This is a genomic window from Grimontia celer, assembly GCF_900055185.1.
GTDB lineage: Bacteria > Pseudomonadota > Gammaproteobacteria > Enterobacterales > Vibrionaceae > Enterovibrio > Enterovibrio celer.
In genome coordinates this window covers 288,358-346,028 of sequence record NZ_FIZX01000002.1, presented here as the reverse complement: position 1 = coordinate 346,028, position 57,671 = coordinate 288,358, and the positions used below count along the sequence as shown (strand labels likewise).

Annotated in this window: 36 protein-coding genes (2 of these 36 only partly in view); 19 read left to right on the top strand and 17 right to left on the bottom strand. The window is 49.4% G+C overall.

All coding sequences use genetic code 11. The features are described 5' to 3' along the window. The 3 genes from GCE9029_RS26330 to GCE9029_RS11745 form a co-directional block, all read left to right on the top strand. Nucleotides 1-15,390, top strand: partial view of a VCBS domain-containing protein gene (locus GCE9029_RS26330; protein ID WP_062663454.1) — the 3' portion only. Its footprint begins 2,412 nt before the window's first position; the window shows 15,390 of its 17,802 coding nt (coding positions 2,413-17,802); its start codon lies beyond the left edge, outside the window; the stop codon is at nucleotides 15,388-15,390. 206 nt (nucleotides 15,391-15,596) lie between these two features. Continuing rightward, nucleotides 15,597-16,214 carry a thioredoxin domain-containing protein gene (locus GCE9029_RS11750; RefSeq protein ID WP_062663453.1) on the top strand — a complete coding sequence of 206 codons (618 nt, stop codon included), beginning with the start codon at nucleotides 15,597-15,599 and terminating at the stop codon, nucleotides 16,212-16,214. Between the two features lie 34 nt (nucleotides 16,215-16,248). Then, nucleotides 16,249-16,551 (top strand): antibiotic biosynthesis monooxygenase family protein, encoded by a 303-nt coding sequence (locus GCE9029_RS11745; RefSeq protein WP_062663452.1) that lies wholly within the window; start codon nucleotides 16,249-16,251, stop codon nucleotides 16,549-16,551. Nucleotides 16,552-16,602: 51 nt separating this feature from the next. Here the strand turns inward: GCE9029_RS11745 and metC are convergent, their stop codons facing one another. Next, on the bottom strand, nucleotides 16,603-17,790 hold the full coding sequence (metC, locus tag GCE9029_RS11740) for a cystathionine beta-lyase (protein ID WP_062663451.1): 1,188 nt from the start codon (nucleotides 17,788-17,790) through the stop codon (nucleotides 16,603-16,605). A 247-nt stretch (nucleotides 17,791-18,037) separates the two neighbouring features. Between metC and GCE9029_RS11735 the strand changes: the two genes are divergently transcribed. Together GCE9029_RS11735 and GCE9029_RS11730 are read left to right on the top strand one after the other, a co-directional pair. Further along, nucleotides 18,038-18,913, top strand: a complete 876-nt coding sequence (locus tag GCE9029_RS11735) for a phosphate/phosphite/phosphonate ABC transporter substrate-binding protein (RefSeq protein ID WP_062663450.1) — start codon at nucleotides 18,038-18,040, stop codon at nucleotides 18,911-18,913. Between the two features lie 21 nt (nucleotides 18,914-18,934). Then, on the top strand, nucleotides 18,935-21,565 hold the full coding sequence (locus GCE9029_RS11730) for a hybrid sensor histidine kinase/response regulator (protein WP_062663449.1): 2,631 nt from the start codon (nucleotides 18,935-18,937) through the stop codon (nucleotides 21,563-21,565). Here the strand turns inward: GCE9029_RS11730 and cscK are convergent, their stop codons facing one another. The 11 genes from cscK to mak all read right to left on the bottom strand — a co-directional run bounded on the left by cscK (nucleotide 21,566) and on the right by mak (nucleotide 34,130). After that, a complete protein-coding gene (gene cscK / locus GCE9029_RS11725; RefSeq protein ID WP_062663448.1) occupies nucleotides 21,566-22,495 on the bottom strand; it encodes a fructokinase in 930 nt (309 codons plus the stop codon). It lies immediately after the preceding gene. 225 nt (nucleotides 22,496-22,720) lie between these two features. Beyond that, on the bottom strand, nucleotides 22,721-23,221 hold the full coding sequence (locus GCE9029_RS11720; RefSeq protein WP_062663447.1) for an NfeD family protein: 501 nt from the start codon (nucleotides 23,219-23,221) through the stop codon (nucleotides 22,721-22,723). Nucleotides 23,222-23,224: 3 nt separating this feature from the next. Then, complete coding sequence (locus GCE9029_RS11715) at nucleotides 23,225-24,169, bottom strand: SPFH domain-containing protein (RefSeq protein ID WP_062663446.1); 945 nt, start codon at nucleotides 24,167-24,169, stop codon at nucleotides 23,225-23,227. Between the two features lie 109 nt (nucleotides 24,170-24,278). Continuing rightward, complete coding sequence (locus tag GCE9029_RS11710) at nucleotides 24,279-25,232, bottom strand: hypothetical protein (protein ID WP_062663445.1); 954 nt, start codon at nucleotides 25,230-25,232, stop codon at nucleotides 24,279-24,281. 78 nt (nucleotides 25,233-25,310) lie between these two features. Beyond that, nucleotides 25,311-27,074: a chemotaxis protein CheA gene (locus GCE9029_RS11705; RefSeq protein ID WP_062663444.1), complete on the bottom strand. Its 1,764-nt coding sequence runs from the start codon at nucleotides 27,072-27,074 to the stop codon at nucleotides 25,311-25,313. Then, complete coding sequence (locus tag GCE9029_RS11700) at nucleotides 27,071-28,627, bottom strand: chemotaxis protein CheB (RefSeq protein WP_062663443.1); 1,557 nt, start codon at nucleotides 28,625-28,627, stop codon at nucleotides 27,071-27,073. Before GCE9029_RS11700 ends, GCE9029_RS11705 begins: the two co-directional genes overlap by 4 nt. Beyond that, nucleotides 28,620-29,531 carry a CheR family methyltransferase gene (locus GCE9029_RS11695; RefSeq protein ID WP_062663442.1) on the bottom strand — a complete coding sequence of 304 codons (912 nt, stop codon included), beginning with the start codon at nucleotides 29,529-29,531 and terminating at the stop codon, nucleotides 28,620-28,622. The genes GCE9029_RS11700 and GCE9029_RS11695 overlap by 8 nt, the downstream gene beginning before the upstream one ends. Nucleotides 29,532-29,546: 15 nt before the next feature. Beyond that, nucleotides 29,547-31,664, bottom strand: a complete 2,118-nt coding sequence (locus GCE9029_RS11690) for a CHASE3 domain-containing protein (protein ID WP_062663441.1) — start codon at nucleotides 31,662-31,664, stop codon at nucleotides 29,547-29,549. Nucleotides 31,665-31,679: 15 nt separating this feature from the next. After that, entirely contained in the window at nucleotides 31,680-32,261 is a 582-nt protein-coding gene (locus GCE9029_RS11685; protein WP_231870088.1) for a chemotaxis protein CheW, read from the bottom strand. Between the two features lie 261 nt (nucleotides 32,262-32,522). After that, nucleotides 32,523-33,077 (bottom strand): response regulator transcription factor, encoded by a 555-nt coding sequence (locus GCE9029_RS11680; RefSeq protein ID WP_062663440.1) that lies wholly within the window; start codon nucleotides 33,075-33,077, stop codon nucleotides 32,523-32,525. Between the two features lie 153 nt (nucleotides 33,078-33,230). Beyond that, the gene (gene mak, locus GCE9029_RS11675) at nucleotides 33,231-34,130 is read right to left on the bottom strand and encodes a fructokinase (RefSeq protein ID WP_062663439.1); all 900 of its coding nucleotides are present in this window, start codon (nucleotides 34,128-34,130) and stop codon (nucleotides 33,231-33,233) included. 554 nt (nucleotides 34,131-34,684) lie between these two features. On the opposite strand from mak, the gene cspE reads away from it, so the two are divergent. The 9 genes from cspE to GCE9029_RS11630 all read left to right on the top strand — a co-directional run bounded on the left by cspE (nucleotide 34,685) and on the right by GCE9029_RS11630 (nucleotide 46,056). Beyond that, nucleotides 34,685-34,891, top strand: a complete 207-nt coding sequence (gene cspE, locus GCE9029_RS11670) for a transcription antiterminator/RNA stability regulator CspE (protein WP_002536803.1) — start codon at nucleotides 34,685-34,687, stop codon at nucleotides 34,889-34,891. A gap of 186 nt (nucleotides 34,892-35,077) precedes the next feature. Then, on the top strand, nucleotides 35,078-35,989 hold the full coding sequence (locus tag GCE9029_RS11665; protein ID WP_062663438.1) for a helix-turn-helix domain-containing protein: 912 nt from the start codon (nucleotides 35,078-35,080) through the stop codon (nucleotides 35,987-35,989). Then, nucleotides 35,979-36,689 carry an AzlC family ABC transporter permease gene (locus GCE9029_RS11660; protein WP_157487831.1) on the top strand — a complete coding sequence of 237 codons (711 nt, stop codon included), beginning with the start codon at nucleotides 35,979-35,981 and terminating at the stop codon, nucleotides 36,687-36,689. Before GCE9029_RS11665 ends, GCE9029_RS11660 begins: the two co-directional genes overlap by 11 nt. Next, complete coding sequence (locus GCE9029_RS11655; RefSeq protein WP_062663436.1) at nucleotides 36,686-36,991, top strand: AzlD domain-containing protein; 306 nt, start codon at nucleotides 36,686-36,688, stop codon at nucleotides 36,989-36,991. The genes GCE9029_RS11660 and GCE9029_RS11655 overlap by 4 nt, the downstream gene beginning before the upstream one ends. A gap of 117 nt (nucleotides 36,992-37,108) precedes the next feature. Next, a complete protein-coding gene (locus GCE9029_RS11650) occupies nucleotides 37,109-38,110 on the top strand; it encodes a response regulator (protein ID WP_062663435.1) in 1,002 nt (333 codons plus the stop codon). Nucleotides 38,111-38,120: 10 nt separating this feature from the next. After that, nucleotides 38,121-42,026, top strand: a complete 3,906-nt coding sequence (locus GCE9029_RS11645) for a hybrid sensor histidine kinase/response regulator (protein WP_062663434.1) — start codon at nucleotides 38,121-38,123, stop codon at nucleotides 42,024-42,026. A gap of 225 nt (nucleotides 42,027-42,251) precedes the next feature. After that, complete coding sequence (locus GCE9029_RS11640; protein ID WP_062663433.1) at nucleotides 42,252-42,593, top strand: hypothetical protein; 342 nt, start codon at nucleotides 42,252-42,254, stop codon at nucleotides 42,591-42,593. A 371-nt stretch (nucleotides 42,594-42,964) separates the two neighbouring features. Next, nucleotides 42,965-44,551: an HlyD family efflux transporter periplasmic adaptor subunit gene (locus tag GCE9029_RS11635; protein WP_062663432.1), complete on the top strand. Its 1,587-nt coding sequence runs from the start codon at nucleotides 42,965-42,967 to the stop codon at nucleotides 44,549-44,551. Further along, nucleotides 44,548-46,056 (top strand): glycosyltransferase, encoded by a 1,509-nt coding sequence (locus tag GCE9029_RS11630; protein ID WP_062663431.1) that lies wholly within the window; start codon nucleotides 44,548-44,550, stop codon nucleotides 46,054-46,056. Before GCE9029_RS11635 ends, GCE9029_RS11630 begins: the two co-directional genes overlap by 4 nt. Here the strand turns inward: GCE9029_RS11630 and GCE9029_RS11625 are convergent. Beyond that, nucleotides 46,047-46,370 carry a DUF4156 domain-containing protein gene (locus tag GCE9029_RS11625; protein WP_062663430.1) on the bottom strand — a complete coding sequence of 108 codons (324 nt, stop codon included), beginning with the start codon at nucleotides 46,368-46,370 and terminating at the stop codon, nucleotides 46,047-46,049. The two genes, GCE9029_RS11630 and GCE9029_RS11625, sit on opposite strands and share 10 nt — an antisense overlap. A 171-nt stretch (nucleotides 46,371-46,541) precedes the next feature. Between GCE9029_RS11625 and imuA the strand changes: the two genes are divergently transcribed. The 3 genes from imuA to GCE9029_RS11610 are packed head-to-tail and all read left to right on the top strand — an operon-like array spanning nucleotide 46,542 to nucleotide 51,789. Then, nucleotides 46,542-47,249, top strand: coding sequence for a translesion DNA synthesis-associated protein ImuA (gene imuA, locus GCE9029_RS11620; protein WP_062663429.1), 708 nt, complete (start codon nucleotides 46,542-46,544; stop codon nucleotides 47,247-47,249). Beyond that, entirely contained in the window at nucleotides 47,246-48,652 is a 1,407-nt protein-coding gene (locus GCE9029_RS11615) for a Y-family DNA polymerase (protein WP_062663428.1), read from the top strand. Before imuA ends, GCE9029_RS11615 begins: the two co-directional genes overlap by 4 nt. Nucleotides 48,653-48,702: 50 nt before the next feature. After that, nucleotides 48,703-51,789 carry an error-prone DNA polymerase gene (locus tag GCE9029_RS11610; RefSeq protein WP_062665607.1) on the top strand — a complete coding sequence of 1,029 codons (3,087 nt, stop codon included), beginning with the start codon at nucleotides 48,703-48,705 and terminating at the stop codon, nucleotides 51,787-51,789. 23 nt (nucleotides 51,790-51,812) lie between these two features. Here GCE9029_RS11610 and GCE9029_RS11605 read toward each other — a convergent pair whose 3' ends face one another. From GCE9029_RS11605 to GCE9029_RS11595, 3 genes are all read right to left on the bottom strand, one after another. Then, nucleotides 51,813-53,171, bottom strand: coding sequence for a hypothetical protein (locus tag GCE9029_RS11605; protein ID WP_062663427.1), 1,359 nt, complete (start codon nucleotides 53,169-53,171; stop codon nucleotides 51,813-51,815). 274 nt (nucleotides 53,172-53,445) lie between these two features. Continuing rightward, on the bottom strand, nucleotides 53,446-53,937 hold the full coding sequence (locus GCE9029_RS11600) for a SixA phosphatase family protein (RefSeq protein ID WP_063856901.1): 492 nt from the start codon (nucleotides 53,935-53,937) through the stop codon (nucleotides 53,446-53,448). Nucleotides 53,938-53,943: 6 nt separating this feature from the next. Further along, nucleotides 53,944-54,885 carry a chemotaxis protein CheV gene (locus tag GCE9029_RS11595; protein WP_062663425.1) on the bottom strand — a complete coding sequence of 314 codons (942 nt, stop codon included), beginning with the start codon at nucleotides 54,883-54,885 and terminating at the stop codon, nucleotides 53,944-53,946. Between the two features lie 453 nt (nucleotides 54,886-55,338). On the opposite strand from GCE9029_RS11595, the gene GCE9029_RS11590 reads away from it, so the two are divergent. Next, on the top strand, nucleotides 55,339-56,262 hold the full coding sequence (locus GCE9029_RS11590; RefSeq protein WP_062663424.1) for a chemotaxis protein: 924 nt from the start codon (nucleotides 55,339-55,341) through the stop codon (nucleotides 56,260-56,262). A 257-nt stretch (nucleotides 56,263-56,519) separates the two neighbouring features. Next, complete coding sequence (locus tag GCE9029_RS11585; RefSeq protein WP_002536784.1) at nucleotides 56,520-56,828, top strand: DUF496 family protein; 309 nt, start codon at nucleotides 56,520-56,522, stop codon at nucleotides 56,826-56,828. Nucleotides 56,829-56,977: 149 nt separating this feature from the next. Here GCE9029_RS11585 and GCE9029_RS11580 read toward each other — a convergent pair whose 3' ends face one another. Next, a protein-coding gene (locus tag GCE9029_RS11580; protein ID WP_062663423.1) for a porin crosses the window boundary here: on the bottom strand, nucleotides 56,978-57,671 show its 3' portion. 344 nt of this gene lie beyond the right edge of the window; only the last 694 of its 1,038 coding nucleotides appear in the window; the start codon falls outside the window, past its right edge; it ends in the stop codon at nucleotides 56,978-56,980.

Genomic DNA, 57,671 nt, shown 5'->3' with positions numbered 1-57,671 from the left:
GACAGCCAAATTACCACCAGTGGCAGTATCAACGTGTCTGATGCTGACTATGGCGAGTATTTCTTCCAGGAAGGTACTTTCAACGGAGAGTACGGCGAAGTCACCATAGACCGGGCAGGTAACTGGACCTACACATCAGATCCTTCCAATACTGCTGAATTTGATGCGCTTAAAGAAGGCGAGCAGCTCACAGATACCATCACTGTCCGTTCTCTGGACGGTACAGAAACCGAAATTATAGTGACGATCGTTGGCACCAACGATCCGGCCGAAATCGCGGGTGATATCGTAGGTACCATTGTCGAATCCGATGGCACCATGAGCACGTCTGGACAACTGACATCAACCGATGTGGACGGCAACGACAATACCTTCATGCCTCAGACTGTTGAAGGTCGTTGGGGTGAAATCACTATTGATGCGAACGGTAACTGGACCTACTCCACCACTGACGAGAAAGGTGCAATCAACCGCTTGGGTGAAGGCGACCAGCTCACTGATACCCTTTCGGTACGCGCAGAAGATGGTACGGTACAAACCATTACCATCACCATTGATGGAACCAACGATGCCGCAGTCTTTAGTGGCAAAACCAGCGCCACTGTCGATGAAGCGGACGGCCAAATTTCTACCAGCGGCCGGGCGAAAGTCTCCGATGCAGATTATGGCGAGTATTTCTTCCAGGAAGGCACTTATACCGGCACCTACGGTGAAATCACCATAGATAAAGCAGGTAATTGGACCTATACCTCTGCATCGGAAAACACCGCAACCTTTGATGCATTAGATGCAGGTGATACCTTGCCTGAGTCCATCACAGTTTACTCTTTGGATGGCACGCCGCTCACTATCGAAATCACGATTCAGGGTACCGATGATCTTCCTGTTGTGAGCGGTCAAACAGGTGGTGTGTTGACAGACACCACCAGCGGTGAAGTACAAACCATATCAGGTTCACTGTCGATTAGTGATGTAGATGCCGACGACACACCAACGTTCGAAGATACACGCATCGAAGGTGAATTCGGCGTATTGGAAATGGTCGATGGGGAGTGGACCTACACGCTGGACAAAGAAGCAGCTTCAGCGCTAAATGCAGGTGAAACTGACACTGACGTCATCACGTTGACCGCCAGTGATGGCACCGAACAGAAGATTGTCATCACAGTCACAGGCACAGACGATGAGCCCGTCCTGACGGGCAATACCGTTGGCTCAATCAGCGACAACGGTTCCCCAACCACATCAGGCTTTATCAGCGTCATCGATCCGGACTCAGACAACTCGCCAACCCTGCCAGATGCCGAAGTTGATGGCCAGTATGGCTCGCTGACGCTGGTCGATGGCGAATGGACCTACACGCTGGATCCTGATTCTGTCGCAGCATTGCCAGACGGTGAGACCACTATTGACGTCGTTACTGTCGAAGCTTCTGACGGTTCGAAGCACGAAATCACCATCACTATTACCGGCACCGATCAGGAGCCTGTGCTAACAGGCAATACCACAGGTACCATCACTGAAGGCAGCGCAGCGCTGACCGCCTCTGGTTCAGTCGAATTGGTCGATGTGGACACAGGCGAAAACCCTACGCTACCAAATGGCACAACGACCGGCCAATACGGATCCTTAACATTGGTCGATGGAGAGTGGACTTACACGCTGGACCCGGATCTTGCCCAATACCTGGATGAAGGTGAAACCACCACAGACACCATTAGCATCACGGCTTCTGATGGCACAGTGCATGACATTGTCATCACCATTACCGGTAGTGAGGATTCTGCAGTCCTTGATGGTGACACGACAGGCGGTGTCACCGATGAAACTGGCTCGCTGACAGCCACTGGTTCGCTAACCGTTAGTGACCCAGACAGTAGTGATAACCCCACGCTGCCAGACACCAACCAGCAGGGGCAATATGGCTCCTTCACCATGGTTGATGGAAACTGGACCTATACGCTGGATCCTGAATTGGCAGCCAGTTTAGACGAAGGTGTCACCGTTACCGATACCATCACAATTACCGACTCCATGGGTGGTACCCATGAACTGTCCATCAATGTAACGGGCACAGATAACGCGGCAGAGCTGACGGGAGATACCTCAGCAAATCTGGTGGAAGGCACAGACATCACCGCAACCGGTTCCATAGAAGTGGTAGATGCAGACAGCGGTGACACGCCAGTGATTGCCAACACTGATGTTGATGGTCAATACGGCTCCTTCTCACTGGTCGATGGAGAATGGACATACACCCTAGATCCGTCTGTTGCCCAGGGATTGAATGCCGGTCAAACGGCAACTGACACCATCACCCTGACCGACAGCGAAAACAACGAACACCAAATCGTTATTACTATCGAAGGCACTGCCGATGCCGCTGTTGTTTCCGGTGACTTCACCGGTTCTGTATCTACAGAAACAGGCCCTGTGGTTGAAGTCACTAACCTGTTCGTATTCGGTGAAGATGTAGATGGCGACACCGAAGATTTCAATGCAGACAGCCAGCCAGGCGACCTGAATTTCAGCTCCACTGGATTCAGCGCCAACATCACTGACAGCGATGGTAGGCTGAACAACGACGGCTCCCAGTCCATTGAACTGAATGGAGAGTCATATCCAGTTTCGGTTAACGCAACGGTTCAATATACCGATGCGTATGGCAATGTCTTCACAATGGCTGTGCTGACGGTGTCAGCTACCGAAGCCGGAGAATACTTCGGCGGCACCGGCGAACCTATGACTATGTTGGTTCAAATCGATGGCCCGGATATCGTTCCAGGCACTGACTTGACGCTGGTCGACGGTTCGTACAACGAAGTCAGCAGCATCAATTATCTGGATGTTACCGATGCAGTCACAGCGACAGGTCAAATCAGCATATCTGATGCCGATACCAACGATACGCCAGAATTCGCCAATACCACCATTGAAGGACAATACGGTACGTTTGAACTGGTCGACGGTAACTGGACTTACACTATCGATCCATCTAAAGCGGAAGCCCTGGGTGCAGACGATGTTGCGACTGAAACCTTCACTCTGACCGCATCGGACAATACCCAACAGACGATCACTATCGAAGTGACGGGTACCGACGATGCCGCTGTCATCACAGGTGATATGACGGGTTCAGTCACCGACCAAGACACCTCGACATCTGGCTCGATAAACATCACTGACCCTGACGGTGGTCAAACAGCCACCATCGACAATGTCACCATTGAAGGCGAATACGGTACCTTCGAATTAGTCGATGGCGAGTGGACTTACACCGTCGACCCTGACAAGGCCAAACCGCTGCCGGAAGGCGAAGAAGCCACAGACTCTTTCACTCTTACAGCTTCAGACGGTTCTACTCATGAAATCATCGTGACCGTCACCGGTACCGATGATGCCGCTGTTGTCACAGGTGACACCACCGGACAAGTGACCGATCAAGACACATCGACGTCAGGTTCAATTACCGTCACCGACCCAGACAACGGTGAAACCGCCACTATCGACAATGTCACCATTGAAGGCGAATACGGTACCTTCGAATTAGTCGATGGCGAGTGGACTTACACCGTCGACCCTGACAAAGCTAAACCGCTGCCGGAAGGCGAAGAAGCTACAGACTCTTTCACTCTTACAGCTTCAGACGGTTCTACTCATGAAATCATCGTGACCGTCACCGGTACCGATGATGCCGCTGTTGTCACAGGTGACACCACCGGACAAGTGACCGATCAAGACACATCGACGTCAGGTTCAATTACCGTCACCGACCCAGACAACGGTGAAACCGCCACTATCGACAATGTCACCATTGAAGGCGAATACGGTACCTTCGAATTAGTCGATGGCGAGTGGACTTACACCGTCGACCCTGACAAAGCTAAACCGCTGCCGGAAGGCGAAGAAGCTACAGACTCTTTCACTCTTACAGCTTCAGACGGTTCTACTCATGAAATCATCGTGACCGTCACCGGTACCGATGATGCCGCTGTTGTCACAGGTGACACCACCGGACAAGTGACCGATCAAGACACATCGACGTCAGGTTCAATTACCGTCACCGACCCAGACAACGGTGAAACCGCCACTATCGACAATGTCACCATTGAAGGCGAATACGGTACCTTCGAATTAGTCGATGGCGAGTGGACTTACACCGTCGACCCTGACAAAGCTAAACCACTGCCGGAAGGCGAAGAAGCTACAGACTCATTCACTCTTACAGCTTCAGATGGTTCTACTCATGAAATCGTCGTGACCGTCACCGGTACCGATGATGCCGCTATTGTCACCGGTGACACTACAGGACAAGTGACTGCTCAAGACACATCGACGTCCGGGTCAATTACAGTTACCGATCCTGACAACGGTGAAACGGCCACTATCGACAATGTCACCATTGAAGGCGAATACGGTACCTTCGAATTAGTCGATGGCGAGTGGACTTACACCGTCGACCCTGACAAGGCTAAACCGCTGCCGGAAGGCGAAGAAGCCACAGACTCTTTCACTCTGACGGCATCAGACGGTTCTAACCATGAAATCATCGTGACCGTCACTGGTACCGATGATGCTGCTGTTGTCACCGGTGACACTACCGGACAAGTGACTGATCAAGACACATCGACGTCAGGTTCAATTACGGTTACCGACCCAGACAACGGTGAAACCGCCACTATCGACAATGTCACCATTGAAGGCGAATACGGCACCTTCGAATTAGTGGACGGCGAGTGGACTTACACCGTCGACCCTGACAAAGCTAAACCGCTCCCTGAAGGCGAAGAGGCTACAGACTCTTTCACTCTTACAGCTTCAGATGGCTCTATTCATGAAATCATCGTGACCGTCACTGGTACCGATGATGCTGCTGTTGTCACCGGTGATACCACTGCGTCTATTACTGACGTCGATACCTCAGCAACAGGCTCTATCACGGTTACCGACCCAGACAATGGCGAAACGGCCACCATCGGCAATACCACCATAGAGGGCAACTACGGGACCTTCGAATTGGTCGACGGTAACTGGACCTACACGGTAGACCCAGACAAAGCGCAAGCTCTGCCAGAAGGCGAGGTAGCCACCGAAACCTTTACCCTCACGGCGTCTGATAACTCAACGCACGAGATTGTGGTCACGGTTGAGGGCACCAACCAGTCTGCGGTTGTCACAGGCGACACCACTGCGTCTATTACTGACGTCGATACCTCAGCAACAGGCTCTATCACGGTTACCGACCCAGACAATGGCGAAACGGCCACCATTGGTAACACTACGATTGAAGGCAACTACGGGACCTTCGAATTGGTAGATGGCAACTGGACTTACACGGTTGATCCAGATAAAGCACAAGCTCTACCTGAAGGCGAAGAGGCGACCGAAACCTTTACGCTCACTGCGTCTGATAACTCAACGCATGAGATTGTGGTCACGGTTGAAGGCACCAACCAGTCTGCGGTTGTCACCGGTGATACCACTGCATCTATCACTGACGTCGATACGTCAGCAACGGGCAGCATTACCGTTACCGACCCAGACAACGGCGAAACAGCCACCATCGGTAACACAACCATAGAGGGCAACTACGGGACCTTCGAGTTGGTCGACGGTAACTGGACTTACACGGTAGACCCAGACAAAGCGCAAGCCCTGCCAGAAGGTGAAGAGGCGACCGAAACCTTCACTCTCACCGCGTCCGATAACTCAACGCACGAGATTGTGGTCACGGTTGAAGGCACCAACCAGTCTGCGGTTGTCACCGGTGATACCACTGCGTCTATCACCGACGTCGATACCTCAGCAACGGGCTCTATCACGGTTACCGATCCGGATTCTGGTGAAACGGCCACCATCGGCAACACCACCGTTGAAGGCAACTACGGGACCTTCGAATTGGTCGACGGTAACTGGACCTACACGGTTGACCCAGAGAAAGCGCAAGCTTTGCCGGAAGGTGAAGAGGCGACTGAAACCTTTACCCTCACGGCGTCAGATAACTCTACCCATGAGATTGTGGTCACGGTTGAAGGCACCAACCAGTCTGCGGTTGTCACAGGTGATACCACTGCGTCTATCACTGACGTCGATACCTCAGCAACTGGCTCAATCACGGTTACCGATCCGGATTCTGGTGAAACGGCCACCATCGGCAACACCACGATTGAAGGTAACTACGGCACCTTTGAACTGGTCGACGGCAACTGGACTTACACGGTAGACCCAGATAAAGCGCAAGCTCTTCCGGAAGGTGAAGAGGCGACCGAAACCTTCACCCTCACTGCGTCTGATAACTCAACGCACGAGATTGTGGTCACGGTTGAAGGCACCAACCAGTCTGCGGTTGTCACCGGTGATACCACTGCGTCTATCACTGACGTCGATACCTCAGCAACTGGCTCAATCACGGTTACCGATCCGGATTCTGGTGAAACGGCCACCATCGGCAACACTACCATAGAGGGTAATTACGGTACCTTCGAATTGTTAGATGGCAACTGGACTTACACGGTTGATCCGGATAAAGCGCAAGCTCTGCCAGAAGGCGAGGAAGCCACCGAAACCTTTACCCTCACGGCGTCTGATAACTCAACGCACGAGATTGTGGTCACGGTTGAGGGCACCAACCAGTCTGCGGTTGTCACAGGTGATACCACTGCATCTATCACTGACGTCGATACGTCAGCAACTGGCTCAATCACGGTTACCGATCCGGATTCTGGTGAAACGGCCACCATCGGCAACACCACGATTGAAGGTAACTACGGCACCTTTGAACTGGTCGACGGCAACTGGACTTACACGGTAGACCCAGATAAAGCGCAAGCTCTTCCGGAAGGTGAAGAGGCGACCGAAACCTTCACCCTCACTGCGTCTGATAACTCAACGCACGAGATTGTGGTCACGGTTGAAGGCACCAACCAGTCTGCGGTTGTCACCGGTGATACCACTGCGTCTATCACTGACGTCGATACCTCAGCAACTGGCTCAATCACGGTTACCGATCCGGATTCTGGTGAAACGGCCACCATCGGCAACACTACCATAGAGGGTAATTACGGTACCTTCGAATTGTTAGATGGCAACTGGACTTACACGGTTGATCCGGATAAAGCGCAAGCTCTGCCAGAAGGCGAGGAAGCCACCGAAACCTTTACCCTCACGGCGTCTGATAACTCAACGCACGAGATTGTGGTCACGGTTGAGGGCACCAACCAGTCTGCGGTTGTCACAGGTGATACCACTGCATCTATCACTGACGTCGATACGTCAGCAACTGGCTCAATCACGGTTACCGATCCGGATTCTGGTGAAACGGCCACCATCGGCAACACCACGATTGAAGGTAACTACGGCACCTTTGAACTGGTCGACGGCAACTGGACTTACACGGTAGACCCAGACAAAGCGCAAACACTGCCAGAGGGTCAAGAAGCCACTGAAACCTTTACCCTTATGGCATCTGACAATTCACAACACGAGATCACTGTTACCGTTGAAGGCACTGATCAAGCTGCAGTGGTGACCGGTGATACCACCGCCAGTCTTTCTGATACTGACACTTCCGTATCTGGCTCTATCACAGTGACGGATCCAGACAGCGGCGAAACAGCAAGCATCAGCAACACTGATATTGATGGTGAATACGGCACCTTCTCACTGGTAGATGGTGAGTGGACCTACACCGTCGATCCTGATAAAGCACAGGCAATCTCTCAGGGTGATACGGAAACTGAAACCTTCACCCTCACCGCATCTGACGGATCGACTCACCAAATCACCGTCGATGTGGTGGGAACCGATCAGGCAGCAGTTGTCACTGGCACGACAACAGGCACAATTTCGACTGCTGATCTCTCCAGCGCGATCGTGGGCAACGCCTTCATCATGGATGAGAATTTCAGCGTTGAGTCGGGTGAGTTCCATACCTTCAACTTCCCACCATCGATCAATTTCAGCAGTGGTGGGGTCAGCGTCGAATTCACTGATAACGACGCGCGTCTGGATGGCGACAATACACACAACGAATACACCAATGACAGCTCACAAACTATCGAGCTAAACGGCGTTACTTATCCTGCAAACCTCGACTACACACTTCAGTACACTGACGCGCAAGGCAACGTGTATACCATGGCAATCGTCGATGTGGACACCAACGCCGATGGCAACAACTACAACGCGATTCCGGACAACGGCAAGGTACTGATCCAGCTAGATGGCCCAGAGATCACACCGGATACCACACTTACACTGGTGCCGGACTCATACAACAACATCGACAGTCTCGATTACGATGACATCGCAGCACCTGTTACTGTCAGCGGCACCATCGAGATCTCCGATATTGATACCAACGACAGTCCATCATTCGCGAATACCACTGTCGAAGGTCAGTACGGTTCACTCACTTTGGTAGATGGAGAATGGACGTACACCGTAGATCGCGACAAAGTGGAATCACTGGGTTCTGACGACAATGTTCAGGACGTGATCACGCTGACCGCCACTGACGGCACGACACAGAACATCACCATCAATATCTCAGGTACCGATGACGGTTCCATCATCGCGGGTGATGTGACGGGCAGCATCACCGAGGATGTCGGTGCGCAATCAGTTTCCGGCACCATTACTATCACAGACCCAGATAGCGGCCAGACACCGACTATTCCAGATGCGACACTGGACGGCACCTACGGCACGCTTGAGCTGGTTGGCGGCGAATGGACTTACACGGTGAATTCCGACGCAGTGCAATCGCTGGCGCAAGACCAAGTTGTTACTGACAACATCACAGTCACTGCAAGCGATGGCAACCAACAGGTCATCAGCATTACCTTGACCGGTACAAACGATGCCGCTGTGGTAACTGGTGATACAACGGGTAATGTGACCGATGCCGATGCCTCGACATCCGGCACCATCACGGTGACAGATCCAGACAGCGGCGAAAGTGCGAGTATCAGCAACACGACTATCACCGGGGAATACGGCACCTTTACCCTGACCGATGGAGAATGGACTTACACCGTCGACCCAGCGAAAGCGCAGCCGCTGACTGACGGCGAAACCGCTCAGGATACCTTCACGCTAACGGCCTCCGACGGTTCTACCCATGATATTGTGATGACGGTGACTGGCACAGATCAGGCTGGTGTTGTCTCAGGCACCACCACAGGCAGTGTCGATGCGGCAGGCTTCCAGCTTAACATTGAAGTCGGCGAGTCTATTTCCAGCGGCAATGTCACCACTGGCGACAGCAATAGCGCATGGACAACCACGACCACGACAATTGACGGCGTGCCTTATGTCATTTCCACTTCGTTTGGTTACGACGGCACCACCATCATTTCAAGGGTTGAAAATGACGGTTCACTCACTGAGACCGACCGCATCACCTACGACAGCACCACTGGTGTGGTGACTTCTTCTGTGACGGGTGATATCACCTCCACAGTTGAAAATGCAGGCTTCTCTGTCGGCGCATTGGGTAACGGCCTCACTCAGTCCAATGTTTCAAGCATTGACGGACAACCTACCCTGTTCTTGACCTCGCAGAACAGTGGTTCCATTTCTGCCTGGCAGATCTCCGACAATGGGCAACTGACCCCAAATGGCGGCCTGACCTTTGGCAATTCGCAAACCGGCATCGTGCGTGAAAATGTCACCTTCGAAACGGATGACGGGCAAACCCTCATTTTCGCAACCCGTCCTCAAGGCGACACCATTGATGTGCTGACCTACGACCCAGAAACCGGGGACATTCGCGAAACAGGAAACTCGTTTGCTTCCGGCGATGTGGTGTCGGGAATTGATATTGTCTCCGTGGGTGACAATACCTATGTCACCTCAGCCAGCGAAGGCAGCGTCAACATCTACTCAGTCGACAGTGCGACGGGTAACCTGACCCTCATCGACACCAAGCCTGTCGCAGAGGGCGATGGTAACTCTGTCACCATTTATGAAACACCAGACGGAAAGACTTACGCCATTGCTTCAAGCAGCGGCGCAGATGTCACCACGGTGTTCGAAATTGGCGAGAATGGCGCACTGACTCAAACTGACACCATCTCGAATGCGGGCGCTTACATGTCGACCGCTGGCTACATTGATGGCGAGCCGGTATTCGTTGCACCTAATCCAGACGGCGGTGTTGATCTGTTCACTATCGGTGATGATGGCAAACTCGTTCATCAGGGCAACGTAGCATCCATTGAAAACGACAAGACTCCACCTGTGATTGTGCAGACTGCGGATGGCAGTTACTACCTAGTTGACGCGGATGGCAACACCACCTCGGTTGAACTCAATATCGGCACCGAATCGCTCATCACAACATCGGGCTCATTAGATGTTGTCGATGTGGACGGTGGAGACACCACTGTGTTTGAGAACGCGACGGTGGAAGGCACCTACGGCACACTCGAACTGGTTGACGGTAACTGGACCTACACCCTGGATGAAGCCAAGTCTGAATCACTGGGAGAAGGCGATACCGCCCTGGATGTGATCACGCTAACCGCCACAGACGGCACCCAGCAGGACATCACTATCACGGTCACGGGCACCGATGATCTGGCTGAACTGACCGGTGATGTGACAGCAACAGTGACGGATACGGATGCGTCGGTGTCCGGCTCTATCACTGTTGTTGACCCCGATACCGGTGATAACACCACCATCGCCAACACCACCATGCAGGGCGAATACGGCACCTTCACACTGACCGATGGCGAGTGGACTTATACCGTCGACCCCGCCAAAGCAGAGCCTCTGCCTGAAGGCCAGTCGGCAGAAGATACCTTTACCCTGACGGCCTCTGATGGTTCTACCCATGATGTCACGGTCACCGTGACCGGCACCGACAATGCCGGCGTTGTCACAGGCACCACCTCAGGCAGCGTTGATGCCGCGGGCTTTACGCTGAATGTGGAAGAGGGTGGCAGCCTCACTGGCGGTGAAGTGACAGAGGCGGATCCCAATGCCAATGGTGGAAGGAGCACGACTGCCGTCACCATTGATGGCGTCCCTTACGTGATTTCCACCGTCTGGGGTTACAGCGGCACCACCATTATCTCCCGTGTAGAAGACGATGGCTCGCTCACTGAAACTGACCGTATTGTCTATGACCGCTATACCGGCACGGTGACGTCAACATCTGGCGGTGATTTGACTGCCGCATTGCAAGAGGCCGGTATTCCTGTCGGTGCGCTCGGCAATGGTCTGACTCAGTCCAATGTATCCTCCATTGATGGACAACCAACCCTGTTCCTGACATCGCAAAACAGCGGCTCCATTACCACGTGGGAGGTTTCACCCGATGGACAATTAAGTGTCACTGCAGGCCTCAACTTTGGTAACTCACAAACGGGTATTGTCCGCGAGAATGTCACCTTTGAAACCGATGATGGCACCGAACTTATCTTCGCGACCCGTCCTCAGGGTGACACCATTGACACACTGACTTATGACCCTGATGCTGGCACTATCGTTGAAAATGGCACCTCCATTGCTGGCGGTAATGTGGTGTCAGGTATTGATATCGTCAGTAATGAGCACGGTGACTTCCTGGTATCAAGCAGCGCAGATATGATCAACACCTATGCCATTGACAGCGCAACCGGTGAGCTCACCCTGATTGACAGTGAAGCCGTATCCTTTTCGTCAGCCAATACAGTTAATTTCTACGAAGCTGACGATGGCACCACCTATGCCATTGCTTCCTCCACTTCGGGCACCACCGTCATCTATGAAATCGGTGAAGATGGCTCAATGACCCAGACGGATGTTCTGGAAGGCGCAGGTGCCTACTCCTCATCCGCGGGCTATGTCGATGGACAACCTGTCTTTGTCGTTCCGAATGCTACTGAGGGCGTTGACTTATACACGATTGGCAGTGATGGTAATCTCGTTCACCAAGGGCATATCACCGGCATTGAAAATGACAACACGCCGCCGGTTATCGTCCAAACCGCTGACGGCAGCTACTATCTGGTCGATGCTGATGGCAACGCAGCCACGGTGAAACTGGAGATTGGCGAGTCTCTCATCACCACCTCCGGCTCGCTGGATGTGGTCGATGTCGACGGTGGCGACACCACTGTGTTTGAAAACACGACGGTGGAAGGCACCTACGGCACACTCGAACTGGTCGATGGCAACTGGACTTACACGCTGGATGAAAGCAAGTCCCAGAGTTTGGGTGCAGATCAAACTGCGCAGGATGTCATCACCCTGACCGCGACGGATGGCACAGAGCAAACCATCACCATTACGGTGACGGGTACCGATGACAAACCGGAAGTCTCTGGCGATGTTACCGCGCAAATCTCAGAAGATTCGCAATCGCAAACCGTCAGCGGCACTCTGTCGATTACCGATGTGGATACCAACGACACCCCAAGCTTTGCTAATACGACAGTAGCAGGCCAATACGGCGCACTATCCTTGGTTGATGGTGAGTGGACTTACACTTTGAGTGATGCGGCACAATCGCTCAGTGAAGGGCAGCAAGTTGAGGATGTCATCACACTGACAGCGACTGATGGCACCACTCAGGACATCGTAATCACAGTGACAGGCGCTGATGACGCGTCGTTCATCTCAGGTACGACTTCCGGCAGCGTGACCGAAGGTGATGCGGGTGACGTGATAACAACCAGTGGCAAACTCTCGGTAAGCGATACTGATAGTGACAACGTCACAATTCCGGACAGCAATCAATCGGGAACCTATGGCTCACTCTCACTTGTTGACGGCGAATGGACATATACGCTCGACAACAGCAAGGCGGATAGTCTCAACGAAGGCCAGAATGTGACAGATACCTTCACTGTGACGGCTTCAGACGGTTCCACACAAGAGGTTGTGGTGAACATCACTGGTAGCGATGATGCTGCTACCCTGACGGGAGACACCACAGCAACCATCTCTGATACTTCTTCAACGTCGGAAAACGTCACCATTAACCGTGGCTCTGATGGTACCTGGGATGTCGGTGAAGGTGACAACCTTTACCTCAATGTGAGCAACATTACTTCAAGCGCGGCTTACAGTAATAGCGTGGGTTACTACGTGATGGACGGTAACGGTAATGTTATCCGCTCAGCGATCATTTTCGACAACGCCCATTCGGTGAACAATTCAAGCGTAAACATCAACACATCGGGTGGTGAGAAAGTCGGTCTATTCATGATCCCGGATGGAGACAGTAAAGGCTTCAATGTAGGCAGTGTCAGTCTCAGCTTTGGCAGCGGCGGTGTCACCGCATACCAAGGAAGCGCATCTGGTACTACGTTTGTCTCGGAATCCTCGAAAAACGGAAGCAACTACGATTACGAGTCCAATTCCGGTACGTATTCAGCCTGGGAAGATATTGTGGGTGGAGGCGATCGCGATTACAACGACGTCGTTTTCTATGTCACCGCGACGCAGCAACAAGACCAGCCTATCTCAGCCAGCGGCTCAATCGGCGTATCAGATGTTGATAGCGGCGACACACCAACTCTTCCGAACACCACCGTTCAAGGTGAGTTCGGTACGCTTGTGCTGACCAACGGTAACTGGACCTACACCTTCGATGAAAGCAAAGCACAGCAAGTTGATGAAGAGACTCTGGAAACCATCGTCATTACTGACTCTGAAGGCGGACAACATGAGATTGTAATTGCTATCCAGGGTACAGATGATGCACCAATTGTTACTGGCGTATTCAGTGGTGCGGTGACCGAAGGCGATTATGGAGACAAAGTCACTGTTAGTGGAAATATTGCCATTAGCGATCCAGATGCTGACGATACGCCAGAGTTCCTAAACACCACGATTCAGGGGGACTATGGCACACTCACGTTAACCGACGGTGTCTGGACTTACGAGCTAGATGACGTGAAAGCGGAAGTCCTTTCCAGCTCCGACTATGTCACCGACACCATCACGCTGACGGCAACGGACGGCACGGTGCAAAACATTAATGTTTCCATTACAGGAACCAATGATGACCCGTTCGTGGTCGGCACCAACACTGCATCCATTGTGGCACCGGATTCGGTCACCAGTGAATTTGTGGATATTGGCAATGCATTCGTCCTCAATGAGGGTTACACCTTCTCAGGCGGCGACATGCAGTACTACGGTAACGAGCCGACATTCCAGTTCAATGACTCAGGCTCAACCATCCGTTTCTATGACAACGACGCCACGGTTGACGGCGACAACTACCGAAATGAGTACGTTCAGGACTCGAGTCAAAAAGTAGAGATCAATGGTGTTCAATATACCGCTACCTACGACTATCAACTCGATTATCAAGACTCAGCAGGGAACATTTACTCCTTCGCCGTGTTCGATGTGGATCTTGATGGTGACGGTGGCTTTAAATATGACTCCAATGAGCAAGGCCGCGTGATTGTGCAAATTGATGGCCCACAAATCACTCCAGGACTCACCATGGATTACCTGCGTGATACGCCTAATCAGCCTCGTTCAATGTCTTACTCTGACTTCACTGACTTCTCCGGCGCTTCTCTGGAAGCCACTGGCGTGCTGTCAATGGTAGATCTGGATGTAAATGGTTCACAACCAGAGTTCGCAGATACCACAGTGAATGGTCAATATGGCTCACTCGTATTGGCTGATGGGGTTTGGACTTACACGCTCGATCCCCACTCTACGCCAGCTTTGGGTGAAAGCGACACTGTGGCTGAGGTGATTACCCTCACCGCCACAAATGGCATGCAAACGCAGGTCAATGTCACCATTGGAGGCTCGGAAACAGCAGTGACTAACGCGTCGCTAAACGGCGTTAGCGATGCGCTGGATGATGTTATTGCCCTTGATGACGTTACCTTCTCTGGTAGTGATGGTAATGATCGCATAGCAGGTAGTAGTGAAGTGGACGTGTTACTCGGCAACGGTGGTGATGATGTCATTTACGGCAATGCGGGGAATGACATTATCGATGGCGGTCTTGGTGATGACCTGCTCTTTGGTGGTCAGGGCAACGACCTACTGGTAGGTGGTGATGGCTCAGATACTTATGCCTTCTTGCGTGGCGACCAAGGCACGGTCAATGAACCTGCAGTTGACCACATTGCCGATTTCGATGCTCAACAAGACGCCATTAACCTTTCCGACCTTTTGAACAACGAAACTACAGATTCACTGGGAGAATATCTATCGTTCAGTGACGACGGAGAAGGTCACGCTATGCTCAATATTTCTTCTCAAGGCGACGGCAACGTAGATCAGCAGGTAGTGTTCGACAACATGAGTGTCGAGGACATGGCTGACGCTTACAGCGTCGACATTACCGGCATGACCTCCGAGCAAATCAGCTCTTCGGTTATTGATGCGATGATTATGCAGAGCAAGATGATTGTTGACTAAATAACAAGAAGCCCAAGAGCCTAGCGCTCATTGCCAGCCGTCCTCCGGCTGGCATTTTTTTGTCTCAAATTCAGTAGATTGAGACATATCCAAACAACCTAAACTCGCTGAGTTCTGCATCTTCAGGTCGTTTGGGTATATACTCGTCCTTCTAAAAATACACCCATCGCGAACTTGGATTCGCTTAAAAATAGTGATTTTGTTTTATGAACCTGAAGCGTTTTTTTCTCCCATTAATTGCTGCGCTGGCATTAACCGCATGCAGTGATGAAGCGCCACAAAGCGAAAAATACACCACACTGAAAGCACCAGTCACGGTAGAAAATCTACCAGCGGTCACCGAAGTATTTAGTCTCTCTTGCGGTCACTGCCGCTCGATGGAAGCTGCTATTCCAGCCATTGAAGACGCTGCAGGCGTCAAAATCGGCAAAGCTCATGTGACCTTCAACGAAAGCGCGACGTTCGCCGCCATGATCTACTATTCCGCGATGAGCCAAGTCGACGGCACGCCACCAGCGGGACTGACTGAAGCGCTTTTTAAGTTTGTTCAGGAAGACCAGTCTGAAGACGCAGACAAGAACCGTGCGATCCTCAGTGCATTGTTTGCGCAATACAACCTCATCAGTCCTTTTGATATGACCGAAACTCAACAGGAAGCATTGTTTGCAGATATGGAACGCGCAGACCAAATCACGGTTCAGGCCGAGATTACCTCAGTGCCGACATTCATGGTAAACGGCAAATATGTGGTTAACACCAGCGCACACCAAAGTGCAGAAGAGCTGGCTGACACATTGAAAATGCTGATGGCGAAAGAACAGTAATCGCTGACTAAATGTTTACATTCAAGGAACGAAGATGATTCTGGAAGTTGCGATATTAAATGTCATTCCCGGACAGGAAATGGAATTCGAAACCGCATTCGCCAAAGCGCAGTCCATTATCGCAGCGCAGAAGGGTTACATCAGCCATGAAGTGCGTAAATGCATGGAAAAGGAAAACCGTTACCTACTGCTGGTGAACTGGGAAACACTGGACGATCATACAGAGGGATTCCGGCAATCCGAAGGGTATCTAGAGTGGAAAGCCTTACTGCATCACTTCTATGATCCCTTCCCCACGGTTGAGCACTATGAATCTGTGCCCAGCTTGAAAGGCTAGAAACAAAAAACGGCGCTTAATGCGCCGTTTTTATGTCTTGTCGAAGCCAATTTACTTCAAGCGTTCGAAACCTGCTTCCAAATCCGCAATCAGGTCTTCCACATCCTCCAGACCAATGTGCAGACGCACCAAGGTGCCGCTGAAATCAACCGGGCCAACGGGACGAATGGCATTTAGGTCTTCCGGCTGATTTGCCAGTACCAGAGACTCGTAGCCGCCCCACGAATAGGCCATGCTAAAGTGGGTAAAGTTATCAAGATAATTCGCCACCTGCTCCTCAGTGAGCCGCTCTTTCAGGACGAAAGAGAAAAGACCACAACTACCACTGAAATCACGCTGGTAGTTTTCGTGACCCGCACTTTCAGGCAATGCTGGGTGGTTCACTCGCGCCACTTCAGGGCGAGCGCTCAACCATTGAGCTACCGCGATGCTGTTTTCCTGATGCTGCTTGAGACGAACACCCAAAGTTCGCAGGCCACGGGATGCCATGTAAGCGGTGTCTGCATCCACCATTTGCCCCATCAGGTATGAACGCTCGCGAAGGCGTTCCCAGGTACGCCCGTTGGCGACCGCGGTACCAATCATGGCATCTGAGTGGCCAACAATGTATTTGGTGCCCGCCTGAATGGAAATATCAATATCATGCTCCAACGCTTTGAACAGGATGCCTGCCGCCCAGGTGTTATCAATCATGATCACCACTTCAGGATTCACCGCACGCACTGCTTTTACAATGGCAGGAATGTCTGGCACTTCCATAGTGATAGAGCTTGGGGACTCAAGGAAAACCACAGACGTTTCCGGTTTTACCAACGTACCGATTTCGGCACCGTTCATCGGATCATAGTAAGTGGTGGAGATGCCCATATCGGCTAGGATGGTGTTACAAAACGCTTGGGTAGGTTCATAAGCGCCGCCCGTCATCAGAACGTGATCGCCGGTTTTTACAAAGGAAAGAATGCTGTTAGCGATCGCCGCTGCGCCGCAAGGATAAAGCACACAACCCGCGCCGCCCTCGAGCTCCGTCATTGCATCCTGAAAAGCAAAATGTGTCAGTGTGCCACGGCGACCATAAAACAGTTCGCGTTCTCCGCGATGTTTGGTCGCAACTTTTTTCTGTTCAACAGAATCGAATACAATCGATGAAGCGCGCTGAATCACGCTGTTTACGCTGCCTTTGCAGTAGGCGGATTTACGACCCGCAGATACCAGCGTGGTATTCAGTTTTCCTGATGACATGAACTCTCCCTATTCAACCGCAAATGTACCCAGAAACAGGATGCTGGATATCTTCAAAATTCGAACTGACAAGGTTACCTCAGTTCCCCATGAATTGCAGCGGTTGCGCGGCTGGATTTAGTGGTCTCTATACACTGTTTTTGCACCAAAATTGTGCACTTCCTTTTCTCTCCATCTCTTCAGTGACGCAAATATGAGACACTGTACTATAGTTATCTGACAGTCAGTGAATAGGGAAATATTCGCAATGAGATCAATAGGTAACTGGACTTTACGTAAGCTTACTATCGCATCAGTCGTTATTCTGTGCAGTGGTTTTCTGCTCACCACAGTGAACGTACATGCTCATGCCGGGAAGCATGATGATGGCTCTCACCCTTTGGTGTTTGGAATTGTGCCGCAGCAGTCTTCCGCCAAGCTTATCCGCAACTGGAGCCCGGTGATGAAAGCCATCAGCGAGTTGTCAGGGCTTAAAATCCGGTTTGCGACTGCACCAAATATTCCCGAGTTCGAAAAGCGCCTGGCTGAGGGGCAATATGACATTGCCTACATGAACCCTTACCACTTTACCGTTTTTAACGAATCTCCTGGCTACAAAGCCGTTGCACATGCAAAAGACAAACGCATAAAGGGCATTTTGGTGGTTAGGGAAAGCTCTCCCGTTAAAACGCTTGAAGAGCTTGATGGCAAAAGCCTTGCTTTCCCTGCCCCGGCAGCCTTTGCTGCAACTTTGCTCACTCAGGCCACTCTCAAGAACAAAGGCATCCAGTTTGAACCGAACTACGTCGGTTCACACGACTCTTCCTATCTCGGCGTTGCCGATGGCCTGTTCGAGGCAGGCGGTGGTATTGTCCGCACTTTGGGTGCTGCGCCACCTAACGCCAAAGACAACCTGAAAGTGCTTTACACCACAGAAGGTTATACGCCTCATGCTATCGCGACTCATCCGTCACTATCAGAAGATGAGCATCGCCGACTGCGTGCCGCATTTGTCGCACTGGATGACACCCCGGAAGGGAAAGAAGCCCTCAAGAAACTCAACATCAAAGGCTTCCAGAGTGCGGGTGATGAAGCATGGGACGACGTTCGTGCACTTAACATCTCGGTGATTCAACCCAAATAACGCTAGAAAGGCTGGAATTCGATGACGTTTCGCCTAAAGACAATACTAGGCATCGCACTTATCGAGCTGATCTTGCTCGCGGTGTTGATTGTGTCTGGTATTAGCTGGCTTAGGGATTCCAACGAGCAGCAAATTATTACCAACGGCGAAAGGTTATCAGAGACTTTCGCGATTGCGGTGCGTGACGCCATCATCTCTACTGACCTCGCCAACCTCCGTGCTTTTACACAGGAAGCCATCCGCGATGGCGATATTGCTTACATCCGCATTATGGATGATCAAGGTCAGATATTAGCTGAATCCAACACACTCAATGAAGGCGCTGTTCCTCCCAATTACGAACAGGCTCCCTCTGATGCCGATGACCGCATTTACGACATTCGACACACTGTCGTGATCGACGATTACCTTGTTGGCAACATTGAGATAGGGCTGGATGTCAGCGCGTTTAGCCAGTTGATTCAGGATGCCCAAAAATATGCAGTGTTCATTGCTGCTCTCGAAATGGTGCTGGTTGCGTTGTTTTCCCTTGCGTTTGGGTCACTACTTACTAAACAACTTCTCACCCTTCAGGAAGGTGCGTTAAAGATTCAGAAAAACGGCCCGGGAGAAACGGTTCCCGTAAAAGGCAAAGATGAAGTTGCTCAAGTCGCTAATGCTTTCAATGACATGTCAGTTGCGCTTTCACACACCTATGAAGAGCTTTCGCGAGAGAAAAACCGGTTTAAGCAACTCGCGGTGCAAAACAAGATGCTGGCGGAGATTGTCGAGCAATCTCATGAGGCTTACTTGATCACTGATCTCGGCGGCTATGTCTCTTTGTCGAACGAGGCCTTGAATCAAATGTTGGGCTACAAAGGCAACGAAACCTGCGACAAAGATTTTCAAGTTCTTCTATTTGGTGACCAGACATCAGAGATAGAAGTCTATCAGCTTCGTGACGCCATGGATAAAGGTGAGAGGCTATCGGTACGTACTGAGTGCCTTTCCCGAACCGGAGAGGTTATACACACAGAAATCACCATCTTCCCTATATTCAATACCGCAGGTATCAAAGACCGCTATGTCTTTATCGTTAGAGATGCCAGCGAACGCCACGAATTCGAGAAAATGCTCAAACAAGCAGCAACCGCCGCCCAAAATGCAACAGAGGCAAAATCCCAATTTCTGGCGAACATGAGCCATGAAATCCGCACTCCGATGAATGGCATCATCGGTATGTCTGAAATGCTCAAAGAATCGTCACTAACCAAAGAGCAGGCAGGCTTTGCAGGCATTATCAATTCGTCCGCCAAAGACCTGTTGCAGCTTATCAATGATATTCTCGATTTCTCCAAACTGGAGGCGAAGAAACTGAAGCTGGATTCGGAGCGATTCAGCTTAACCGATACCGTTGAAGAAGCTGCATCTCTTGCCGCCGTTGCCGCTGCGCGCAAAGATCTGCTGGTCGTTATCGATATTCCACCTGAATTGAATACCGAAGTGGAAAGCGATGAGCTTCGCCTGCGACAAGTGCTCAACAACCTTCTAAGCAACGCCGTTAAGTTCACAGAACACGGCTATATCCGGGTATTGATGCGTGGACAGTATCTCCAAGATAGCCACAGCACTACGTACACCATTTCAATTGAAGACACAGGTATAGGTATAGAGGACGACAAAATAGAAGATGTCACCAAAGCCTTTAAGCAGGTTGATAGCTCTACCACCCGTCGCTATGAAGGGACTGGTCTTGGACTCTCTATCACCAAAAACCTGCTCGATCTCTTTGGTTCAAAACTTGAGGTCGAATCTGAATTCGGCACAGGGAGTAAGTTCTCTTTCTCTCTGACTTTGCCCACCTTTGAAGAAATGGAAAGCACGGAAGGCGCGCTCAATGGTAAACATATTGCGGTGATTAATGCCGACCCTTTACACAGGCCTTTGATTGACCGTTATGTTGCCTTTTGGCAGGCAAAGCTGACTTACCTCACTACACTGGACGTGCTATGTGAATCTAAAACCAACTTTGACGCCGCAATCGTCCTGGCATCAGAAGAAAACGATCTTTCTCCTGAGCCCTATTGCCCTTGGGTTGGTGTTATCCCTAATCTCGCTGATATCCATTCTGGCTCAAAGGGCTCTGAGCAAAGACTGATAGTCCGTCCCCTGCGTATGAACCAGTTGCTACAAGAGCTTCAATTGTCTTTAATGATTGAGCCTTCATCAGCGAGATCAGCGGTAAAAGAATCTCAACAGGAAAGTGAAAATTTGGCTTCGATTCCTATCGCCGTAGTGGACGACATTGATTACAACCGTGAAGTGACCAAAATATTTCTGACTGGTATAGCGGATAATGTCACTTACCTCAAAAGTGGTGCTGAAGCTCTTTCTCACTACAAAAAGAATCTATTTCAAATACTGATTACGGACATCTCCATGCCCAACATCGACGGGTATGAGCTCACCACCCAACTTCGCCAGTTTGAAAAGGAACACGACGTACCGCCGCTTTACATCATTGGGCTATCGGCACACGCCGGAAAAGAAGATTTTGAACGGGCAATCAGCGCGGGCATGGATAATTACCTCACCAAGCCCCTAAAGCGCGCTGATCTGATTGACGCTTTGAACCAAGCCGCTGCTTTCAGAGCCGAAGCAGAAAAAACATGATTAATTGTCGATAAAAGCCTGAAGGCTCGCTAAGTCTGGCAGTGCGGTCATCGCACCTTTTTGTGTGGTCGCTAATGCACCACAGGCATTTGCCCAGATCACCGCCTCTTTTGCCATTTCTGCGTGTTTCCAGCTATCACCGGAAAGACGGCAAAGATACCCCAGCAAGCCCCCCACAAACGCATCCCCCGCTCCTGTGGTATCAACCGGGCTCACGACTTTTCCGGTGACAAGCGATTGAACATCATCCATCACCAACCAAGCACCCTCTTTACCCTGAGTGATAAGAATCATCGGAACGCCGAGCGCTTTCACATCGGCCAAAGCTTCTTCCAGCTCACTTTTCTGGGTCAGGAACAACAATTCATCATCCGAGAATTTCACCACATCCGCCATAGCAACAGCACGCATGACAACGGGAATTATCTCAGCTTGGTTTTGCCAAACCTCATCGCGCAGGTTAGGGTCGAAACTGACGAAGCCGCCAGCCGCTTTAATACGTGTCATTGCCTCAAAAGTGCTGCCGCGTGTCGGCTCATTAGCAAGGGCGATAGAACAGGTATGTAACCAGTCTCCCGTGCCAAAGGAAGGGATATCTTCTGGCAGCATGAACTGGTCAGCACTCGGCTTCACCATAAAGGTGAAACTGCGCTCGCCGCTGTCATCCAAATCCACCACCACGGTTGAAGTGCGCTTGTCTTCATCCAAAACGAGGTGGCCAACGTCTACCTTTTCATTTTCCAGCGTTTGCGCCAGAAAACGACCAAAAGGATCGTTTCCAACACGGCCAAAGAATCCCACGTTCCCATCTAGCCTTGCCACAGCAACCGCCACATTGGCAGGTGCGCCGCCGGGGCATTTCAGATAAGTCATTTCCGTATCGGGGATCAAATCAACGACCGCATCTCCCGTTAACCACACTTTGCTCATCAACTCTCACCCTGTCTGAATTCACTAAGGTTTATACTCAAACAACCTGAAGATACTCACTGAATCCTGCGTCATCTTCGGGTGGTTTTGGTATAGCATAGGCTGCGATATCGACTATACCCAAGTGACACAATGCAAGGTGCTTTGTTTATTAGATTTTTTTGCTCCCAAAGAAAAAGGAAGCTAATCAGCTTCCTTTTCATTTTTCGACAAATTAAAGCGATTTCAGGATTCGCTACTCTGAACGTCTACAGGCTCAACCATAAACTTGCCAACATCAACAGCTATCACTTTCACCGAACCACCGACAGGTACAACGTTGCTTCGATGTTTTGGGCCAAGTATAAGTTTCCAGCTAACACCTGAGTATTTCACCGTGACGGGATGATCCGCATCTAACTGCTCTTCAAGATCAAACACCAGCCCGATAAAGTCGCTGTGAATGTTGTACTCGCGGCGAGGGCCTTTTTGCGAACGTTTGAGCGGTCCCCATAGGATTGCTGTTAGCACACCTGCGCCAATACCTGAACCTGCGATGACTGCGGTTAGGGTCTCTGGGAAAACGCCTGCCCATACCAATCCACCCGTGACAATCGCAGACACACCGAGTGCCAGCAGGACAATGGTTGAAAGCCCCAATAGCCAGACTTCGATGATCAGAAGAATCAGACCGATAATAATGGTCGATTCCGCCAGATTGGTTTGCAGGTATGACATTAAATCCATCGCTTACTTCCCAGCATTCAGCTTATTGATAATGCTCATTGATTCCGCCACCAGAGATGCTGCGCTCGATTGGCTATCAGGCAACAAGACCACCGAAGATTCTTTCGCAATCGCTTTTTTCGCTTCAATCGCTTTGTCAGCAAGGTCAAGCTGAATCGCTTTTTGACCTTCTTCTGTTGCAGCAGTGCGGCCTACCACTTCCAGTGCTTCCGCCTGCGCTTGTGCAACAGCAAGAATCGCCTGAGCTTCACCTTCTGCTTTCAGGATTTGCTCAGACTTTTCTGCTTCCGCTGCCAGTACCCGCGCCTGCTTCTGACCTTCGGCGACGTTGATATCTGCCTGACGTGCACCTTCTGATTCCAAAATCGCAGCACGTTTCTCACGTTCTGCTTTCATTTGACGTTCCATCGCATCCAGTACTGAACGAGGTGGATCAATATCTTTAATCTCGTAACGCAGTACCTGCACACCCCAAGGCTGCGCCGCCTCGTTGATAGCAGATACGATAGCCGTGTTCAGGCTTTCGCGCTCTTCGAAGGTTTTGTCCAGCTCCATACGGCCGATCTCAGAACGCATAGAGGTTTGCGCCAATTGGGTCACGGAGAAGATGTAATCATCAACGCCATAACACGCTTTTACAGGGTCCAGTACCTTGATGTACAGCACACCATCCACAACCAGTGAAATGTTGTCGCGGGTAATTGCCGACTGTGAAGGTACATCGAACGCTTGCTCTTTTAAGGTTCTCACATACGCCACACGATCAATGAACGGCACCAGCACATTCAAGCCCGCTTCCATGGTTTTGTTGTATTTACCGAAACGCTCGATCACATAAGCCGTATTCTGAGGAACGAATTTGACTGCTGAACGCAGTGCAATAACCACCAAAACCGCAAGAATGACCCAGGTATTGATGAGTGAAGGTAAGATTTCCAGAAAATCCATTGTTACCACCCCAACTGATTGAAATTTCACCCATCATATCGAATGGGGTACCTCCACTGTGCATCAATATATGGAAATTGAGACGGGGGGAGAAAATTAATGCACCAAATCAGAACATGTCTTTCACTTCTTCAATGTCCACTTTGTAGCCACGTCCTTGAAGTTCATTGTTGAGCTTATGGATATCCTCCAACACTTTGAGATATTTCGCTTGCTTATCCTCTTTATCCCAGAAGCTCTGCTCAGATTCCGCGACGACCAATTCATTTCTCAGTTGGCTCAGCACATCTAACACATTAAGGTTCACTGCAGCCAAAGCGGAGAAATCTGAGCTCTCAAGCTTGTGCAGGAAACGCTTATAGAAGGCGAGCACATCCTCTGATTCGTGGATGAGGTTTTCCGTCAACACAGCACCAATCCCTCTTGCAGTCCCTTTCAGTGAGTGATATTCAGTGAAGAACTTATCCAACAGCTCTTCCGGTGAATCTTCGCTTTTGTCGCTGCCCAATTTTTCAATCGCCAAGATCATCAACTCGAGAGCAATCTCTTTTTCTTCGGAGAACAGATCCAGATATTCGGAAGTGTTGCCCTCAGATGCTTGCGAGAAATCCGGCTCATAGTTAATCGCAGGCGCACCGTCACTGCCGGATTCCTCAGCCAAATCCAAAATGGCATTTTCAGAGAAAAGCGCAAAGTCATTATTGTTTTCAGAGCGGTAGGCGTGATATTGCTTGATCACAGACAGAAGAACAGGTGGGTCAATAAGTTCCCGTTCTACAAGCAGTTGACCCAATGTTCCCCGGCGTTTTTCGACTTCTTTGTTGATGATGTCGATAAACTCACTTTTCCAAATATTAAGTTGCAGACAAGCTGTTCTGAAATCCAGGTTTTCATCATTTTGAAGCGTAACAATCGCAAGAAGTTGCTCGGGAGAAATCAGGCCTTTCTCATAGAGAATCTCTACGCTGTGTGGTGTTTTTCTCACCTGTTCAACCATGGCGTCGGCAAGATCTGAGGCTGAAATCAATCCCGCTTCCAGCAAAAAGCTCCCGAGAATTTTCATCTGTCACCCCAATCAAGAAACCGTATCTGTCTTAAGTATAAGAACAAAATCAACAACCCGGATAAAGGGCGCTGATTATCAGTAGCGCGCAAAACGTAGCACTTTCTTCAGGTTGATGACCAAAGCCAAATCACCATTTCCTAATACAGTGGCACCGGAGAAAATCTTCTCCTGATTCATGCTCTTATCTAATGGTTTGATCACGATATCCAAGAACGCGCGCACATCATCAACAACCAACCCCCAGTGCTGCCCCCTATCCTTAAAGGTCACCACACTGACCGACTTCCCTTGTTCATACAAAGACTGAAAGCTTTCCTCATTCGCCAACGCCCCAAGATAATCCTTCGCTTCAATCAACGGCGTGACGATGCCTTTCCTCAGCATGGTGGCAGCAACGTTATCAAACCGGATGGCAATTTCATCATCATCACGGCTGACACCAACAATCCCAGAGATTTCAGAAGACGGGATGGCATAATTCAAACCACCGATTTGAAGCAAGGCCACTTTCAGCGTTGCCATCGTCAGTGGAAACATCATTGAAACTTCGGTACCGATACCAAACTCGGAGTAGATATCAACAGTGCCCTTTATTTCCTCCACTTTGCGTTTCACCGCGTCCATCCCCACGCCGCGACCCGACACCGAACTCACTTGCTCAGAAGTGGAAAGCCCAGAGTGGAAAATCAGCTCCATGGTTTCTTTGTCTGACATACGGGCCGCTTGCTCTTGTGAAATCACCCCCGTGCTGATGGCCTTATTCAGCACTCTCTGGGTATCGATACCTTTGCCATCATCCTGAATGTTAATGACGACCTTGCCCGATTCGTTGTAGGCGTGAATGAGCAGTCGACCAATCATTGGTTTCTCTGCGTCGATGCGCTCATCAGGCATTTCAAAACCGTGGTCAACCGCATTTCTGACCAGGTGGGTCATGGGCTCATTAATGGCATCCAGTACATTGCTATCGAGCTCGATGTTCTCACCGATGATCTCGACGTCGACTTTCTTCCCCAGCTCATTGGAAAGGTCACGCACCATTCTCCGGTATTTACTCAGTAAATTGCCGATGGGGCGCATCCGGGTTTTCAGTAGATCCCCCAGCATGTTGTCAGAGATGGTCATCAACTTGTTAGAAAGCTCAGTCAGGCGCTGATTGTCTTCCTGCTCGGCCAAATCGACCATCATATTGCGTATCTGAACCAGTTCTTCGGTATGACTCATCAGCTTTTCCAGCAGCTGGGATTTCACACGTGTGGTCTGCTCGAAATTCGACTGGAGAGGGGAGTTCGTTGGCGCCTTGGTTTTTGACAGAAACTTACGCCCTGACACCGTCTTCGATGTATTTTCCTGCCCTTCCGGTTCAACCAAAGAACAGAGATAAGCCAACTCATCCGCCACATCACCTTCGAACGCAAAGGTATCTTCACAGAAACGGATATCAAACGTTTCCTTATTTAGAAAACAAGTCGCCATCTCAGCCAGTAAGGCTTCTTTGATCTCGCTGTATTCCTCATTCGGCTTACCGCCGATAAACGAGCGGAAGTCCTCAGCCACCGCGTGAATGGCCCGCGCTAAAAGCTCGCTGAGCATCTCATCCAGCTCACAATCTTCTGCTGCCAGATAATCTGTCAGCAATTGAATATTCAGCAGCAAATCATCAACAGCGCGATAAGGCGTCATGTCATTGGCTTGGTAACCTTCATGGAAAGTCATGAACTGTTCGATTTCCTCATTCACGTTGCCAAGCGACGCTGTGTCACCTATCAGTGCTTCAATATGCTGAGCTTTCTCTGCCAGTGCTTTTAAATGGGTCGTTTGCGATGCTTTTCTTCTCATCCTTCATCCCCATTCATTGCCGCCGTTTTGGATAGGTTTTCTGAACCCGGCGTTTGGAAGGATTTCACCGCCGTTTCAATCGCACCTGCGATGCCAATCAAAGGGACGTTTCTGCATACTGCCCCCAGCTCTTTCGCCGCTCTCGGCATACCATAAACGGCGCAGCTCTCTTTATCCTGAGCAATCGTAAATGCACCATCACGTTTGAGGCTCAATAGCCCCTTGGCACCGTCCCTTCCCATCCCCGTCATCAAGGCTGCCACTTTCTTGAGTTTCTTGATCCTGAGCGCAGACTGAAACAGGTAATCCACAGACGGTCGAAAACCATTGACTAACGGGTCGTCGGTAATCCTCACTACCACTCGCTCATCCGGCAACTGCATGAGCCTAAGATGCTTCCCACCCGGTGCCACATAGACATGAGAACCTTCAAGCAGAACGCCATCTTCCGCTTCGCACACATTGAGCCGGGACGATTTGTTAAGTTTCTCTGCCAAAGAGTGAGAGTAGTCAGACGGGATGTGCTGAACGATACAAACGGGGGGAAATGGGCATGGGAGATTCTTTATCACGCAATCCAGCGCATCGATTCCCCCTGTTGACGCACCAAGAAGTACCACCGTGTCGACAGGAATTGGAGTTTGGCGTGGGTCGAGCAAATCTGGACCTCTCCCCATTTCATACAGCCAGGCTTTTGTAGCAACCGCAGAGGCCAATACCTGATTAAAGGTGGTCGGTGTCGCCACAAATTGATATCTGCCCACCGCCTGATTGAGTCTGTGAAACTCGGAGCCCGTTAGTGCTCTCACGTTTGGAGAAATCACAATAGTGGGAATGCTGTCTCCGCTCTTTACTCCACCTAACCTTTGAATTCCTGAGAGCTGATGGGTATCGATCACAATCGCATCCGGCGCCAATGTTGAGGCTTCTTCAAACAAGGTTTCGGCATCAGGAAAACCTTCTATGCTCAGGCCATCTCTATCTTCCAGCACTTCAGCAAAAGCATCTTGGTTTAACGCAGTCAACGTTGTAAATACCCTGTGCAACTTGGTTTCCCTGGAGTGGCAATCTCTGGATAGTGGGTATTGCTCAGCAACAAAGCGAAAGTCCACTTCACCGGAGAAGGGGTTGAAACGGACTTGTCGCCCTTCTGAGCTGCCAATTGACACTCCGAGTACAGGCACGCCATAAACTGCCAACAGTTCTAACGCGACGGAGATGTTCCTGACACCAATTTGCTGTGACTGTAAGAAGTCGCCACCGTTGAGTTGGGCTCCGCCAAGCACCCAAGCCGTTAGATTTTCGAGCCGCGAAGAGGTGTGCTTGAACCGACGCAGCAAGTTGGGAATGGCAAAGCAACCAAAGTCATTGGCATCGCTGTTTTGGGAAAAGTTATCCGGCGCACTCGGTAGTCGGTAGTGACACATACCGCCACTTCGGTTTTCCTTGTCCCAAACACAAACCGTGACGCACGTGCCTACCAACGTCTGCATCCAGGCGTTTTTACGGAAGAAGAAACACAGCTCACCAGAGCTGACTTGGGTATCAGCCATCGCCACGCCCTTTCGTTGCCACCTTCCTATAGACAGAGGTGCCTACCTGCTCTATCCCAAGCTCCATATTGTTCAATGTTTCTGTTAAACCAACAAAAATCAGCCCCCCTGGCTGTAGCTGACTCAATAAAGAACGGACAACCTTTTCCCCTGTCGCAGCAGGAAAGTAAAACAGGACATTGCGAAGGAAAATGTAATGAAACTGAATGCCAAACTTGTCAGAGTAATGAATCAGGTTATGTTGGCGGAATTTGATTTGGCTGCGGAGCACATCAGCCACCTCAAATGTGTCGTCATTCGGATTGTCAGAGAAAGTAACGTATTGGTGCCTGAACTGGATGGGGATCTCGCTCGCCCTTTCTTTGTCGTAAAGGCCGCTCTCACACATCGCGAGCCTTTGAGTATCGATGTCAGTCGCTAGGACTTTGCCTTCAAAATCGGGAAATTCCTGTTGGAGTTCATCGCATATCATGGCAATAGAATAAGGTTCCTCACCACTGGCACAGGCCGCTGACCAGATAAACACTGAGTCTGAGCGATGACGGGCGACTATGTCCTTTTTCAACACCTCAAAGTGGTAGGCTTCGCGAAAGAACTCGGTTTTGTTGGTGGTGATGGCGTTGGTGAATTCTGTTAATTCCCGTCCACTCATGTCGGCTTTCAAGTAGTCGGCATATTGTTTAAACGAGTGAATTCTAAGCGTGAGGAGGCGTTTGTTCAGACGGCTTTCCAACATGGTGCGTTTGTCGGGAGAGATTCGGATCCCCGCGTGGTGGAATATCAAATCCGCAAAGTGCCGGAATTCGCTTAAAGACAGCTTCGCCCGGGAATCATCAAAGCGGCTGACATTTTCAGCCACGTTATTAAGCGCTTTGACGTTAAAAGGATCGACTTTCTGCACCATGGACAACCGCCTAACTTACAACCGGTTCCAAGCGCTGTGGTTATCCCCTTCCATGGATACATCATCACTGATGACCTTAGCAGTGCGAACACTGCTGGGGCGACTGTAATCCGTCTCAGGGTTTTCCTGCCAGTTCTTAGGTGTTAGTTGCTGGCTCTCTTTCTTGGTTTCCACGTCGTGCCCACACAGGAAATTGCTCAGGTGAGAGACCAGATTGTTAAGGTCCGCAGCTTGTCTGGTCAATTCAGAACTTGAGTTCGAAGCCTGATCAGCAATGGACGCTGCATGCTGTGTCGCTTTGTTAATCGACTCAACCGCATTGCTGATTTCCTGAATGCCTCTGGCTTGCTCGTTGGACGCCTCAAAAATATTGGTCGCGCCTTCCACCATTGACTGCGCCTGTTGGCGCGTTTCAGACACAATAGCGCCCCCATTTTCCACACGGCTGGTGTTTTCTTTGGCGATAGTTTCGGCTTCATTGATACTTTGTTTCACGATGGCAGAAATATCTGTCGCGGCTTTCCCACTCATTTGAGCCAGATTTCCCACTTCCTGAGCGACGACAGCAAATCCTCTGCCATGTTCACCTGCCCTTTCTGCTTCGACCGAAGCATTGAACGAGAGCAATTTGGTCTGGAAGACGATTTCATCGATAATTTCTGTCTTCGCCCCAATCTCTGCGATGATCTTCACCAGCTCTGAAATCTTGTGGTTGGATTCGGAAATCTGACACATCGCCTCGTCGAGATCTGTCATCCTGTCCCCCACCTCTTTAGACAGATCCCGTGAATGTTCCGCCGATTGAACATTGTTCTGAACCATGCTGGAAATTTCCTCAGCACTGGCTGATGTTTCCTCTACCGAGCTGGCTTGTCTGTTGGTGATTTGAGAAATGTTCTGGGAGACATCTTCAATGTTTCCAGCAATCATCGCGACTTTCGATGCCCCGGTGTTCATGCGTTTCACTACATCATTGAAAGATTCACTTAATTCTCCCAACTCCTTGGAGCTGAATAATGTTAGGCCTTTGAAGATGTCTCTAAACGGACGCATGATCGCCGCACTCAGGAAGTAAGCAACGATAATGGATGCAATCACTGCGCACACCATGCCCGCAATGATGGTGATATAGGTATTGTTGACACTTTCATGCGCGGCTTGCGTTCGGGCAGCCATCAGAGTTTCCTCACGCTCGATGAAAGTGCCCATTTGGCTTCTGAACTTGTCGAAATACTGTTTCCCACGCTCCTGCGCCACCAAATCAGAAATGTCATCCATGGTTTTTGCATCACCAATCTCGCGTCTCAAAGCGATATATTTTTCAGCCACATTACCTCGCCAGTCGGCGATCACTTCCTCGATATCTTCCAACACGGATACCTGAATCGGATTGTCCCTCACTTCCAATTTGAGGCTCATCAACAAGCGGTTTATCTGGCTATTTCCCTGTACGTAGGGTTCGAGAAAGGCTTCTTGTCCTGAGAGCAAAAATCCCCGCATCCCCGTTTCCATATCAAGGGCCGCCACTTTGATCAGCAGAGCACTGGCAACGACATCATCAGCGCCTTGGCCGACACCATCAAACTGGGAGGAAGAAAAGTTTTGGTTTGATATGGCTCGCTGTTGGGCGATGAAGCTATCGATCAGTTCTCTCAGTCTGTCGATATAAGCTTTCCCTTTCGCCTCACCCACGGTCATGCTCATATCGTTCATCGTTTTGGCGTTGCCAATGGAGCGTCTCAGTAAGATCGCATCATCAGTCACATTGCGTTGCCAGTCAGCAATGGTTATTTCCACATCTTCAAGTAAAGCAACCTGTTGGGGGTTATCGATGACCTTCTCTTTGAGCTCTTTGACGATATTCTCGAATTCCCGTTGCCCCTCATTGTAGGGGTCAAGAAAAGGCTCTTCGCCAGACAGCAGGTAGCCCCGCATACCGGTTTCCATGTTTACGGCTGCACCAATCAGGTTTTGCGCTTTGTTAATAACCTCATGGGTATGCTCTACCCACTTCTCTGTGGCACTAAGATTTTTAATACTGTTAAGGCTCAAGAGCCCAAGCGCGATAAGAAACAGAAGTACTACCGCATTGCCCAACACAATCTTTGCCCGTAAGGAAAGGTTTTCCAGCATGACTTGTGCCCTCTGCTAAATATCAAAATCCGCACTGCCTGTCGTTGGCTGCGCAGATACTTGCTTACTAATCAGATCCAATTCTTCCGGCTCAAGCACGTTGAGAATATCGAGCAACAGCACCAGTCTGTTATCATCCGCCTTTGCCACGCCATGGATATATTCACGCTTGATGCTGCTGGATATTTCGAGCTTGGTTTCAATTTGTTCATCCGTGAAACCCACAACCTCATTCACATCATCCACTATGGTGCCTACGGTCAGGGAATTTACGTCACTGATGATGATGGCGGTTTTCTTTGGCTCATAGGCTTTCTCTTCAAGCCCAAGCTTTAACCTGAGGTCAATAACAGAAATGATTTTCCCGCGGAGATTGATAAGACCTTTGAAAAAGCACGGCATATGAGGAATAGGCGTAACCTTCACCATGCCAATCACCTCTTTCACAGAAGAAAGCGGGATTCCGTATTGCTCCTCAGCCAGCGAGAAGATGAGGTTTTTCTGTTTTAACCTCGTTCCGCTGTGATGATCGGCTTCTTTGGATCCAGTACTCAGGTCGAACCCTTTGTCCGGATAACGCTCAGCTACACTGTCCATGACTTGCCCTTCAAGCATCAGGCTTCAAACAAAAACAACGGGTTGGGAACACCCGATGATTACGGCATCCTCATGTTTTATTTTTGAGAAAATGTTGAGGCATTGATTTAACAGTAGGCCAGCACGTCTCAATGTCAAAGCTATCAATAGGCACCAAGCGCACGGATACAGCATCAATAACAGCATGAAAGAGATGGGGAAAAGTGTGGAAGAAAGAAGGGCGGTTATCTGTCGGAACGAACAGATAACCAGGTACCGGATTTAAACAATACCGATATTAATGAAGGAGTCTGTTTTGTTCAGTTCTTCAAACAAACCATGCATTTTTCTTTTTGTGATGGGCTTGCGCATGTAGCCAGTAGCACCGTAGTACTCGACGACCTGAATAGGATCCAATCTGAGCTTCTCACAGCCAATCAGAATGGAGCTGATTTTGCCTTCCACGACCTCATCATCGATGACGCGGTGGGCAATTTTATCGAGCAACGCCAGCTTTTCTTCTGTATCGGCGTCCACCTTTATCTTCTCTGCCTGTGAGATAGAAACCAGACTCTCGCTGGAGATGACGACGATGTTTTTGATGTTGCAGTTCGCTCTCAAGTAAACCAGCGCGGATAGGCCATCCATGTTTGGCATCCGCAAGTCTGTTAAGACCAAATCGACTGAGGGATTGCGTTCAACCAGAGAGATAAGCTCTCTGCCATCTTTCGCCTGCCCGAGGATTTCAAATGGACCAAAGTCTTTTTCCAACGCATCCAAAGACTCCAGAATGTTCTCGCGCATGTCTGCCATGTCGTCTGCAAAAATGATCTTCATACGTCCCCTTACCATGCCATCAAATACTGAAGTATTAGAAATGAGAATCACCTTGTAACTATAGAGGCATTTAGAGGCATTAGACGGATTCGTTGGGGTAGTGAAAAGATGTTATTGAAGGCATGGCGGAAGACACCATGCCAGAGAGAAGAATTACCAGAGCCAGGCTGCGCCGCGCACGCCGCTGGAATCACCGTATTTGGCTTTCACGATGGGTGTATCGCACTCTCCGCCCATGACCCATTTTTTCATCAGCTGTGGGACGTTTTTATAGATGCGATCTACATTGGACATCCCGCCGCCAAGCACAATAGCGTCAGGGTCAAGAGTGTTAACAACCGATGCCAAAGCACGAGCCAGACGGTCTTCGTAGCGCTGAATGCAAGCCTCCGCTTCTTTATCACCTTGCTCTACACGCGCCATGATGTCGGGACCACGCAGTGTTTCACCATGCATCAGCTCGAAGTCTTTCCAGAAGCCTGTGCCGGAAATGAACACTTCAAGACAGCTGGGTCTGCCGCAATAGCAGTGAATATGCTCCGCATGATAGCGATCCTGCTCGGTTTGCCAAGGCAATGGATTATGTCCCCATTCACCTGCCACACCATTGCCACCAGAATGCACCTTACCGTCGATCGAGATACCGCCGCCGCAACCTGTACCGATGATCACGCCAAACACCATGTGTTTACCAGCACCTGAGCCATCAACGGCTTCAGAGACCGCTAGGCAGTTTGCGTCGTTCGCGATACGAACTTCCCGGCCAAGGAGGGCACCCAAGTCTTTATCGAGTGGCTGGCCGTTGAGCCAGACTGAATTGGCATTCTTCACTTTCCCGGTCACCGGAGAAAGTGTGCCTGGGATCCCCATACCGACGGTGCACTGTTCGCCAACCGCAGCTTCTGCCCGATCAACCAACCCTTTAATAGCGTCCAACGTTCCCTGATAGTCATGCTGTGGCGTTGGAACACGCTCTACAAAAACCTGTTCACCGTTATTGTTTAAAACAACGGCTTCGATTTTTGTGCCGCCCAGATCAATCCCAATTTTCACTTAAAGTCCTCCCGAACTCTTGATTCTTTATTGATGATTTTATTTTTTTCCATTTACTCAAACAGTGACGGGTTCGAAACATCAGAACTGGCTGTCTCAATAGGGTAGGTCGTTTTTGACCGGATATTTGACAACTCTGTGACAATTTCGCCCTAAAGAGACGGCTAACATTATGATTCTTAGAACAAATACACTTTTCCTTTCGAAAATCGAGAGATGTCTCACTTTCTTTTCCACGAAATCAGACTATTTTTAAGTTGTCTTTATTTTCGCCAACTTTCAGTGCGTTTTGCGAAGAAAGAGCGGACCTAAAGCACAAGGTGACGCAGAAGAGCCATAAATTAGCTATACAATTGGCACCTCTGTGGTACTATCGTTCGGCCTGGTTAATAGAGCTCTTTATGCTGCAATTGAAAACTTCGTTACACCCTACCTTCGCAAAAGTAAGTTGTCCTGAAGATATTCGCTACATTTGCCACCATAAGTGATTCATTAATAAAAGGTCTTAATGCGTTCGCGCAATGTTACAAATGGAAATATATTCAGGAGACAACATGTCTAAATCTACCGGTACCGTGAAGTGGTTTAACGAAGAAAAAGGTTTTGGTTTCATTCAGCAAGAAAATGGCCCAGACGTTTTCGTTCACTTCCGCGCTATCACTGGCGAAGGTTTCAAAACTCTGGCTGAAGGTCAAAAAGTAGTTTTTGAAATCGAACAAGGTCAAAAAGGCCCACAAGCTGCAAACGTAGAAAAAGCATAATTTTTCTTCTCGCAGAGAATTTTAAAGGACGCCCTCGTGGCGTCCTTTTTCTTTATCTGAACACCAATTTTCATTCCACCCCACCTTCACTATCGCAATTTTGTACAAATTTTTATCGGCTGCTTTCGGTATACTCGTGCTAGGGTCTGTTGACCCAATCCTTTTTTGGGTAAAGCAAGGAGTGCAATGGAACGCGCGAAATTTGAATCGTCCCCTCTTTTAGGCGGCTTGGAGGTGTTGGAAGCCACCTACGAGAAGCAGGCCTTTTCCCGCCATACGCATGAGGGTTATACCGTCGGTGTGATTCGAGAGGGCGCACAGCGTTTTTGGCGAACCGGTGGTTATCACGTCGCGCCAGCCAGCAGCATTATCCTCGTCAATGCAGACCAAGTTCATGATGGCCACTCAGCGGCTGAAGGCGGTTGGACTTATGAAGCCATGTATCCCACCGAGGCGCAATTTGAATCCGTTTCAAAAGATCTTGGGCTGGCATCCAAAGTGCCGTATTTTCCTTTCGCCGTTGAAGAAGACCCCAAGTTATCAAACCAACTTTTAATGCTCTTCTCCCTGTTGCGCAGCAATGAAGATCCACTGCTTACTGAAACCTTCACCCATCATGTATTGCTTTCATTGACATGCCGGTTCAACAAGCGCCCCCAATTGCCAGAGGACATCGTAAAGATTGGTCCCAAACTCGATTTGGTGCGCGAATACCTGCATCAAAACACAACGGAAACCGTGAGTCTGGAAACCCTGAGTGAGCTCTCCGGTGTCAGCCCCTATCACTTGGTCAGACAATTCAAAGCTCGATATGGATTACCGCCTCATGCTTACCAGATCCAGCAGCGTGTTCGCCGAGCGCAGCAGATGATGAAAAACGGCTTCAGTCTCGCCGACTGTGCTATCTCTTGCGGCTTCCACGATCAAAGCCATTTCCACCGTCATTTTCGCCGCGCTATAGGCGTCACGCCTAAGCAGTATCAGAAAGCAATTTTGTGCAATTCTTCCATTCGGGTGGCTGATAAAACTGGAAGCATTCTCCCGCATTCGAAGGATTCGCATGAACAAGGACAATCCCGCTCTCACCATGAAGAATAAAGTTTGGCTCAGCGCCTGCGCTGACATGTTTCCGCTCAGCGTGGCGGTGATCCCTTGGGGTGTGCTCTGTGGCTCACTGGGTGTACAAATGGGATTAACACCTTTGCAGGCACAGGCCATGTCGTTGTTTGTGTTTGCCGGTGCCGCACAGCTTTCCGGCGTGACCATGATGGGAGCAGGTGTACCGGGAAGCACCCTGTTCAGTACCACCTTTGTTATCAGCGCCCGCCATCTGCTCTACTCGGTGAATTTCCGCCAGTACATCCGCCAACTGCCTTTCAGATGGAGAGTTGCCCTTGGTTTTCTCCTGACCGATGAAATGTACGCGCTCTGTGCTGCCCAGATTGAAAAAACGGGAGAGTTCGACAAACACTATGCCCTGTTCAGCGGCGCGTTTTTCTACCTCTGTTGGAACCTTGCCACGCTGTTAGGCGTGCTCGGTGGCACGCAGTTCGAGAATATCGAAGAGTTTGGGCTTGAGTTTGCCATTGCAGCGACCTTCCTCGCTTTGGTCATTCCAACCATCAAAGATATCCCAGTATTGGTTTGTGTATTGGTTTCGTTCTCGGCAATGACGTTATTTACACTGGCAGGTTTTGGTAACGCGTTGATTGCTGCGGCTGTTACAGGCATGGTGGCGGGTTTCGTGTGTGAAAGCTTCATGCCAGCGCACCACAAGAAAAAGGGGAAGAGTAAATGAATACCTGGCTTTTGATCATTGGCATGGCATGCATTACATTTTCCGTTCGGTATTTCTTTCTTGCACAGAGCATCCCATTCAGAGTGACACCGGTGATGCAACGTATCTTGAAGTATTCTGCACCAGCAGTGCTGACTGCATTGGCCGTTCCCATTCTCCTTTTCCCTCAGGGAAACATCGACATATCCATAGATAATCCATTTTTGTTGGCGGGAGTGTTTGTGTGTGTGCTCAGTCTGATGCGTCTTAGCACCCTGAAAACGGTCGTAATTTCAATGATTTTCTTCTGGTTAATCCGCTAACGGGATCTGTATCAGAATTAATAATCTCATTTTCAAAACCGGCGTCTCTTTCATTGAAAAATCAGCCCTCTAGACTATTCCTTAATAAGGGAGAGTACAGGTTTGAAGGGGCTATAAATGCTGGAGAAGTGCTTAGTTGTTGATGACCATGAAATGATCCGGGAGACCATCGCGATTATGGCGAAGTCTCTCGGCTTTAATGATTGCATCATGGCTATTGATGGCGCTGATGCAATCTCCAAGCTCTACCATGAGCGTCCTTCGTTTATCATCACTGATTTACAAATGGAGCCTATCGACGGCCTTGAAATGCTACGACTGATCCGAAGTGGTCGCTACGGCCTGCCCCACGATATCCCAATTATCATACTCACTGCCAACGCATCTGAAAGTGTGATTGCCCAGTGCATTGCCTTTGATGTTGATGCGTTTCTTGTAAAGCCTGTGAACAGGCAGTCTCTGCAGGAGAGAATTAATCAGCTCTCCATGCAAGCCAAGCCGAAAAAGACGGTCGAACATTACTTTTCGATGTATGAGCAGGATCCCGCGAAATCGACAGCATTTCAGGTCAATGGAACGGTAGCCTTTACCGACGATGACCTAAAAGAAGTCGATGCGCTGATTCATGAGCACAAAGCCCCAAGCGTACCTGATTTTCCATCAACCGAACCTTCTGCTCCCCCAACTGCCGAAGGGCAACCAGAACCTGACAACCGTAAGAAATTCATTAAATGGCAAGACCGCTTTACGGTTGGGCATAGAGAGCTTGATGAAAGCAACAAAGAGTTGCTCGCTATTATCAACGACACCTACGACCTTGTGGTAAACCACCATGATGGCAACGGCTTTGAAGAGATTTCTAGACGCTTCCAACACTACATTACTCACCATATAGAGCAGGAAGAAGCTTTGCTGACGGAAGCAGACTATCCAAGACTCAAGATGCACAAAGACATGCACTCACGTTTGATCAAACAAGCTGAATTTGTGGTGCTCAAGTGTCAGGCTGATCCCAGCTTTTACAAAACAGACTTTTTCCGTCTACTGCGTTTCTGGTGGGTAAAACATGTGGTCCAGGAAGACACCAAGTACAAATCCATATTTGAAATGCAAACCTGACGAGGACTAAATGGCTAACAACCTCCGTCTAGCCAGCCAGGAGTCTCGTTATACGCTGGCCCAACTCTTCCTTAGCGGCGGTGCTGTCGTCATTATTCTGCTGCTCTCTTTCCTGTGGTTTTATCGCTCTATCTATCAAGACACTCAGGAAAAACTTTCCTACTTTCTTACCACAGAAATCAGTAATCTCAGCTCGTCCGTTGATGATTGGTACCATCACCGCGAGCGAGAACTGAGCATTATTGCGACTGACAATCAGTTGATTCAAGCGCTGGATATGGGTGGTGCATTCAATGGCGAGGCATTAACCAATGCTGGCGAAGTAACAAAAATCCTGGATTTGTATCGCGATTCATTTTCACTAGACGAAGTCACCCTGTTTTCCCCCGAGGGAGAGATCCTTCTTGAACTGGCTTACGAGTTTTCGCACGTCGCTGTCGATACCTATCCGGATATTGTCCCCATGGTAAAGCGGCAGACTCTATTCGTCAGCCCACCTCACCTGTCCGATGACGAGAAGCCCTTGACGGAAGTGTTCATGGCGCTCGCCTTCTTTAATGGAGCCAGCGACACAGATCCCGTTGTCTTAGTCGCAACCCGGAAAAGTTCGGACTTCGATAAGCTGTTTTTCAGCCAGGAAGCGATCCCTACCCGAATTGCTTTCGCAGTCAACAACAATGGCGAAGTCATCGCACCTACAAAGAATCGCTCTCTGTTGCCCGAAACGATTGAAACCATCAACCGAATGAGAGAAACACCGTCAGATTTGCTCTATCGCTCAGACAAAACCATTCGGCTTAATGCAGAAGGGTATAAGGGATATCTCCCAAAGCCATCTATCGGCGCTTGGCAATGGCACCAAGAACTCCCCATAGGATTGGTCATCGAGTTTGATGCCAGCAACGCACTCAGTGCCGTCACTTATACCCGCAACTACCTCTCAGTGGCATTCCTTGTCGTGACTGCAGCATTCGTACTCTTTCTCATCAAACATGCTAATTCACTGCTAAGAATTGGTTTTACCAAGCGATATCTTGAATCTATCTTAAGAAACTATGCTGACGGCGTGATTGTGCTCGACAGCCGTGGCAACGTGATGACGGTAAACCACCGCGCATCCACACTGGTCGATTTACCGAACGTGCCTGAAAATGGAGCACCACTGAACACTCTCAGTAACGAAATCAACCAGACCTTGGTAGAAACCATCGGCCAGGTTTACCGGAATACTCTCGACAATGAGGAATCAAGCAAAATATTTCAAGGTGGGACCGATGACGCCCTATTTTTGCATCTGGTAGGAAACAAACAGCGCATTGGCGATCAGAATTATGTGGTCATGAACGTCCGGGATATCACCCAGCGCACGAGAATGGAGGCCAAGCTAAGCAGGAGTAACGCACTTTATTCCGTTTTCAATTCTGTTCAGGATATGTACATGACCACGGGTAATTCTGAACGGTCATTCAAAAAAGCGATGGTGGTACTCGCCACCTTCACTGACAGTAAGCTAACCGCCATGTTGTCGATAAAGGGTAGCGATCAGAAAGTACTTTTCAAACACCAGATCGCCAATCTCAACCAAGAGTTCCAGGGCTTGCCCGTTCAGTTACTTCCGTTTGCAGAATCAAGTATTCAGCTTAAGCGAACTGAGTTTTCGTCCTTGCACAAAGATGTGGTGAGCGACAACAACGATTTTTTTGAGCATTATGCCCTGCTTCCTTTGGTGACCATGGGCGAAGAAGTCGGCGTCATTGTGTTGGCAGGGCGCCAAGAACCCTACACCGAAGAAATCGTGAATTGGATTGCACCTGTCGTGAAAAGCATTTGTAGCATGCTTTACTCTGACCGCCAGACACAGCTCAACAGAGAAGTAAATGATGCGCTGGTTCGCGCAAAGGATGATGCAGAACAGGCTAACGAGGCCAAATCCAATTTCCTTGCCATGATGAGCCATGAGATACGTACGCCGATTAACGGTATTATCGGTATGTCAGAAGTGCTTTCTCACACCCAGCTTTCCTACGAGCAGAGACACTACAACGACACCATCACGGTGTCGGCAAATGCTTTGTTAGACATCATCAACGATGTGCTCGACCTTTCTAAGATTGAAGCGGGCAAAATGACGGTCAGACAGGAAACTTTCTGCATCCACGAAGTGATTGAAAATGTTACCAACATTGTCGCGCCCAGGGTGAAAGACAATGTCAGCTTCACAACCTTTACTGACCCTTTATTGCCGCGACTCATCACATCGGACTTTTCCAAGTTAAGGCAAATACTTGTCAATCTGGCAGGTAATGCTGCGAAGTTCACCGACAGTGGATACGTTGATGTGTCTATCACACAGCTCAGTCGTGGTGGCTCCGATTGCGAGATGGAGCTTAAGGTCACCGATACGGGTATCGGGATCGAACAGGCTCAGCTCGATAAGGTATTCGAAAACTTCTCCCAGATTGATAACTCAAGCAAACGCCGGTATCAGGGAACAGGCCTTGGTCTTCCTATTTGCCGAAAGTTTGCTGACCTTCTCGGAGGCGATATTCAGGCTGAGAGTGCGATTGGTAAAGGCTCCACATTCACCGCCCGTTTTACTGTCAAAGTGCCTGATGAATCACCCGAGCAAATACCTTCAGAAAAATCCTCCTTGCAAGGTATGAAAACACTGATGATTTCCCGCAGTGTCAGTCAGGTCAGCAACCTCCAGCGATATTTCAACATTTTAGGTCTCTCTGTTACCGTCGCTCGAGATGAAAATGCCGCATCTTCAGCATTACAGTCAGGAGGGTTTGATGTCACCTTGCTTGATCACACGATTTCACTAGAGAAGCTCAAATCCATATTGCTGCCGCAAAGCAATTCACATACGGTCATTTACCTTGCTGACATTCGTGGTGTTTTGACACAAAACACAGAGGCCATCTCAGCGGCAATTACCTCGCCATTTAACATTGAGTCTATCTACGAAACGTTATCGACCGTTATCAAACTCGATGCCCAAGGGCATAGCCGCGAACAAATTTTCCGTCAGATGACACAACAGGAGCAAACCACACGTAACATCGGCAACAGTCTTTATGTCAAAGGATTGTCGGTGCTGATTGCAGAAGACCACCCAGTTAACCAGGAACTCATTAATACGGTGCTTACTAAGCTGGGTTGTAAAACGACGATTGCAGACAATGGCTCCATCGCCTTTGAGCGATTCATGTCCAACCGCTACGACATGATTTTTATGGATTGCCAAATGCCGGTGATGGACGGCTTCGAAGCAACCCGGAAAATTCGTCAGTTGGAAGTCGAAAATAAACTGCCCGAAGTGCCAATTATCGCCATGACCGCCAACGCCATGAGTGGTGACCGCGAAAAGTGCCTGGATGCAGGAATGACCGAATACATTGCCAAACCGTTTAAACAACATGATCTGATTGTGCTCATGAACAGCTTCTTACCTGAGCCTGAGTCCGGTTCAGAAAGTCTCTTTGTTGCGCCTGCACCTGAACCTTCACAGTCAGCACAAGCGCAAGCCTCAATTGCTGCAGAAGTGCAACCACAACAGTCAAACGTAGAGAGTGAAACCCTCGAGCCGTTTGATCTATCAACCTTAAAAGAGAGCACAGGCGATGATCCTGAACTGATAGGCATGTTGGTTGACCGATATCTTTCAACACAGGAAAGCGACACGAAAGAGTTAATTGCAGCCTGGGAAAGCGAACGCTATGTCGATGTAAAGAAAATCGCCCACAAAATGAAGGGAGCAGCCTTGATGGTGGGCGCTGTCGATTTCTCGACCGATTGCAAAGCGTTGGAGCAATACAGTTTCGACGGTGGAAACCGACCCGATGAGTTGTACGAAAAAGTCCAGCGAAGCTCAATACAACTCTGTGAACGAATGTCTGCCAGTAGGCCCTGACAGCCCTAATGAGTAGTTACACATCGGTAGTAGAACATTTGCGATTGTGCAAGTGTAAAATGGTCGCTAATTGCATTCTTTTTATTAAGATTGCAAACCGAGCTCCACTATCTTAAGCACCTACTGGTCAACATGGCTGGTTTTATTAAACTATTCAACAAATAAGAAAAAACCGCCTAACAGGCGGAAACCAATAATTATTATATATTTTAAAGAGATTACGCTATGCCGACTGTGATTCCTTTCCCCGCTGAAGGAGGTTCACCACGTGAGCCTCAAAGCAGCCCCATGACTGAGATGATTCGTGAAGAGTTGAATCAACTTAGCTCCAATGAGTACATGGTCAACTGCATTTTGGAACGTATGAAACCGTTTATCGCCACGCTCGATTGCGACCTGAGTTTGGATATGGAGATAACGGATGATAACGAAGCCGGTGTGATGCAGGTGATACCTTCCATCCAGGATCTTCAGAGCCGCTTTGACGGCATCATCTCAGAGATCATTTCTGAGCGGATCCTGCATGAAATTCATCTTTTTCATATCGAGCGCGCAACCAAGATTTAGTTTCTGCGCTGACTGGTTGAGAAAAGCGACTCTTTGGTCGCTTTCTCTCTTGTTTAATATACTAGTCAAGATGTGCCTAAGAAGCTGTCATAATGCGAAAATTGCACACTAAGATTCTCAATTTGCAACACCGATTGCTGTCACTTACAAAGTGTCTTCTCTGATTTTATGAGCGTATTTCCCAGATAGTGCACCGACAATCTCATTCATTTTCACGCAAAAAACTTCAATATCCTCTCAGAAATCTCGATTACTTATATACTTATCACTAATTCTTCTTTTTGAATCTATTAGTCCACTTATAGGAAATAGTCTTATTGGCGCGACAATTGCAGTCCTCCTTTTAAGGCGAGGCCCAATCAGGAGGCATTATGGGAGTAGCGGCTATCAACACAGGGTCGATACACACTTTTCAATCCCGCTCAGGTGCGCGTAAATTCCCACGCATCGAATTTCCGGCGCAGGTTGAAATTGACGGTGTTCTATATCCTACAAAAGAATGGAGTGTGGGTGGATTTTCTATTGATGATAATCTCTACCCAGGAAAAAAAGGCGACAAACACCATGGACACCTGTGTTTTGAACTCCCTGTAGGTCGTTTCTCTACCCCGATGCAATTTGAAGTCATGCGTGCCAGTGAAACTGGCTATGCGATGGGGTGTCAGTTCTATTCCCTCAATTCCGGCCACCAAAAAACACTACAGTCTATCGTTGATACCTACCTGACCGGCGAGACAATTTCGTTAGAAAGCGTCACCTCCTATGGGGTGAAGGCACAGCTTCACGAAGAAGAAGTGAAGCGCATGCAACAAAACTGGTGGCGCTTTGCTCTGGTCGCACTGATTTCTGCCGCTATCATCGCGGTCGCCGCTTTGATGGTTCAGTCCCGTATACTCAACGTTACCTCTGCTCATGCCGCAGTCAGTCAGCCTGTTCTTACCCAGCGAAGCTATAACAATGGTGTATTACGCCTAGGCGACTTCAAACCCGGGCAGAGGGTCAATAAGGGAGATCTCTTATTTTCTGTTTTCACGGAAGAAGGTACCGACTTACTGGCAAAAGACAGACAAGAACTCAATAACATCAATAGCCAGATCAACTATTTCCAAACGCTTCTCCGCCAAACAGAAGAATCCGTTGCCCGATACAATTCTCGCCTTTTTAAAGAACTCAAATTACTGACTGAGAAGCAGGAATTGATGAGGCAAGAATTGGCGACCCGCGAACAAATTCTGCGTCTTTACAACAATGGCGTGAGGAAAGGTTCGGTAGATTCTGTCTCCAGAGAGCTTGAGCGATTAGAGACTTTCGAGATAAAGCGTGCTTTGTTGACCATGGAAGCGGAAATGGAAGCGATTGAAAACCAGTTGGATCAGATACTGATTGGTGTCCCCCCCAAAGAGGCACAAATAGGGACAAAATCGCCTTTTGAAGCCCAGAGTCAACTCAACATTCTGATCTCTAAAAAAGATAAAATTCTCGAAGAAATCGAGCGCCTAAAAACCCGCGGCTTGGCTTACGCACCATGTGATTGTTATATCGTCGCGATCAACGCAACGGATGGACAAGTTGTACAAACTGGCTCTTCTATCTTCGAGCTCTCTCCGGTTTCCAACGCCGAGCGTACAGAGCGTTCAATACTGGCGTTGATGCCGCTTGAGAAAGCCGAACTGCTGAAAATCGGCATGCCTGTCGAATACAAACTTGCCAGTAACGACAAAAAGCTTATCGGTACCATTGAGCACGTCCAGTTCTACAGCGCAGCGAATGCTGATATTTACAATGACGATGGTGAGTCTTTAAGCGGTCTGCCTAAAACACTGCCACGTTTGCAGCAGTACACCCTGATAAAAGTAACACCTTCACCGGAAGACGAGCAGTCTATCGTCAACGAACCAGCGACCGTGATTGCGACCATCGGTTGGAAAGACGTCTTCAAGCACTGGTTTAACCTATGAATGTTGAACGTCTTTTCATCAAGAACTTCCATCGCCAGGATCCCCGGCACATCACGATCATGTGGTGGTTGTTTTTTGCGACTCTGCTGCTGACACTTTGGGGCCTCTACATCATACTGCCTGAGGTTCCAATTCAGGAGGAAGTGGTATACACCTTGGGCTTCATCGGTGTGTGGCGTTATGGGTGGAAGACGATTCACCTTTTCCGTGGGCTTTACTATCAATATGTGCGGTACCCTGTGCTCTCCAGTTTGGCCGAGATGACGCACAAGCCTACAGAGATATTGGTCGTTATCCCCTGCTACCGTACTACCCCGGAAATCAGCGCCCCGGTTTTCAAAGCGCTAATCGATGAAATTGGTAATTTCGGTGTCGCCTGCCGCGCTGTCGCTTGTGTCACGGATGAAGCCGACATCGGTATCATTGAGTCCCAATTCGACAAGCTCAAGCAGCGTGTCCCCGTTACACTTTTTATCATTGATCAGGATGGAACCGGGAAACGCAACACCATGGCTGATGCCCTGACGCTGTTGGCTGAAGACCGCCCTGTTTCCAAAGACAGTGTTCTTATCCTGATGGATGGCGACACAGTCGTTCCCGAAGGCATGCTGGCAAAAGTGTCAGGCTTCCTGATGCGTTATCATGACTTAGGTGCAGTCACCACGCACAATAAGCCGATTGTGAAAGGTAATTCTCTGACTCGCCAGTGGTATCGTCAGCGTATGGCACAGCGCCACTTCTACATGAGCTCACTTAGCCTGACTTATCGCGTATTGGTGCTCACAGGACGTTTTTCCGCGTTCCGGGCTTCCATGGCACTCTCGCCAGATTTCATTGAGAGCCTTCGCTATGACCATGTGAAGCACTGGCGCTATGGCAAAATTCGTATGCTGACGGGAGATGATAAAAGCACCTGGTTTTATGTGCTCAAAGAGCGCTGGAAGATGCTTTATATCCCGGACATGGCGGTTACTTGCTTGGAAGATGCCCCTTCTGGCAGCTTCCTAGGCACCAGTATCTCCCTGATGACCCGTTGGTACGGCAACATGCTGCGAAGCAACATCCGTGCAATACAGCTGGGCCCCCGAAAGGCTGGCTTGTTTCTCTGGATTTGCCTGTTGGATCAGCGCATCAGTATGTGGACGACCCTGATTGGTCCGTCGCTCGCTTTGTTTGTTGCTGCACTGCTCGGACCTAAGGTGGTAATTGCCTATCTATTCTGGGTGATTGCAACACGAAGTTTGAACGTGCTGCTGATTTCTGTTCAGTCAGGACAATTTCATCCGATCTTTGTGCCGCTACTCTGGTACGAGCAAATGGTGGGTTCGCTGGTGAAAATCTATTTGTTCTTCCACCCCAATATACAGCGTTGGACTCGGCAACAAATCAGTCAGACCGATCAAGATCGCTCTATTTCTCATGAAATAAAACGCTGGCTTCCACATTTAGAAACCACAGCAGCGTTCAGTGCGTTACTGATCTTCGTGATGCTGCTTTATGGGTGACAGCGATATACTTTTGCCAAAAACGTCACCGACGTCGAAAAAGGTTTGGGTGCATAAAGCAGGACAGTGTCCGCTTCCAAATCCATGGCTTTGTTTCTCAGTTCATTGACCGCACCCTGCGTCAGCACGCCATCATCAATCAACCAGTAGTCGTACCAATGTCCCTGCGAGCCAACAACCACACCTTTATCTTCACAATGCAGCATCTCTAATGCATCACCCCACAAGACAGTAACTTTTTCACTGTCTGGTTCGGGTGTTGCTACGCAGCCTGTTAACAGCAGTGCCCCACATATCGTTGCCCATTTATTCATTTTATCTTCAGAGAGTTGGGTTTTAAGGCTTATGAGTATATCGGCAATCTAAGCGCTTAACGAGCCACTTTTCTGTCCATGGATGACGAAGTTATATGCATCAAAACACACTTGCTCTAATCATCATCTCGCTCTAGAATAACACTGTACATACATACAGTATTATTGCTTATGCTCGACAATCTTCTCGCCCTGCACTCAGGGATCTGGACGGCAAACCGTCTCTATCAACCTAAGGCACACTGTCGCCCCAGCGGCCACATGGTGCTTGATGAAAAGCTGGATGGCGGCTGGCCCGAATCTGGTGTGGTTGAGTTACAACTACCCTGTTTTGGCATTGGAGAATTACGCCTGATCTTGCCAGCGCTCGTCAGTGCCCTGAAAGACAGTGAGCTCACCGTGTTTGCTGCTCCGCCAGGAGAGCTCAACCCTATAGCCTTGTGTCAGGCTGGATTGGATCTGGAAAAAGTGATCATTCTGGATGCCTCCATCACATCCAGCCTTTGGTGTGTAGAGCAGGCTCTGAAAAGTGGCTGCTGCCGTGCTGCTGTTCTCTGGGGCGATGCGCTGTCCGTAACACAGGCCAGACGCCTTCAACTCGCTGCGACCGAGAATGACTGTCTTCTGTTTATGATCACCCATCAAAAAAGTGTTCAGGGGTTACCTGTCAGCTGTCGCCTGTCTGCCATTCCTGATGAGGAAGGGTTGAAAGTGACTGTGATTAAGCGCCGTGGTCTACCTGTTCAACCTTTTCATCTCCCATTGGATCCTGTTTTTCATGCCTTCTCACTGGCCGAAAAAGCAGAGCCGCCAGAAACCATCACACTGGCATCTCTCCAGTTGACAGACACTTCTAACGTAGTGCCACTGTTTCGATGATCCTCTGGTTGTATCTGCATTTTCCAGCCTTGCTGCTCGACACTCTTATCCGCGATAACAAGGTGGAGGCTCCCCTGATTGTGCTCTCCCGTACCACTGGCACGGTATATCAGGTCAACGCGCAGGCTCGGGAATATGGCATTGTGACTGGCAATGATCTCGGTACTGCCAGTGCGTTGTGTCATGGCTTGGATGTCGCCGACTACGACGAGCAGGCCGAATCCGATCGCCTGCGACAACTGGCATCTCTGCTGTATCAGGTCAATGCTGACATCGTCCCTTATGCGCCGGATGGGTTGCTGATGAAAGTCACCCCTATGCTCAAGCTTTACGGCTCGCTCGACAACTACTGGCAATCGCTTATGTCTGTATTAAGTGGTGAGCAGGTGCAGTATCACTTCGCACTTAGCCCTTATCCGGAAGCGGCACGCTGGCTTTCACGAGCAAAGGCGGACTGCGGCTACCTGACACCGGAAGCCACCGAGCAGGCGCTCGCCGCACTTTCAGTACGTGAGCTGGGATTCACTGATAAGCACGTTGTTCAACTGGAACGCATGGGAATACGACATGCCAAGCAGTTACTGGCATTGCCAGTAGATTCACTTGGGCAGCGTTTTGGCAAGCCACTGACGGCTCATCTACGCTCCCTGACCCAGAAAAGCCTCGCATTACCTGCGAGCTTCACGCCACCTGAACACTTCTACCAGTCGCTTGAACTTTTGCATGAAATCGCTAATAGCCAGACGCTTTGCTTTCCGCTTCAGCGCATGCTCAAGGAAATGGCAAAGTTCCTACACGTCAGGGAAGCGGTCACACCCGCCATTATCATTGTTCTGACACAGCGCGATCAGGAAGACAAAGTCTTAGAGATCACCGCTGCAGCACCCGAATCTGCCGCTAGCCGTTGGATGCCACTGCTCCAACTTCATCTTGAAAAGCTCAAGCTGGATGCGCCTGTTACTCACCTTCGGCTGGAAGCCAATACATTGCTACCAAGGCAATCTCCCACCCAGGATTTATTTGCAGGTAAACGAGGACAACTCACACCAGGCGAACTGATTAGCCTGATGCAGGCGAAAGCGGGAAAACACGGAGTGTACAGCCTGTCACTGGAAAATGATCATCGCCCAGAGCACGCCTTCAAACGCCAATTGCCATTACAGAAAAGTGCGCAGGTGTTGCCCCCTTTCCTGCCAACACGCCCAGCGCTACTTCATGTGTCGCCGCGTCCTTTGCTGTCTCGTCCTGACACACTCACAGGCCCTGAACGCGTCAGTGGCGGTTGGTGGGATAAATCGCCCATCCAACGCGACTACTTCGTCGCACGCAACAAACGGGGACAACTTTGCTGGGTATTTCGGACCGCACAGGGTGAGTGGTTCGAGCACGGCCTTTTTTGTTGATCCGTAGTTTGAGATCGCTCCCTATGACAACCTCTTCTGATACCCGCCCGCTGACTTTTTCAGAGCTGCACTGTAAAACCAATTACAGCTTCCTGACCGGCGCTTCTCACCCGGAAGAACTTGTTGTTCGCGCTGCCACTTTGGGATACCACGCACTCGCTATCACTGATGAGTGCTCGCTTGCTGGCGTAGTACGTGCTCACACCGCAAACCGCGACCAGAACCTTGGCCTTAAGCTAATCATTGGTTCAGAAATCACTTTTCAGGGCGAAAAACTGGTACTGCTTTGCCCCAACCGACAAGCTTATGGCGAGCTAGCACGCTTGATAACCCAAGCCAGAATGCGCAGTGAAAAAGGGCACTATCAGGTATTCAGTGATGATTTCAGCCACATCACACAGTGTCTTTGCATCTGGCTACCGACACTCAAACATGAAGAAAAAGCCAAGCCTTCTGATTTTCAGAACTGGCTGAAGAGTATGTTTGAAGAAAGACTCTGGATAGGCGTTGAACGGCTGTTATTACCCAATGAATCCATCTATCTGGCCATGGTCGAATCGCTGGCAAAGGAGCTCAACCTGCCGATTGTCTGCACCAACGATGTATTGATGCATCACCCTCGCCGCCAGCCGTTGTTAGATGTGATCACTGCCATTCGACTCGGCAGACCCTTACAGCAATGCGGCTTTGAATTACCCAGAAATGGCGAGCAGGCACTCAAACCAGTTGAGAAACTGGAAAAGCTCTACCCAGAAAGCTGGCGAAGAGAGACCCAGCGTATTGCCGCCAAATGTACCTTCTGCCTCAGTGAGCTTCGCTATGAATACCCCGCAGAGCTTGTTCCAGATGGGTTTACCGCCAGCAGTTACTTGCGCCACTTAGTAGAAGAAGGCATTGGAAAACGTTTCCCGAACGGGATTAAGCCAGAGATCCGCGCAACCATTGATAAAGAGCTGGGGCTGATTGCCGAACAGCAGTACGAGTATTTTTTCCTCACCATTTACGACATTGTGCAGTACGCGAAATCACAGGGCATTCTGTATCAAGGCCGTGGGTCAGCGGCGAACTCTGTGGTGTGTTATTGCCTTGAAATCACCGCGGTGAACCCGGAGAAAATCAATGTCCTGTTCGAGCGGTTTATCTCTAAGGAACGTAATGAACCGCCGGATATTGATGTCGACTTCGAGCACGAACGACGCGAGGAAGTGTTCCGCTACATCTACCAAAAGTATGGTCGTCAGCGTGCAGCTATTGCCGCGACAGTGATTACCTACCGTTTTAAAAGTGCGTTTCGCGATGTAGGCAAGGCGTTGGGGCTCAATGAGACCCAATTGGATTACTACATTAAAAATCTTAACCACCGCGACAAGGGGCTGGATAAAGGCGAGCAACTTGAAGCGCTGGGGCTGGATACCCAATCACATCTTGGGCGCTGGCTACTGGAACTGGTTGAGGAAATCCGTGGCTTTCCACGTCACCTCAGCCAACATGTCGGCGGTTTTATTATCTCCGCAGGTCCTTTGTATGAACTGGTGCCAGTGGAAAATGCCGCCATGGCAGAGCGCAGTGTGATCCAATGGGACAAAGATGACTTGGAATCCCTTGGGCTGCTGAAAGTAGACATTCTGGCACTGGGTATGTTGAGCGCTATACGCAAAGCTTTTGCCATTATCGATAAGCAGCATCAGCGCAGTTTGTCGATTGCTGACATCATTGCCATGGGAGATGACCCGATTGTTTACCGACAACTCCAAAAGGCAGATTCTGTCGGCGTGTTTCAGGTGGAATCACGCGCCCAGATGAGCATGCTGCCAAGGCTTCGCCCGAACTGTTATTACGATCTGGTGATTCAAATTGCCATTGTCCGTCCCGGTCCGATACAGGGTGATATGGTGCACCCATATCTCAAAAGGCGCTGGGGTGAAGAAAAAATCACTTACCCATCGGAAGAGGTAAAATCTGTCCTATCCCGAACCATGGGTGTGCCCATTTTTCAGGAGCAGGTGATCCAGCTTGCCATGGTCGCTGCAGGATTCAGTGGCGGTGAAGCCGACCAACTTCGCCGGGCAATGGCGGCGTGGAAGCGCAGTGGCAAGCTCGCCCCTTTTCGTGAAAAGCTGATCAACGGCATGCAAGAGCGCGGTTATAACATTGAGTTTGCCGAGCAAATCTTTCGCCAGATTCAGGGATTTGGTGAGTATGGTTTTCCCGAATCTCACAGTGCTTCCTTCGCAGTATTGGCTTACACCTCTTCATGGCTAAAACACTACTATCCGGTCGCTTTTTACTGCTCGCTGCTCAACAGTCAGCCTATGGGTTTCTATAGCCCTTCGCAGCTGTTGCAGGACGCCTCCCGCCATCAGGTGCAAATCCTTCCTGTTTGCGTCAACCATAGCCAGTGGGATCACCAACAGGTTATGGTGCAAGGTGAACCCGCGCTACAACTTGGCTTTCGTATTGTGAAAGGCTTATCCGATATTGGCGCAGAGAAGTTATTGCGATGTCGCTCCAGCACTGGATTCCAGCATCTCAACGACATCAGAAAATGCGGATTGAGCCGGGGTGATTTGGAAGCCCTCGCCAGTGCGAATGCTACCAAAACGCTTGCAGATAACCGCTTTTCTGCCCGCTGGCAGATGATGGATGACAGTCATGTTCTGCCACTATTTTCCAGCGCACAGCCAGACAGCTCTGATGCTAACGCGATTGCCGCACCTTCGGCGGTGGAAGACTTGATTGAAGATTACGCAGCGACAGGCCTGACGCTCGGCAAGCACCCTATCGCACTGCTGGATGAAAGCGGAAAATTGGGCAAGCACCGATTGGCCAATGAGCTCAATACCATCCGTTCAGGCTCAGCAATAACTGTCGCTGGTGTGGTGACTGGCAGACAGCGCCCAGGTACCGCCAGTGGTGTAACCTTCGTAACGCTGGAAGACCATACCGGCAATATCAATGTGGTGGTGTGGCTTGCTACTGCTCGAGCGCAGAACACCCCTTTCGTGACAGCAAAAATATTAAAGGTGAAAGGGATTCTTGAACGGGAAGGCGATGTGGTGCATGTGGTAGCAGGAAGGCTGATCGACATGACCTACACCCTCGATCAGCTACTCGTCCATTCCCGGGATTTTCACTGATCGACATTTTGGGTTTTGGAGCTTTATGAGAAGACTTCCTCTACATCAACCACTTTGGAACGATTCACTGTGATCTTCCAGCGTTGAATCGTGAAGCTGCCATCCTGATTTTTCTGCTTGGAAACCAGGTTGAACTGGTGGCGCTTGTCGATAGATTCTCGTGTCACCTGTCCATCACTCAGTGCGTAGTAGCGTTCTTTACCACGTGCCATCAGGCGGGAAAAAGGACGGAAATCAATTCGCCATACTTCACGCGTCATGTCGTAGCCACTGAGAAATTTGGTGGTGGACATCTGGGTCACCATCTTCATTTTCACTACAGACTCTTCACGCTGGCGCAGTTTGCCTTTGCGCATCTTGCGCACATCATCCGGGATCTTGTCGAACGCGATGTAGTCCAGCCATTCTAACTGACTACCAATACGCTGGCCGGATGTCGGGTCGGTGAACAGCTTGCGCCACTTTGGACGCCCTTTGCGAATAAAGCGCCAAAGTACATCACGCAGGTCGTCTTTAAAAATCTCGCGCATAGCGTAGAGACCCGCCATTGCCAAAGCGAACGACAAGGTAATTTCACCAAGAAAGCTGCGCATCCGGATAATCGCTACCGTCACGAAGATCATCACCAAACCCGCTGCTGCACCTTTGGCAAGCTTGTTGAGGTTTTGCCCCAGAACTACATCTTTCTGACGAATGGTGACCGGATATTCAATCAAGCGGCGGGCGAGACGCATTTTATTCACCATACGCGTCGCATCTGTTTGTGCTTTTGAGGAGTTGTAATTTTGATCGATGCGGTAGGCCGCTTCAGACTCACAAAACTCCAGGAGCTGTTCCTTGATCGGTTTAAACGCCGCACTTCTTGGCATATGCGCAATCAGCGACAGAAAACGCTGCTCAGTCAGCCAGGAAAGGTAGTTGTCGACGTTGTTGTAATACTTGATGAGGCTTTCATCTTTCGGGACATAACGACGCAGACGACGGAGGATCTCCACTGCCATATCCGTGATGACTTCCAGCTGCTCAACCGCTTCTTCTTCTTCAACATCTGCAACTGTGTCGAAGAATCGGTGTGTCGTCTTTTCCAGCGACAACGCATACTGATAAGCATACAAGCTCAAGCTGACGCGGTATTTGTCGGAAGGCAGTTTGTCCCGGCTGGCAAGGCGGGAGTGTACAAGCGGTAAGTGATGTTGCGAAGTAAAGTAGGTACGTGTGTTAGACAGCACCTTGTAGTAAAACTCATCTTCGCTCAGCACGCTCTTGGAGAAATTCAGCTCCCCAGGAACAAATAGGTAGAATTCGACGTCCTGTCTTTTTATCTCTTCATTGATCAGCGCAATCCGTGCGGTTAACCCCTCATCTTTTTCTACAGAGATCAATTATGTACTCCAAAACATTCTCTTTTTTAACGGGTCTTTCCGCGAGCTGAAACATAGTTTATACCGAAAAATCTGTATACCCAAACAGGGATAATTCAGTGGCTCGCGGACCCTCTTTAAATGCTGTTCATTTTTTAACCATTAAATTTGGATCAACCTCCCCACAGCCACCAATCTGACTTTGAATGGAAAGAGTCATCGGGAACTAACTGGGTTATCCACAGAAAAAGTGAATAAGTCTCAGTAGTCGGGCCCTAGCATCGCGTTAGACTGACTACGGTTTCAGTCGTTTAGGATAATCGAGAAACAGAACCTGTTTATCTGCCATCGACCAGTTTGACCAACTTTCACTGTGAAGCGCAATCACAGCCACACCACAAGTTGGAAGGTTATCTATCTCAAAAGGAATATGGGCTAGAAACTCATTGATTGCCGGGTTGTGCCCGACCAGCATGACGCTATCTTTATCATCGTCAAACCGCTCGACAATCTTCACTAAGGTTTCCCAATCCTCAGTGTAAATATCGCTTTTTATGATCACAGGCGGTGAATGAGGTAACTGCTCAGCAATCAACAAGGCAGTAGTTTTCGCGCGGAGCGCACTGCTGGAAACTATCTTGTTTGGTTTGTTCGACCAAGCTGCGAGTCGTACGCCCATTTCAGGAGCATTTCGACGACCACGTGGATTCAGAGGTCTATCGTGATCATCGAGGGAAGGGTCATCCCAGCTGGATTTTGCATGGCGGGTAAGGAAAAGTAACTTCACCCGCACCTACTTGCTGAGCGCTTCGCGCATGCGAGTTTGCACCACATCTACCAGAAGATCTGGCTGGAACTTGGAGACAAATCGGTTACAACCCACCTTTTCTACCATGGCTTCGTTGAAACTGCCGCTCAAGGATGTGTTCAGCGCAATATAAAGGTCATGCATACGACTGTCAGCGCGTACTTCTGAAGTCAGCTTATAACCATCCATCTCCGGCATTTCTGCATCTGTAATCATCAACAGGATTTCATTGCGCGGATCTTTACCTTCATCACACCAAGACTTGAGAAGGTTAAGGGCCTGCTGCCCATTCTTCTTCTCTATACATTCAATACCGAGTTGACCCAGCGTTTCTGTTACCTGCTTGCGCGCCGTTGATGAGTCATCCACAACCAGTACTTTCTGGCCCACTAAATGATTGGTCAGATCATCATCTAACACCCCATCGGAAATACCAATGTCATAAGAAATGATTTCCGCCAGCACCTTCTCAACATCGATGATCTCAACCAGCTTGTGCTCGTTCTCGTGCTCCAGCTTAGTGATCGCAGTGAGATAGTTAGAGCGACCAGTACTAGGTGGCTCCATGATTTCATCCCAACCCATGTTCTTGATGTAAACCACTTTACCGACCAAAAATGCCTGCACAGAGCGGTTATATTCCGTCACGATGAGGTTACTTTCCTGATCTTTATCCAGCGGTTTTAAGCCAATGGACTGTCGCATATCAATCACAGGAATCGAATGGCCTCGTATGGTCGCAACGCCACATATTTTGGGGTGAGAACCCGGCATTTGATTGAGACGGGGAACTTTCAATACTTCCCTAACTTTAAATACATTAATGGCGAAAAGCTGACGTGTTCCCAATTGGAATATCAGCAATTCAAGTCGGTTTTCACCAACCAGGTTAGTGCGGGAATCTACTGAATCTAAAATACTTGTCATGGGCTACTAACTGCTCTCAGATCACATCGCTGTGACTTCTCGTTGTCTCATCGCTAACTGCCAGTAAACCACATAATGAGAAGGCACTCACTTCGCGTTTACTGTTTATCGCGTTACGTACCATTTATCTTTTAATAATAGAAAAACTCCTTGAATAAAGCGAAATTACACCACCTCTACTTACATTTTTATCATTGAGCAGCAAATACCTTTTCTCACAGTGAGTTAGCAACAATATGATCACGCTGGAAATTCATGAAATGTTACTGGATTAGTTTCATAAATCGGCACATCATAGGTATAAAATACCTCTGCAATCTAAAGGTATAGAACTTAGATTGATTGGGTATTGAACCATAGAAACGCTACACTTAAAGATGAGCAATCTGGCGTTGCTGGATGCAACTTATCATTTTGTCTTGATCACTCATTCTGGCTAATAACAGGCGCTATATGAAAAGCAAAGCCAATGAATCGCAGGGAATGTTGTTGTTCCGACTCTCTGCAACACAGACTTTTGCCCTTGGCACTCTTAAGGTCAGAGAGATTGTTCCTTTCTGCCCGCTTACTGCTCTACCTGGCTCTCACCCAACCGTGATTGGTACCGCCAATATTCGGGGTATTACAACGCCCGTTATCGACATGGCGAAAGCGATTGGTTATCAACCTGTCGATAAGGAAGAGTACAAAAACTGTTTTATCATCATCACCGACTGCCAACGTCGTGTGGTGGGCTTTTTGGTACGTGGTATCGAAAAAATCAGTGAATGTGACTGGCGAAATATCACCCCGCCACCAGAGACATTAGGCACACGCGCCTTCCTTACTGGCGTGATGAATGTTGATGAAAAGCTAGTGCAATTACTGGATGTTGAGTTGGTGATGTCGAAAATCTTCCCTATGCCGGAAGACAAACTGCATCCGATTCTCGCCGATGTGGATCGCGAGAAGCTCAAGCCCATGCACATCCTATTGGTTGATGACAGTAGCCTCGCAAGGCGTCAGCTATCCGAGGCGCTCGACAGCATCAATATTCCCTATGTGGTCAGCACTAACGGCATTGACGCACTTGAGAAGCTGAAAGACTCAGCCAGAGAGGGGCGACCGTTTGACATCGTGGTCAGCGATATCGAAATGCCGGGCATTGATGGGTATGAGTTGGCATTCGAAATTAGAAGCAACGAGCCGCTGTCGGAGGCGTACTTGATTCTTCATACCTCACTTTCCAGCGAAATCAGCGTAGACCGCGCCCATCAAGTCGGCGCTCATGAAGCGTTAACCAAGTTTGATGCAACAGAGCTGGTCAACGCCATGCTTCGTGGTGCCATGCTCAAGTTGGAAGGCGAGCACGTCCGACTTGAAGGTGCCATCGAGTAAATTACTTTCACTTTCAACAAAGGCACGCGAATCGCGTGCCTTTTTCTTTCCAATCAACATGATATATGGTTAATCTTCAAGCGCTTTCTAACCCAGCGAATCTAGTCGGCTAGCAAGGCTCTGGCACATAATTTTCGGCAGAACCTGTCACTAAAACTTCTCAAAAAATACTGACCTTTCATTGATCAAAAGACTGTTTCCGACGCTCACCTTGTGGTTTAATTTCGTCAGGATCACACAAAGAAGGTTATAGACCTATGAACAATGTATTCGAGATCGTTAAGTTCTCTCGTCGCAAAAACAAACTGAAGCGGGAAATTCAGGATAACGAGAAGAAAATCCGCGACAACCAAAAGCGCGTCACTTTGCTTGAGAACCTGCTTGATTACATTCAGCCAGAAATGACTCATGACGAAATCGTAGAGATCGTTAAAAACATGAAAGCTGACTACGAAGATCGCGTTGATGACCACATCATCAAGAGTGCAGAGATCTCTAAGGAACGCCGCGAAATTTCCCGTCAAATCAAAGAGCTGACCCGTCTGGATAAAGAAGGCAAAAAATAAGCTTTCTTTCAGAATCTCAAAAGGAGGCGTCTAGCCTCCTTTTTCGTTTGTGTGTTTCCTAAGCCAACATTTCATCCAGATACAACAAAGCCCAGCATCCTGCTGGGCTTTAAAGACAGTATGAAGTTTAAGCGTTATTTACTGGGTGATTACCAGTATACGCGAGCACCGATTGCGTAGAATACGTCGCTATCAGCCGTTGCACCTGGAGCAACTTCCCAATCGTTCTTGTTGTTGCTGAAACCAGCAGTAGTACCATCTGCCAGCGCTACTTCACCATACACACGGAAGAAGGAGTTAAACTTGTGTACAGCACCCAAGTAAACGTTGGTCGCGTCGCCACTTTCAACTACTGAAGAAGCAGAATCTTTTACATCGTACTCACTCACTTCGTAGCCGCCGTAAACTGATGCTTTGTCAGTCACTGAGTAGCTGAACGCTGCCGCATAACCAGTGCGATCCAGTTCCATGCTCACTGCATCACTTTCAATGTTACTTGCTGCGTATTGAACACCTACTGAAAGGTCACCGAAGGTACGCTCAACCCAGATAGAAGTGTACAGGTCTTCAAGTGAACCAGCGCTTACACTGTCAAATGCGTCATGCTCTTGCTCTGCACGAGAAACACCAGCAGTCACATCAAAACCAGCAACGTTCACACGACCGAAAAGTTCGAATACTTCTGCGTTAGCTTTATCTTCTGGCAGGGCGTAGCTTGCATCGATGTAGATAGCATCGTTTTCGAAGATGTAACGAACTGCGCTGTCGTGCTTACCACCAGAGATAGTACCCTGAGCAATGTGAGAACCACCGTAGAAGTAAGAGTTATCTACACCCCACAGG

What these genes read in the sequence shown, in the direction of transcription:
- GCE9029_RS11655 (WP_062663436.1), top strand. Translation starts at nt 36,686, where the DNA reads ATGAATACCTGGCTTTTGATCATTGGCATGGCATGCATTACATTTTCC.
- GCE9029_RS11680 (WP_062663440.1), bottom strand. Translation starts at nt 33,077, where the DNA reads ATGAAGATCATTTTTGCAGACGACATGGCAGACATGCGCGAGAACATT.
- GCE9029_RS11690 (WP_062663441.1), bottom strand. Translation starts at nt 31,664, where the DNA reads ATGCTGGAAAACCTTTCCTTACGGGCAAAGATTGTGTTGGGCAATGCG.
- GCE9029_RS11695 (WP_062663442.1), bottom strand. Translation starts at nt 29,531, where the DNA reads ATGGTGCAGAAAGTCGATCCTTTTAACGTCAAAGCGCTTAATAACGTG.
- GCE9029_RS11635 (WP_062663432.1), top strand. Translation starts at nt 42,965, where the DNA reads ATGGGAGTAGCGGCTATCAACACAGGGTCGATACACACTTTTCAATCC.
- GCE9029_RS11645 (WP_062663434.1), top strand. Translation starts at nt 38,121, where the DNA reads ATGGCTAACAACCTCCGTCTAGCCAGCCAGGAGTCTCGTTATACGCTG.
- GCE9029_RS11630 (WP_062663431.1), top strand. Translation starts at nt 44,548, where the DNA reads ATGAATGTTGAACGTCTTTTCATCAAGAACTTCCATCGCCAGGATCCC.
- GCE9029_RS11585 (WP_002536784.1), top strand. Translation starts at nt 56,520, where the DNA reads ATGAACAATGTATTCGAGATCGTTAAGTTCTCTCGTCGCAAAAACAAA.
- GCE9029_RS11615 (WP_062663428.1), top strand. Translation starts at nt 47,246, where the DNA reads ATGATCCTCTGGTTGTATCTGCATTTTCCAGCCTTGCTGCTCGACACT.
- GCE9029_RS11625 (WP_062663430.1), bottom strand. Translation starts at nt 46,370, where the DNA reads ATGAATAAATGGGCAACGATATGTGGGGCACTGCTGTTAACAGGCTGC.
- GCE9029_RS11650 (WP_062663435.1), top strand. Translation starts at nt 37,109, where the DNA reads ATGCTGGAGAAGTGCTTAGTTGTTGATGACCATGAAATGATCCGGGAG.
- GCE9029_RS11735 (WP_062663450.1), top strand. Translation starts at nt 18,038, where the DNA reads ATGAGATCAATAGGTAACTGGACTTTACGTAAGCTTACTATCGCATCA.
- GCE9029_RS11640 (WP_062663433.1), top strand. Translation starts at nt 42,252, where the DNA reads ATGCCGACTGTGATTCCTTTCCCCGCTGAAGGAGGTTCACCACGTGAG.
- metC (WP_062663451.1), bottom strand. Translation starts at nt 17,790, where the DNA reads ATGTCATCAGGAAAACTGAATACCACGCTGGTATCTGCGGGTCGTAAA.
- GCE9029_RS11660 (WP_157487831.1), top strand. Translation starts at nt 35,979, where the DNA reads ATGAAGAATAAAGTTTGGCTCAGCGCCTGCGCTGACATGTTTCCGCTC.
- GCE9029_RS11715 (WP_062663446.1), bottom strand. Translation starts at nt 24,169, where the DNA reads ATGGATTTTCTGGAAATCTTACCTTCACTCATCAATACCTGGGTCATT.
- GCE9029_RS11745 (WP_062663452.1), top strand. Translation starts at nt 16,249, where the DNA reads ATGATTCTGGAAGTTGCGATATTAAATGTCATTCCCGGACAGGAAATG.
- GCE9029_RS11710 (WP_062663445.1), bottom strand. Translation starts at nt 25,232, where the DNA reads ATGAAAATTCTCGGGAGCTTTTTGCTGGAAGCGGGATTGATTTCAGCC.
- GCE9029_RS11750 (WP_062663453.1), top strand. Translation starts at nt 15,597, where the DNA reads ATGAACCTGAAGCGTTTTTTTCTCCCATTAATTGCTGCGCTGGCATTA.
- GCE9029_RS11665 (WP_062663438.1), top strand. Translation starts at nt 35,078, where the DNA reads ATGGAACGCGCGAAATTTGAATCGTCCCCTCTTTTAGGCGGCTTGGAG.
- GCE9029_RS11720 (WP_062663447.1), bottom strand. Translation starts at nt 23,221, where the DNA reads ATGGATTTAATGTCATACCTGCAAACCAATCTGGCGGAATCGACCATT.
- GCE9029_RS11595 (WP_062663425.1), bottom strand. Translation starts at nt 54,885, where the DNA reads ATGACAAGTATTTTAGATTCAGTAGATTCCCGCACTAACCTGGTTGGT.
- GCE9029_RS11590 (WP_062663424.1), top strand. Translation starts at nt 55,339, where the DNA reads ATGAAAAGCAAAGCCAATGAATCGCAGGGAATGTTGTTGTTCCGACTC.
- GCE9029_RS11705 (WP_062663444.1), bottom strand. Translation starts at nt 27,074, where the DNA reads ATGAGAAGAAAAGCATCGCAAACGACCCATTTAAAAGCACTGGCAGAG.
- cspE (WP_002536803.1), top strand. Translation starts at nt 34,685, where the DNA reads ATGTCTAAATCTACCGGTACCGTGAAGTGGTTTAACGAAGAAAAAGGT.
- cscK (WP_062663448.1), bottom strand. Translation starts at nt 22,495, where the DNA reads ATGAGCAAAGTGTGGTTAACGGGAGATGCGGTCGTTGATTTGATCCCC.
- GCE9029_RS11730 (WP_062663449.1), top strand. Translation starts at nt 18,935, where the DNA reads ATGACGTTTCGCCTAAAGACAATACTAGGCATCGCACTTATCGAGCTG.
- GCE9029_RS11685 (WP_231870088.1), bottom strand. Translation starts at nt 32,261, where the DNA reads ATGGACAGTGTAGCTGAGCGTTATCCGGACAAAGGGTTCGACCTGAGT.
- GCE9029_RS11700 (WP_062663443.1), bottom strand. Translation starts at nt 28,627, where the DNA reads ATGGCTGATACCCAAGTCAGCTCTGGTGAGCTGTGTTTCTTCTTCCGT.
- imuA (WP_062663429.1), top strand. Translation starts at nt 46,542, where the DNA reads ATGCTCGACAATCTTCTCGCCCTGCACTCAGGGATCTGGACGGCAAAC.